Here is a 57671-nt window from a genome sequence, read left to right as displayed (position 1 = left end):
CCAAGGAATTAGCAAAAAACCCATTTTGGCAAAAATATTTTGACGATTGGGGAATCACCTGCTATATCTTCCCGGCAGAGCTTACATACTATGAGGTGCGAAAGTCCTATCAATTAAAGCTTAATCATCTGGAACTGGATATGGAGGCTTTCAAAAGATTAGGCGGCGAATATATCCTATCCGCCGCCGAAATAACAAATTACCGGGAAAATGGTCTTGAATTTTTACAAAAATTTAGTGAAGACTGGTCAATTTGGGAAATTTACCTGTACCGGGTACGTTAAACGTGAAATGGCAGTTGCAGTAATGTTGAACCAAGAAAAACGACAACAACCACAATACCGCCGATCAGTACCAATAACGGGGCAGCCAGTACCAGTACCGCCTTTGCGGCCGATAAGCCGTGAGCGCCGCGAATGGCGGCAACATCAAGCGACAGGGTCCAAATAACAATAAGCAAGCCGATAACTCCGAAGGCGACGCCGCGCAGGCCGTCAGGCAGCAGGGCGGCAATAACGCCCAGAGGTATTGCCGCTATCCTTGGCAAGTGAGCAAACCCCAAGGCAGCAAACAGACCGACAGCCGTTCCCCGGCCGCCCGCCAATTCGGCGATAAAGTGTAATACACAGGCCCCCATGATCCACAGCAGCAAACTGCCGATAAAGTGCAAAACAAATAAAAAACCAACAGCAGGTATGCCCTGCGTAGCCCTGATACCTGTATAAACTGCCCAAACCGGGACAAGCATGCCGATCGTAAACATGGCAAAGGCTTGCCCGATTAGTTTTTTATCGGCAATAACTTGCATAGCGGTCTTAGGGTTAAATAACACATCATAAATCGTTTCCAGAAAATTGCCCATTCAAAAATCCCCCCTAATAGCTCTGGGGTGCGGCCGCAGGGCCGGCCGAAGAGAGCATTTCTTTAAGCTGCTTAAGCAGTTGCTGTTCTTTGTTATAATAACTGTCTTGCGCACCAAACAAAGCCTCCAGCGCATTTAATTTGCCATATTCAATAATTTCCGGCTTGCCTTGAATACCCACAAGAGCGGCAGCCCCGTCAATTGCGTCATACATATTGCCTAATTCGTCAACAAGGCCAAATTCTTTGGCCTGGCGGCCGGTATAGATACGCCCGTCCGCAAGTTCACGCACTGTAGCCGGATCAAGATGACGGCCTTCGGCAATAACCTCAACAAATTGATTATACATATCATCAACCATAACCTGAATAATGGCTCGTTCTTCTTCTGTCAGCGGGCGATCTGGTGATAAAATATCTTTATGCGGACCACTTTTAATTTTTTCCTGGCGGACACCAATTTTTTTATATAATTCCTCCCAGTTGGAATAGGGCATATATACCCCTAAACTACCGGTAATAGTGGATGGATTGGCATATATTTTATCTGTGCAGGCGGCAAGCCAGTAACCGCCGGAGGCGGCCATATCGGCCATAGAGGTAATAACCGGTTTGCCGGCTGCCCGAACTTTTTTAAGCTCCTCGCCCACTTCCTGTGATGCCGGAACCGTACCGCCCGGACTGTTTATCCTCAGTACGATGGCCTTAACCGAAGCGTCATCGCGCGCTGCATGGAGCTGGCGGATTAGCGCATCGGTTCCCCCGCCTTCGGTGAACAAATTAACCTGTCCACGACCGCCGACTATCATGCCGTCCACATAAATGACGGCAATTTTATCATTGTGCTTGCTTTTATTTACCTTAGGAGTAATAAACAGCGCCCCCAGCATGGAAATGCCAATAATAATGGCCAGAAAAATAACCACCGAGCGTTTAAACATCATATACCTCCTTAAATCAACTTGTTGTTTTATATAGTATTCAATCCGGAAAAGAAAACTGTTGGATAGTATCCAACAGTTTTCTCTTATATTTTACCCAGCCTATTGGCAAGTGATGCTTTGACAAATTCTCTAAACAACGGATGCGGATTGGTGGGGCGCGACTTAAATTCAGGATGGAATTGCGTGCCTACAAACCATGGATGGTCCTTTAATTCAACAATCTCAACCAGCCGTCCGTTTGGCAGGGTGCCGCTGATAATCATCCCGGCTGAGGCCAGCCTTTCACGATAGGCATTATTAAATTCAAAACGATGGCGATGCCGCTCATAAATAATTTCGTCTTGATAGGCTTTGTAAGTCAAGGTATTTTCCATAACCTTGCAGGGGTATACGCCAAGCCGCATAGTACCGCCCTTCTCCTCAATAGCCACCTGATCGGGCATTAAATCAATAATCGGATGAGGCGTAGCAGGATTAAATTCGGAACTGTGCGCATCCGTTAAACCGCAAACATTGCGGGCAAATTCGATCACCGCCGTTTGCATGCCGAGACACAAGCCAAAAAAGGGCACCTTGTTCTCCCGCGCATAGCGAATGGCCTTCAGCTTGCCTTCCACCCCACGGTCACCAAAACCGCCAGGCACTAAAATACCGTCAACATCACTCAAATAATCGGCCAGCTCGACCTGTTCGTCCTCAATATTCTCCGCATTAATCCATTTAATTTCAATCGCGGTATCATTGGCAATGCCGCCATGCCGCAGTGCCTCCGACACACTCATGTAGGCATCCTGTAAAGCAACATATTTGCCGACAATCGCAATCCGCACACTATGCAAAGGATTCATAATCTTTTCCACCATTTGGCGCCATTCCGTCATGTCGGCGCCGGTATCGTCCAGATTAAGCTTTTCCATGGCAATCCGGTCAAGGCCTTCATTTTCCAGCATTAGCGGTACCTGATAGATGCTGGCGGCGTTTTTATTCTGAATGACGGCATCCACATCAATATCACAAAATAAGGCCAGTTTTTCCTTCATTTCCGGTAATATTTCATGTTCGGTGCGGCAAACAATAATATCGGGATGAATGCCGATACTGCGAAGTTCTTTTACACTGTGCTGGGTAGGTTTGGTTTTAAGCTCGCCGGCTGCCGATATATAAGGCACAAGCGTAACATGAATATAAAGTACGCCGTTTTTCCCAACTTCTTTTTTAACCTGACGAATAGCCTCCAGGAAGGGTAAACTTTCGATATCGCCAACAGTGCCGCCGATTTCGGTAATAACAACATCCGCGTTGTCTTCTTTGCCGACCCGGTAAATACGTTCCTTAATCTCATTGGTAATATGGGGGATTACCTGAACGGTGCTGCCCAAATAGTCTCCCTTGCGTTCCTTGCTGATCACTGACCAATATATTTTACCAGCTGTCACATTGGAACTCTTGCTCAAATTAATATCAATAAACCGTTCATAATGGCCAAGGTCAAGATCGGTCTCCCCGCCATCTTCTGTGACATATACCTCACCATGCTGATAAGGACTCATCGTTCCCGGATCAAAATTAATGTATGGATCAAATTTCTGAATGGTAACTTTAAGCCCGCGACTTTTTAAAAGACGCCCCAGGGATGCCGCTGTGATCCCCTTGCCCAGCGAAGAAACCACACCGCCGGTAACGAAAATATATTTAGCCATTTAAATATCCTCCTACTAACTTCCTACGCATTTACTTCTTCGTCCTCTTCCTCATCTATCTCATGCTCAACTTCCAATAAGTGATCAGAATCAGCTATGCCCGAGGATTCTTCCGTTTCCAAATCCTGCTGAATAGCTGCAAGCAGTTTCTCGCGCCTTTGGGTGTCACTCGAAGATGCCGTTTCTTCCACTTCGTGCAAATTAATGCGCTGTGGCGACCATTCGGCCAACCCCCACATGCCTTTGCCGGCATGTACAAACCGGCTATCCAGATTAATCCGGGTATGAATATCGGCAATCACATAGGCCGGCGGACGGGTTGCGCTTCCTTTGGCAGCAACTGTCGCCTGCTCAATTAATTCTCGGTAGTGCAACGGATGACCAGTTGTTTTTAAAACCAAATATGCTGCATCGACTTCGTCAATATTATTCTTCGATAGGTTATTTGCCATAATTCTCAACCTCCGCACTTAACAATCCGCGTTTTATATTCAACGTGCAGAGATAAATTCCTCCCGGTTGTTAGAACATTCTTGAAGCAAACGGTTTACATTTTATCAGGAGCAGCAACTCCCAGAATAGCAAGTGATTTTTTTATTGTTGTTTGTACGGCGGTCACCAGCGCCAGACGGGCGGCCTGCAGCGTCGGATCGACCCCGATAATCCGGCATTGATTATAAAAAGTATGAAACATACCGGCAAGTTCATGCGCATACCGGGCAATCCGGTGGGGCGCACGCTCCCTGGCGGCACTGGCGATCTCCTCCGGAAATTTAGCCATTTTTTTGATTAAGTCAATTTCTGCCTGTTCTGTTAATATATCAAGTTTGACCTGATCCCAGGCGCCCGGAACCGGTAGGCCGGCATCAGCCATCTGGCGGAAAATACTGGCTATCCGGGCATGGGCATACTGAATATAGTACACCGGATTCTCATTAGAATGAGATTTCGCTAAATCAAGATCAAAATCCAGTTGGCTGTCGGTGGAGCGCATAATAAAGAAAAACCGGGCGGCATCACGCCCCACTTCCTCTATCAGCTCACTTAACGTTACGCCTTGCCCCGTCCGCTTGGACATTTTCACCAGTTGACCGCCCTGGTACAGGCTTACCATTTGCAAAATCATTACCTCCAGATGATCCGCATTGTACCCCATAGCGTTGATTGCGGCCTTAACCCGGCAAATATAGCCATGATGGTCCGCGCCCCAGATATTAATAACACGGTCAAACCCACGGGCAAATTTATCCCGGTGGTAAGCAATGTCGGCCGCCAGATAGGTCGGTACGCCATTGTCGCGGATAACCACCCTGTCTTTATCATCGCCATAGGCAGTTGATTTTAACCATAAAGCCCCTTCTTTTCCATAAATATTACCATTGCTTTGCAAAAGCTCGCAGGTTGCCGCCACCGCGCCGCTGTTATGGAGGGTGCGTTCACTAAACCAAACATCAAAGGTAACGCCAAATTGTTCCAAATCTTCTTTAAGGGCTGCCAGTTTTTCCTTAAGGCCCAACTCTTTAAATTCGGCCAGCCGCTCCGGTTCGGGCATACTGAGATATTGAGCGCCATACTTGTCAACAATCCGCTGGGCCGTATCAATAATATCCCGGCCATGATAGCCATCCTCGGGAAATTCAACTTTCTTTCCCAGGAGTTCTAAATAACGGGCATTCACTGAGGCAGCCAAGTTATCCATTTGATTGCCGGCATCGTTAATGTAATATTCGGCCTCAACCTTGTAGCCGGCCGCCCTAAGCAAGTTAACCAGCGCACTGCCGACGGCGGCTCCCCGCCCATGGCCGACATGCAGCGGTCCGGTGGGATTGGCACTGACAAATTCAACTTGCACGCGTTCTCCCTGGCCGGTGGTTGTTTGGCCGAAATTCTCTCCGGCGGCAAGAATTGACGCTAATTCTTGGTACAGGATATCGGACTTAAGATAGAAGTTAATGAAACCTGGCCCGGCAAGCAAAGCTTTTTCCAGCCATGGCTCACTGAGACGGTCAATAATCGCCTGGGCAATCACCCGTGGATTCTTTTTAGCCGCTTTGGCCGACTGCATGGCAAAATTTGTGGCGTAATCGCCAAACTCTTTTTGCGGCGGTACTTCCAACACTATTTCCGGCAACTGCCCGGCAGAGAATACACCGTCAGCCACCGCCTTTGCCGCTGCTTGTCCAATAGCGGCAATTAGCTGTTGTCTAATGTCCATTTCTTTTATCCCCCTGTATATGGACAGCCAGCGTATTGGCACTTTGCCACTGTCCATCAATTTCAAGCTCATACTCCATATCGATTCCGGTCACCTGGCTATTATCCTCAGTACGGTTCATAACCAGCCGGGTTGTATGTACACTCAGCCGCATGGTGCCATAGGGCGTGATATATTCGGAGCGACAGCGTTTCCCCAGGCGGAATTCCTGTCGTTGATCAATCCCTCCCATACGCACCAGCGTAACATGATCGGTATAAATTTTTAAAAGTGTAGTGGCACCTTCCATACCACTGATTTCGGATTCCTGATAGGTGATATAATGAATGCCATTCTTCGTATATCTCCGCCCCTGCGTGAACAATTCAATCTGATCTTCTTCCCCATGAGCATCCCGTTGTGAGCCTTTTACCGTGATAAGCACCTGATCAAATTCCGTACCCTGCGTAATTAGACTCACTCCCTTTCCAGAACCTTAACTTTATTATTATAGCGTAATCGAAAGCTGTTGCCAATATTCACAAGGTATCGGCAGCAAAAAAAAATCATCGAAAATATAAATTGCGCCGCCTGTCCGTGCGTACCAGACAAGCGGCGCAGTCCCCGGGAGGTAGCCGCCATACTACCTCGCGTAATTAATGTATGCAGAAATCAGTTAAACATTCACACATTCTTGAAAAATCATGGCCACAGTTTTTTTACTTCAGCCCCCGGATAGTAAAAGCAAATGATGTCCTCGGCCACCTTTCCTTCTTTGGCAAATGTATAGGCACCCCATTGGCATAACCCAACGCCATTTCCCCAGCCCTGACCCTTGAAAATAAAATTACCGTCTTCATAAGTCATATCCGTAATAAGGGTTGATTTTAAGCGATCATAACCAATAGCCCGGCGAAAGTCAGAGCCGTATATCTTTTTATTATCGGCCCCAATGAAGAGAATACGTCCAGACGGCCCTTTTTCCACAATACGGATATCCGCCGGATCACCGTCATAGCCGACGGCGGCGGCAACCTGGGATGCGGGAATTTTCACTGTCCAGAATTTTATATCCTCAGGGGCATAAGTAAAGCAATTATCCTTAGTTGTCTGAAAATACGGCGTGTCATGGGGAATTTCTTTAGGAAAACTTTCTTCTTTAGTGGCGCCAATCTGACCGTTACAAGAGCTGTAAATGGCATTAACAAGACCACCGGCATACAGCAGCACTTCGCCGCGCGTTTTGAGCACAGCCTGTCTTACGCTCTCATTGACTTTTTGTGGGGCAAAAGCCTGCAATTCCTCTTTGGATGTACTGACATCAGCATTATGCAGTTTTTTTATCGTACCGGTCTCAATCGCACTCATTGTCAGCGTACGCGAAGCGATGGCCTGTGCTGCCAATGCTTCCATAGGCCAATTGGCTTCCATCTCCTGGGCAATTACCCCTTCAATGTACTTTTCCAGGGGCATAGTCTCTACGGTTCCTTTATCGGCCAAATAGACCCTTATTTGTGGTTCGTTGGGATATTTCGCTGCGTCGAATTGAGGAACACCGGCAATAGGCTGTGGTGCGGGTGCGGGAGCCGGTACCTGTTCCATGGGAGCCGGCGCGGGTGCCGGCGTCGGTTTTTGGGCGGGAGGCTTGAGTAGCGTATACACTCCCGTGACGAATGCTGCTATAATGCCTACAACTAGTGCGGTATTGAGTGTTTTGTTTTTCATGCGCTCCCACCTCACGCTTAGTATGGCTTGGCAGACTTTTGTTTATACGTCGGGTAATTCCCAAAGTTCCACCGTAAGCCGTGCAGCCTCAACTTCGACAAATGCGCGCTGCATGATTTTCCGCCGCGTGTTATTCATAAAGCGGAAATCCTTATCGGTATAGGTAGTTGCATCCTTGCCCGGCGGTACATAATTGACCGGCTGGGAATGGGGATGACGTTCGGTGATCTTTAGGTTGCCGGCCAGCACCGCATTATATAATGTCGAAGATACCTGACACAGGCCGCCGCCAAATTCTTCCTGATTTTCCCCATCGTCCCCATATACAATGGCAGGCTGGAAGCCTCGTTCCGCGGTGGGTTCACCGGTAATCCGATTAAAGGAAAATTCCTGCCCGGGTTCAAGAACGGTGTTATTAATCAATTTGGCCCCCAAGCGAATATTGGCCATACGCCCCGGACTCCTGTCCCAAATGTTCGTTGTGTAGCTGCCTAATTTACGGCTGCGTGCCAGCTTGTCCCTGGTAATATCGGGGGCAAATACTTCATAAACCGGTGTGACGCTATCGCCGGCTTTAGCTGCCAGCAAGGCGTTAAGAGTAGCGGAAACCTGTAAACGCTGACCCGGCTTTTCCGGCATCACTTCCCCGCTATCCGGGTCAAAACCGGCGTTTACCGCCGGTATGTCTTTGGCTTTAGCTAAGTTAACAAGAACTCGGCTTGCTTCCCCTGGTATCATATTACCCACAACCTGCCCCTCAATTGTTACATTGTCGGCAATCAGGCGCTCCTCCGGTTTGGGGGCAGGCTCTTTTAAAGCGCAGCCCATGCTAAGCGCCATCACAATACTAAATATTAATAGCGGTAAATGAAAAATTTTTTTTATCTCGTTCACCTCCTGCCGATAGAAAGAATACCATGGAGTAGCAAATTGGCTGACAAGGGGGAACTGACATGCAAGCACTCGATAACTGGCTTAGCCAGGCAACAGGGGTTACCTGCCATTCCGGCAAAGTACAGCCCGGTCATATTTTTGTCGCAATCTGCGGCCGCAGTGTTGACGGCAATTCTTTTGCCCGGGCAGCAGCCGAGCGGGGAGCGCTGGCAGTCGTAAGCGACTGTCCCCAGAACCTGCCGCCACTGAGTATTCCGGTAATTGCTGTCACTAATGCCAGATTGACTCTGTCGGCACTGGCTGCCGCTTTCTACAAAGATCCCTCACACCAACTGAGGTTAACTGGTATAACCGGTTCTAACGGCAAAACAACCATTGCCTGTATGCTTGAGCATATTTTCCTTGAGGCAGGCCTAAAAGCCGGACTCATTGGCACTATCCGGGTCAATACCGGCAAAGCTTCCATCCCCAGCACACTTACAACACCGGATGCAGTCAGTTTGCAGTACTATCTGGCGCAAATGCTTAACAATAAAGTTACCCACGCGGCTATGGAAGTATCCGCCCAAGGCATTGATATGCACCGCGTCGCGCATGTTCGCTTTTCTGCCGGCATACTCAGCAATTTATGCGCTGATCATCTCGATTTTCACGGCAGTTATGCCAGCTACCTTGCGGCCAAGGCAAAGTTTCTGGACTTACTGGCTCCCGCTGCACCGCTTATTGTCAATTGGGCTGACGCTAATTGCAAGGCCATGGCAGCAGGTTTTAGCGGCAGAGTGATTACTGCCGCGTTAGACAGAGAGGCTGATCTCACTGCCCATATTTGCCGCCAAACCGCCTATGGCTGCACCTTTACCCTGGCTATCAATATACCGTTTGCCACACTGGCTGGACAGTCGTGGCCAATTGGCAGGCATTCCATCACACTTGCCTTACCTGGTCGTCATAACGTTGAAAATGCACTGCTTGCAGCCGCTGCCGCGTTGTTGCATAACTTACCGCCGGCAGCGATCGCCCGGGCGTTGGCCACATTCCGCAGCGTGACACGGCGCATGGATGTATTCCATCTGCACGGCCTTACGGTTATTGACGATACGGCCCTGAACCCAGGCAGTATTCAAGCCGTGTTTGACACCATCTCGCTGTTCAGGTATAAACGGCTTATTGTCGTTAATGCCATCCGCGGCCATCGCGGCACGGCAATCAATGCCGCCAATGCGGCCACCTTTGCCAGCATACGCCAAAAAATCCCCTTCCATTTCATCATCACGGCCAGCAGTAACAATGTCGGCTGGGCTGATGCGGTTACGCAGGAAGAACGCCTGGCCTTTTTGACAACACTCAACCGGTTAAATACCGGGTTCACCTTTTTTAGCACGCTGGCGGGTGCGCTCAAAGACGCTCTCGGCCATGCCCTGCCCGGTGATCTTATTGTTCTAACCGGTGCGCAGGGGATGGATGCCGGCCGGGAAATACTGACATCTGTCGCAAACTCGCAAACAAATCACGATCAGTTCCCGGCATCTTCCTCCATAGCTGCCCTAGCGCCTTGACCAGATTAGAGTAAACCTTACGATTTGTCCCTATCTTTACACGTTGGCTCTTTGTTTACATATCCGGAGAACATCGCCTGCAACTTTACGGGGTCTTCCGTAAAGACTAAATACAAATGCAGGGGGATGGTTGCCAAAAAGTATATGGTAATACCGTAAAAAACAATTCTGGTTCCCACAAGACCACCAACCGGCAGGCTAAGCCAGGAGGCAAACTCCGGCAAAAAATACGGCAGGGACGTCACTCCTGATACTATGACGGCCAGTCCCCAACTGGTAAACAGTGCCTTTTGTCCCGGGTTGTAACGCCCGTAGTTCGGATGCGTCTCGGTAATAAACAGTGTGTAGCGGAAAAAGCTGCGCAAATTAGGGAGATCATGCCTGGTAAACAGCACCTCGGTATACTTGCCGGTGATAAGATAATAGCAAACCTGCCCCCCAAAGTTTAAGACCAGAATAATCCCCGCAAGCATATGCGCTTTTCGTATCAGGCCATAAGGCAGCGTAAGCCATGGATCAGTGAGATATAGCCCGGTGATAACAAGAAACATGACGGCAGCAAACATAATCCAGTGAAATAGGCGAACCGGCAAGGGATGTAATAGTAGTTTCATAAAATTAAAATCCCCCATTTGGGGGATTTTAATGTATTTATAATTTGAGACTGACTTTAGGAATATTTCTTCCGTAAAAAATCTCAGCCATCTCTTTTTTTAGCCGTTGTTTGATTTTCTTTTTTTCGCCAGCCATTAATTCTTTTTTGGCTGTTCCAAACAAATAGTTATCCAAATCGAATTCTTTCAATAACATTTTGGTATGAAAAATATTTTCCTGATAGACATTGACGTCAATCATTTGGTAGAGATCCCGATTTTCACTGGAAATATAGTTTTGAATCGAATTTATTTTATGATCGATAAAGAACTTTTTGCCGTTTACGTCCCGGGTAAAACCCCGTACCCGGTAATCAGTGACTGCGATATCAGGGCGGAAAGTATTAATAAGAAAATTCAACGCCTTAAGCGGTGATATGTGCCCACAGGTAGATACGTCGATATCTGCCCGAAAAGTGCTGATTCCTTCGTCCGGATGGCTCTCAGGATACGTGTGAACCGTAATATGGCTTTTGTCCAGATGGCAAACCACGGCATCAGGCATGGGCTCATTGAGCTCACATTCGCCGCATTCTTCCCGGGTAACAAGCTCACCCGGCTGGTTAACCGGTTCTTCGGAAATCAGCATCGTGACACTGGCCCCCTGTGGGTCATAATCCTGCTTGGCAATATTCAGGATATTAGCTCCAATAATATGGGCGACCTCAGTCAAAATATTGGTTAACCGCTCGGCGCTATATTCCTCATCAATATACTCTATATACGAATGTCGATGCTGCGGAGTTTTCGCATAGCAGATATCATACATGTTAAAGCTGAGTGTTTTGGTGAGATTATTAAAACCATATAGTTTTAATTTTTTAATTGATTTAATTTCCATCTTGCCTGTCCTTCCCTTGCAGAAATGATGACTAGACTACAAATGCGCCGCTGTGCTTTTTGCACATAAACCGAAAGCACAATAAAAAATCCTTTAAAAATTATACCATAACCACGCCCAAAATAAAGCCATCAAGCAAAATTTTTACTAATGGCAGGTTGCGGCTATAAGACTTTAACCTATAGTTTGCCCATAACTTGGATTTAGTATTTTGCTCTGGCATTAAATTTTTCTACCATTCGTGCCGGACAATACGACTCCTTGGCTTTACGCAACCCTTCCAGCCCCATATCTTCCTCCCGGTTGATATAGAGTAAATGCTTCCAGGCATTTTTACAGAACTGCTGATTAATTACCGGATAGACACCCCGGATATCGGGATTTGCCTTTTCTACATGGATAACTGCCATATCACTGTTTAATTGCTCGCCAAAACTAAAGGCTTCGACTTTGCCGTCAATATAAATCAACCCTCCGGTCAGCTTGAGCTCATTCCAGTGGGTAAGCACTTCGATGATAGCGTCCCGCTCGCCTTTTAACAAGGGATCATCTTCACAGCCCTTCTTTTGGCACCAATCTAATTGGGTTTCAATGCAACGCGGCACCCATTCAGGCGTTAACGGAAAATATTGATAATCCGGATGGTTGCGGAGAAAGCTGTTGATGTGATTTTTTTTACTATGATATTTACGGCCTTTTAATTCAATTAGATCCTTGCTATGATAAACATAATCGAAATTATCGCGGTCACTGGTAATAACAAACTGACCCGGCCGCCAATTTTCCAAAATATCGATCATGAATTTTTCAATGCCCCGCAGACTGAAGGCAAGAGCATGCTCTGCGCAATAATCCGCCATCTTTTCCAGAATGGCTTCGATGCCGGCATCAGGCCCAAATGGCTGCAGCAGAAACTGATTTTCTCCCTGCCCCGCCTTTATGACCAGATAGCCGTCCGCCTCTGCCCATTTGATGGAATATAGCTGGCGCCACATAAATAAATTAGTAAAATTATAATGAGCATTCTCATATCGGCGGTGACTAAAACATTTATCAAACAAGGCTTTTTGCGCCAACGTGATATCCTGGAAATTAATACTAAGACCCCCCAAACATGATCCATGCGCCCGGCAGGGCAATATAGAACAATGTTTTTATTTAATACTCTTTATTATTATATGTTTACTACAAGCAAGAAGCAACACAGATATGGAGGTAATATGCGGTATATGACGGTGACGGACGGTTCGGTACTTGCTGGTTGCCAGCAGTACCGAACCGTCCGTCTTGTTGTCATAATTTTTGCACAAACTCCAGCCGTTCACCATCCGGCCCGGCAAAAAACAGAATTTTTTTGCCGTTTGTTACCTTGGGCTGATCCAACAACAATGTGACCTTATGCTGCCGCAGCCTGGCAACTTCAGCCTCCATGTCAGTTACCGCAAACGCGATATGGTCAACATTGCCCGCCCCACGTGTTTTTACAGCATCTTCCTGATATTGAATCAGTTCAATCGTTTGCTGCCCGGCTTTGATAAATGTTAAACGAATCCGTTCATCCTGATAAGTTTCCTCTACTGTACACCCTAATACCCGGGTATAAAAGTCGAGCGACTTATCGGTATCTTTCACTACAATACCAATATGAGCAACACTAAGCATACTATCACTCTCCCGCACGTCTATCTAAAATAATTTACACCGGCACTAAACAACCGCTGATCTTTATTGCCCGGAATATTAACGGCAACGTGGCTGCCAATCCGTTCTGAATGCCCCATTTTGCCAAACACCCGTCCGTCCGGGCTGGTAATGGCTTCAATCGCGTGGAATGAGCCATTCGGATTATATTTGACATCATAGGTCGGCCGCCCGTTACAATCGACATACTGAGTTGCGATTTGGCCGTTAGCCGCCAGTTGGGCAATCTCCCCGGCGGTAGCGTAAAACCGGCCTTCACCGTGGGAAGCAGGAATGGTAAAAACTTCACCGGCCTCAACATTGCTCAGCCAGGGTGACAACGTAGAGACTATCTTGGTATTGACCATACAGGATATATGGCGGCCGATTTTATTAAATGTCAAGGTGGGACTCTGCTCTGCCAAATCCCGGATCTCGCCATAAGGCACCAGCCCCAGTTTGATCAAAGCCTGAAAGCCATTGCAAATACCCAGCATCAAACCATCGCGGTGTTGCAAAAATTCGGTTACCGCCTCTTTTACCCGGGGATTCCGGAACATCGTGGCGATAAATTTACCCGAGCCATCAGGCTCATCGCCGGCACTAAAACCTCCGGGCAGCATCACGATCTGCGCAGCCGCGATCTTGCGAGCCAACACAGCAATGGATTCTTCAATATGGGCGGCGGTGAGGTTACGGATAACCAAAACCTCGGCAACGGCTCCCGCCTGTTCGAAGGCTCTCACTGTATCATATTCGCAGTTGGTGCCGGGAAATACCGGAATCAACACGGTAGGCTTGGCGGCAGTCACCCGGGGACGCCGTGTGTTTCTTGCCGTATAGGCCTTGAAACAGTCCGGTTCGCCTTCCATAAGTTCAGGCCGGGTAGGAAATACTTTTTCCAGTGCCTGTTCCCAGGAGGTATATGCTTCATCCAAAGCTATCTCGGTCTTATTTATGGCAATTACGGGTTTTACTGTTGTCCGACCCAGCAATCGATAGTCTATGCCTTCCAGCGCTTCGGCAAGGTCAAGCCCCTCAGGAAATTCGAGAACCAGCGAGCCATAGTCTGGTGCAAATAGGGCCGCGTTGTCGGCTTGGCCTATAAACTCAAAACCGATCCGGCTGCCAAAAGCCATTTTGCTGACAGCTTCGGCGATTCCTCCCAGCTTAACCGTGTAGGCAGCCAAAATCTGATCTGCTTTAGCTAGCTGATGAATTCTGTCGTAGGCGGCAGCCATCATGGAAAAGTCAGGGAGTTCATCGGCTCCCCGCGGCACACGAATTACAGCCACTTGGCTGCCGGTCCGTTTAAATTCCTGGGAAATCACATGCCGGACATCAACTGCCGTTACCGCAAAAGCAACAAGCGTCGGCGGCACGGCAAGCTCATTGAAAGAGCCTGACATGCTGTCTTTGCCGCCAATCGCCGGAATGCCAAGCTGCCGTTGGGCATAGAAAGCGCCTAGCAGAGCGCTGAACGGTTTGCCCCATTTCTCGCGATCATGCCCCAGTTTCTCAAAATACTCCTGCAAGGTAAGCCTCACCGTACGGAAATTGCCGCCTAAGGCAACTACTTTGGCTACGGCTTCCACCACCGCATAGACGGCTCCGTGAAAAGGGCTCCAGGTGGCAATTTCCGGATTAAAGCCATACGTCATGATAGTTCCCGTCGTCGTGCTGCCTGACAGCACCGGCAATTTGGCGACCATGCCTTCAGCCGGAGTATCCTGGTATCTGCCGCCATACGGCATAATTACCGTATTGGCGCCAATACTGCTGTCAAAACGCTCAACCAGACCCTTTTGGCTGGCCACATTGAGTTCTTGCAAATTTTTCAGCCATATTTCTTTGATATTTTGTGAATCTGCTTTGTTAGCAAGGACGGCAGTAAAATAGCTGGTGGCAGCAGGTGCCGCCACGTACACATCCGTGTGCTGTTTCACTCCGTTCGTATTGAGAAACTCACGGCTGAGACTAACAATAGGCTGCCCGCGCCATAACATCGTCAGGCGGTTATCGCCGGTTACCTCGGCTACGAGGGTTGCCTCCAGGTTTTCTTCATCCGCATATTCAATAAATTTCCGGGCATCGCCGGTCGCAACCACTACGGCCATCCGTTCCTGTGATTCGGAAATTGCAAGTTCAGTGCCATCAAGCCCTTCGTATTTTTTGGGGACAGCATCCAGGTTAATTTTTAACCCGTCAGTCAGTTCGCCAATAGCAACGGAAACACCACCGGCACCAAAATCATTACACCGTTTGATCATCGTGCTAACGGTACATTTGCGGAACAAGCGCTGAATTTTCCGTTCTGTCGGTGGATTGCCCTTCTGCACCTCTGCGCCGCAATTTTCCAGTGATTCTTCCGTGTGAGCCTTGGATGACCCGGTAGCGCCGCCGCAGCCGTCACGGCCGGTACGCCCGCCCACCAGTAACACAACATCGCCAGGCTCCGGCACTTGCCGAACTACATTTTTCTTGGGAGCAGCCGCCATAACGGCGCCAATCTCCATCCGTTTGGCAATATAGCCCTCATGGTAAATCTCAGCCACCTGGCCTGTTGCCAAACCTATTTGGTTGCCATAAGAGCTATAACCCGCCGCGGCGCTTGTCGTAATCTTCCGCTGCGACAATTTTCCCGGAAGTGTGCCGGACAGCGGAGCACACGGGTCACCGCTGCCGGTAACGCGCATCGCCTGGTACACATAGGAACGGCCTGACAGCGGATCACGAATACAGCCTCCCAGACAGGTGGCAGCCCCCCCGAAAGGTTCGATTTCGGTCGGATGATTATGGGTTTCATTTTTAAACATAACCAGCCAGTCTTCCTGCCGGCCGTCAATATCTGCCTTAACAACAATGCTGCAGGCGTTAATTTCTTCCGACTCGTCGAGGTCAGTGAGCCGCCCCTGCTTTTTCAGTTCTTTCATGGCGGCGGTGGCAATATCCATCAGATTGGTATCACGGCCGGCCGCCTTATCGCCATACACATAACTCCGGCATTTTTGGTATTCGTTCCAGGACCATACAACCGGCTGGCTGTATGGTCCTGTTTCAATGTCGACCTCGCCTATTTGGGTATGGAACGTAGTATGACGGCAATGATCCGACCAGTACGTATCAATTACTTTAATTTCCGTAATTGTCGGATTGCGCTTTTCGGTATCACGGAAATAATTCTGGCAAAACAGTAAATCTTCCAGACTCATCGCCAGGCCCCGTTCCTGTAAAAACTGTGCCAATGCAGCCTCCGGCAGCGCCGTAAAACCCTCAAGCACAGCCACATCGGCGGGCACGGCGGCGGGCATGGTAAGCGATGTTGGTTTGTCCAGCACCGCTTCCCGGGCTTCAACCGGATTGATACAATAATCTTTAATCTTAGCCACTTCCGCCTCAGTTAACTGCCCGGTTAAAACCAGTACCTTGGCTGTGCGGATTGCGGGACGTTCCTTCTGCGTAAGAATTTGGACGGACTGAGCCGCCCAGTCGGCCCGCTGGTCATATTGGCCCGGCAAGTATTCCATAGCAAAGATACTCGCTCCTGCCGGCGCAGCAAACTGTTCTACATACACATCGTCCACGGGCGGTTCGGAAAAAATAGTATGCAGGGAAGCCGCAAATTCAGCGTCGCTTAATCCACTAATATCATACCGGTGCAGAATTCGCACCTCTGTTAAGCCTGCTATACCCAGGTGGTGTTTTAAATCAGAATAGACTCCTTCGGCTTCTACGGCAAAACCGGGTTTTTTTTCCACAAATATACGACGAACGGCGCTCAAGACTATACCTCCTTATAAAATACAGGCAAAGAATATTTCCGGCCTGGAATGTTTTTGCATTGATATTATTATCATTATAATAACTTGACATATGAATAGCAAGTTAAAACAAGCAGTCCGGCAAATACCGAACTGCTTGTTTACATTTATGTATTTGACTTAACTATGCATGAACAATGATAAAAACTTATACATAAGAGCACTGGTTAATGCACTAAAGGGAATCGTTAATATCCAGGCGAACAGCATTTGCTGAGCCACACCCCAACGTACAGCCGTAAGACGTTTGGACGAACCTACCCCCATAATCGACCCGGATACTACGTGCGTAGTGCTGACCGGCAGGTGCAGATTCGTGGCGGCAAAAATAACGAGCGATGAATTCAAGTCGGCTGCAAAGCCGGTAATCGGCTCCAGCCTAAATATCCCGCCACCCATTGTTTTGATAATTTTCCAGCCGCCGACCGCTGTGCCGCAGGCCATGGCGGTCGCACAGGAAAATTTCACCCACAAAGGAACCTCCAGCGATGGAATCTGCCCGGAACTCAATAAGGCCAGTGTAATAATACCCATAGCCTTTTGCGCGTCATTCGATCCATGTGAGAATGACATCATACTGGCAGACAAGAGCTGCATCTTTTTGAATCCGGCATTTAATTTTCCCGGCTCCTGTTTGCGAAAAATCCACATCATGGCAATCATGATGATATAGCCGCCGATCATGGCAATCAGTGGCGACAGTATGAGTGATAATACAATCTTTTCCACACCGGCAAAGTTAATAGCCTCATAGCCGGCCCCTACCATGACCGCACCCACAACACCGCCAACGAGTGCATGCGAAGAACTGCTGGGAATGGCAAACCACCAGGTAATCAAATTCCAGACAATTGCTCCGAATAATGCCGAAATGATAACAGGCTGGTTAACCAAGGAAGCGGCCTTTACAAGATCGCCGCCAATGGTTTTCGCTACCCCGGTGCTATAGAGCGCCCCCGTAAAATTGAGAACGGCTGCCAGCATAACGGCATATTGCGGTTCTAGCGCCCGGGTCGAAACCGATGTGGCAATGGCATTGGCCGTATCATGGAACCCATTGATATAGTCAAATGCCAACGCAAAAAAGACTACGACGTAGAGCAACGTCATATCAGGCATATTTCACGATAACTCCCTTTAACAAATTCGCGATATCCTCTGAAATGTCCAAGGTTTCTTCCAAATGCAGCAAGATTTCTTTCCATTTAATAATTTCAATAGGATCTGTACATTCCCGGAACAGTTTGGCCATTTCCTGACGATACAACCGGTCTCCCAACGCCTCGAACTCAATAATTTTGGCACAACGTTCTTCCAGTTTTTCCCGCTGTTTTTTAATTTCCGGTAAAAGAGTAAATGCCTTGTCAATTTGCTTGGATGTCTTGGCAACAAGATAGCCCAGTTCTTTGGCTCCGTCAGATGCTGTGCCGGCATTATATAACTCCATCCGTTCAATAACGCCCTGAACACAGTCGATTACATCATCCAGTTTGTGGGCAATGGCATAAATATCTTCGCGATCAAGCGGGGTAATAAAGCTCTTATGTAATAAGCCGACAATTTTGGCAGTATTAGCATCGGCTTGTTTTTCAAGCTCATCAATCTGAATCATTAATTCAGACAAATCACCCTCCCGATTTAACGCCACTTGGAGTATCTCGGCCGCATCACGAATCAGTTGCGTGTTTTCCAAAAGATAACCATAAAACTTTTCTTCACGTGGCTTTAAGCCAAATCCCATACTTAGCCTCCTCAATTTGTCGGATTCAAACTGATTATAGCATAAACCTGCCGTGTTTGTTAACCAATTGTAAAAAAATGTTACAATTCAGTTAATTTACTGTTAAGATTTTGCTACCAGCACAATACCGCTTAATATAAGCAACAATCCTCCCAGCCTAAGCATACTGATCGATTCATGAAAAAGAAAATAGGACGCAATAAAAACCAGAACATACCCCAGACTGATGAGTGGATATGCATAACTGAGTTCCACGGTCCGCAAGGCATAAATCCACAGCAAGGTACTGACACCGTAAACCGCTAAGCCAGCGATAAGCGGCCAGGCAGCCAGCGCCTTTTCCCATAGAGAGCCGGTATCGGCGAGGCGCAACGCTCCGTATTTTAACCCGATCTGACCAACAGCCCCAAGAAAAACAGACAGTAAGATAATTGACAAATCCTTCATGCTGACACCATCCCATAAAATACGACTTGGCTTGTGCCAAGTCCTTTAGGACGCCGGCAAAAGCCGCCTGTACCCCTTTAGGGGGTATAGTCGTTCTATCCAGGGAAAGTTATACTTTCCATCTGGATTAATAAAGGCTTCGGCTCGCGAGCCAAAGCTTTCCTGGTAAGAATATTCCCGTTCGATGCAACAATTCCTGCCGCGAAGGTCAGCAAATTTTGTCAGCCATAAAGAAACTGACCATTATCTAAGGGACAAAATCCAGCTTAATTTATCTTATGTTACTCTTTACCCTAAAATTCATATTGTGTAAATTTATTTTTCCGGCTGGCGAGTCTCTTGACGATTCGTCGATTGTCTTATATTGTTAATGTAGAATAGATTACCCGGTAAGGGGGCTCAGGTGTTGCCGCACATTGGCCGCATTGCTGAAATTGATTGTTTGCGGGGAATTGCCATTCTGATGATGGTTATTTTCCATATTGTTTTTGATTTAGCTTATTTTTTTAACTGGCCGCTCGATTATCTCAGTGGTTTCTGGTATTATCAGGGCAAGTCATCCGCAATTTTATTTATGCTGATATCCGGTATAAGCGCAACCTTAGGCCGGCACCCGCTGCGGCGCGGCCTTAAGGTTTTGGGTGCAGGTATGCTCATTACCCTGGCTACGTATGTCTATAGTCCGGCTCTCTATATCCGGTTTGGGATTTTGCACCTGTTGGGAGTCGGCATGTTGGCCGCTCCCTGGTTGGTCAAACGGTCTGCCCTAACGTTGACACTTGCCGGCACCACTTTGCTCGTGTTAGGTAACTGGATTGCCAACTTAAGGGCGACTATTGTCTGGCTTATCCCTCTCGGTGTCCGCCCCTGGGACTTTGCCTCCATCGACTACTACCCGCTGCTCCCCTGGCTGGGAATTGTGCTCTACGGCATGGCCGCCGGCAAGCTCTTTTATTCTGCCAAACAACCGTTATGGCCGGCGGCGACCCGCAATCAACCGGTCCGTATTTTAGGTTGGCTGGGCCGCCGGTCACTTATTATCTATCTTCTGCACCAGCCAATACTCCTGGTCGTACTAAGCTTCTTTATGTTCATTAGATAAACAACTCCGGGCGCGTCCCCAATTTATTTTCGCATGCCCAGATATGACTTTATCGGTTTGCGATTGAGCACAAGGTGTACACAGCCGGCGGCAATAAATAAATATCCGGCCCACTCGTGCGCTGTCTTCGGATAAAACGCTGCCTGCCGCGTGGTACGCGGCGCGCCGGCAACACTGTTATCTCCGGCCTCAGTACTCTGAATAACCGCCGGTTTCTCCCTGGCTCCCCCGCTGTGCGGAAGAGATAATTGCACGCCGGTTACGGCTAAAACAAGAAATGCGAATGTAAGTAGCAGGGATGTAATTTTTCTCATAACAGTTTAATTCCTCCTGTATTTTCTTAGAAATATCATACAGGAGGAATTTTAGATAATTTTTAGATTAAAAATAAAATGTCAGCCGGCCAACATGTCGTCAATAGCTTGAGCAGCCCGTTTCCCAGCCCCCATTGCCAGGATCACTGTGGCGGCACCGGTAACGGCATCACCACCGGCATAAACCCGTTCCCGGCTGGTAAGACCTGTTTGCTCATCCGCCACAATACACTGCCATTTGTTGGTTGCAAGACCCTTTGTTGTTGCGGAAATCAACGGATTAGGAGAAGTGCCGAGAGACATGATCACGGTATCTGCCTCCATGATAAATTCGGAGCCAGGCACCGGTACCGGTTTTCTCCGGCCGGCGGCATCCGGTTCACCCAATTCCATTTTGACGCATTTCAGACCGGCTACCCAGCCGCTGTCATCCACCAGAACCTCAATCGGATTGGTTAGGATATCAAAAATAATTCCTTCTTCTTGGGCATGATGCACTTCTTCCACCCTGGCCGGCAATTCAGCCTCAGACCGTCGGTAAACGATATGGGTTTCGCTGCCAAGGCGGGCCGCTGTCCGGGCGGCATCCATGGCGACATTGCCGCCGCCGACTACTGCCACCTTTTTGCCGGCTTTAATCGGTGTAGCATATTGCTTTTTAAAAGCCTTCATTAAGTTATTGCGTGTCAAAAACTCATTGGCCGAAAACACGCCATTGGCATTTTCCCCCGGAATCCCCATGAATTTGGGCAAGCCGGCCCCTGAACCAATAAATACGGCAGCAAAACCTTCTTCTTCAAGCAATTCATCAATCGTAACCGTCTTGCCGACAATCACGTTGGTTTCAATCGCAACCCCCATTTTTTCCAGGTTGGCAATCTCCGGTTTGACCACCGACTCCTTGGGCAAGCGAAACTCGGGAATGCCGTACACCAATACGCCGCCAGGCTCGTGCAGGGCTTCAAACACAGTAACTGCATAACCTTTACGCGCCAAGTCGCCGGCACAGGTTAAGCCGGCCGGGCCGCTGCCAATAACAGCCACCTTTTTGCCATTTGGGGGCGCTACTATAGCGGGTTGAGCCCGGTTCTCCCTGGCCCAGTCCGCAACAAAACGCTCCAGCTTGCCGATGGCAACCGGCTGCCCTTTTATCCCGAGAATGCATTTACCCTCGCACTGGGTTTCCTGTGGACAGACCCGGCCGCAAACAGCAGGCAGAGCGCTTGCTTGGGCAATGACGTTAGCCGCTTCAGCAATTTCGCCTTTTTTAACATAACTGATAAAATCCGGAATATTTATCGCTACCGGGCAATTGCCCACACACTTGGCATTTTTACAAGTAAGACAACGGGCCGCTTCGGTCATTGCTTCTGACAACGAATAACCCAGACAAACTTCGGCAAAGTTTGTCACCCGTTTTTTCGGAGACTGTTCACGTACAGGTACTCTGGTTATTTTGCTCATTATTTTGCCCCTCCACAACAGCCACAGGTATGACTGCCTTTTTCCACAGCAAGCAAACTTTGGCCTTCTTCCGTTTTATACATCGCCTGACGGCGCATGGCCTCATCAAAATCAATCAGATGTCCGTCAAACTCAGGACCATCAACACAGGCAAACTTAATCTGCCCGCCCACCGTTATCCGGCAGGCGCCGCACATACCTGTGCCATCCACCATAATTGGATTCAAGCTAACTGTCGTCTTTAGCCCATATTCTTTGGTCAGTTTGGCCACAAACTTCATCATAATCATTGGACCAATGGCAATTACATGATCATAGGCTTTACCACTGTCAATCAGTTCTTTTAACACGTCGGTAACAAGGCCCTTACGACTATAGGAGCCGTCATCGGTTGTAACATACACCGTAGCACCCAAAGCTTTCATTTCATTTTCCAGAATAACCATTTCTTGGTTGCGGGCACCAATAATTACGTCGACTTGAACGCCCTGTTGCTGGAGCCATTTAACTTGCGGATAAACCGGTGCTGTACCTACCCCGCCAGCAACAAAAACCATCCGCTGCTGCTTAAGTACAGGTAATTCTTCATGAATAAATTCGGAAGCCTCCCCCAGAGGCCCGGCGAAATCAGAGAAATAGTCACCCACCTGGTAGTCAGCCATTTCGATGGTAGACTTACCTAGAGTTTGAAACACGATTGTGACGGTCTCCTTTTCAACATCATAATCGCAAATCGTAAGCGGAATTCTTTCTCCTTTTTCATCGATCTTAACAATCACAAATTGGCCTGGCTTGGCCGATTTAGCAACTCGGGGAGCATATATATCCATTAGGTAAATTTGTGGTGCTAATTGCCGTTTTCCCAGTATCTTGTACATATCTATCATCCTTTCTTGCTGCGACTCTGGTTACATAATATATTGAGAATTATATCACAATCTCACCCTGCTTGTGAATAAGAAAAACCACAGCAGTAAAGCTGCGGTTTTTCTTTGAAAAAAATGCTGCCACCAAACCCTATATTTTGATTATTTCATACCGGTTGCGGGCATTGCCGGACTTGGTATCTGCGGTTTGATGATAGGCAAATCCGGGGTTGAGAGTGCTGACAAAGCTAGCCAGCCACTCATGATAGAGCCTTTTCATGATTTTTTCGTCAGCGCCGGCTCGCTGCCAGTTGGATTCCTGCAAACAAACATCGCTTTCCCACACCAGCTTGTCGGTCGTGCTTTCCATAACCGCATCCGCCTGATCGCAAGGCATGCCGTTAAGGAAATAATCATTCATGGCCTTGTACAGGCCAGGCGCGGTCGCCGTTTCGTATTTTCCCTGGCTGGCGGCATGACGGGCGACGTGAATGCCGTGCTCACGAAAAGCGTCTTGCACAACATCGACCGCAGCAGCGCCGCAACTGTCAATCAGCGCCTGAACAAAAGCGGCTTCCCGGCTTTCCGCAACATTTATCTGGCGCTGCAGCCAGCCGTGAATATTGCTTTGGTCAATATGGTCTTTAAGGTCCCTATCAGGCAGTGGTTCGCCATAGCTTTGCCAGGCTTGAGAGCGGGCCTCTTCCGCGGCAGCGCCGCACAGGTTCTCAGCTGCCGAAAAAACAGCCTGCTCGCGGTCAACAACATTGCGAATCTTATTATACAGCCAATAATGGATTGGGGCTAAAAACGCACTCATATCGTTCTCCTCCTTACCAATAAGGTTACTTTTTTTCCGGAACTACTTTATTTAAAGCCGCCAGCAGCTCCGGCAAATCAAGGCCATGAATAGCAGCGGCCTTCGTCACAGGCTCACCGGCCGAGGACGGGCACCCCAGGCAGCCCATGCCAAAAGACCGGAAAATGGGTATTGTCTGCGGATAAACCCGGATAATATCACTAATTACACTATCGGCGGTAATCGCATCGCCAAATACCAAATTGCCTTCGGTTAAACCGCCAGGCAGGGGAACAATTTTATCTCCCGCCTCAGACTGTGGCACCCGGGGCTCGCCGGCGGAACTTTTTTCGCCGTAAAATTCCGCCAGTACGTCTGTTTTAAATTTTCCCCAGCCAATACGATCGATAAATTGGCCGATGCGTTCAATATCCGCGTACTGCTGATAGTAACGCATAACGATATCGATCACACGCAGCGCATCATCGTAATTCAGACTCTCAATCAGTTTATCGGCAAGACGCGGATGCGAACCGGCGCTGCCGCCTACATAAATATCCCACCCTGTATCGGTGCCAATGGCGCCAACATCCTTAATGATTGCTTCTGCGCAAGAATTAGGGCAGCCGGAAACTCCCATTTTGATACGGCTGGGCATTTCTTTTTTTATATATCGCCTGTCCAGCTCAAGCCCGAGCTTAATACTGTCCTGCTTGCCGCGCTTGCAAAAAGCGATCCCCGGACAAATCTTAACACTGCGCACACAATTGGCAAAACCTAAAGCCGGCTGCATACCAAGCTCCTGCCACACGCTGTCAATGTCTTCCGCCTTAAGTCCGGTAATCATAATTCGTTGGGCGGAGGTCAGTTTCATGGTTCCGCCGTATTTTTTAGAAACATCTACATATTTTTGCATAACTTCCGGTTTGATAAAGCCGCCGGGAAGATGCGGAGTTATTGCATAGGTGCGTTTTCCTTCCCGTATCTTTTGCAGGTTTGCTCCTTTTGGCAGCATGCTGCCACCTCCTTCATAGATTTGTCAGGCAACATCTAAGTTAGCTTTATTGTATAACACAACAGCCTCCCACTCATTGCCAAATCTCACAATGAGGTGTGATCTTCATCACACTTTTTTCCCAAATGCCTGCATAATAAATCGTCCTGCACATAGTTTGCCGCCAGTAGGCCAAAACTAAACTGTGAAAAAAGCATAAGGAGGCAAAGATTATGAATACCCTGCAATTTTGCGAAAACAATGTAAAGCATGAAGGCATGGAGGACCTTGTAGAAAAATGCCGGGCGGATTTCAAAAATACTTCGATATCAGTGGAACCTTGCCTGGGTGAATGCGGCGACTGCGCCGAACAGTATATTGCCAAGGTAAATGATAATTTAGTGACCGGTGACACGACTCACTATCTGTATGAAGAAATCCAAAATCTGCTGAATTGACCCTAAAATAAGACACTTGGGTTGGGCCAGGTCTTTAGAAATACCTGCAGAATCCTTAGTGATTCTATCCCAGGAAAGCTGGTACTTCCATTAAAAAAAACAAAGAGGCAATGTCTGAACTTTCGTTCACCATTGCCTCTTTTATCTGTATATCGTTGGCGATAGAATCATTCCGGACTTACATTGCCTTAAAGCAGCATGGTACCTGTCTCCAGGAACCGGCAATGCCAAGACAGCGCTTCCTGCAGCAGGTGGGGCGTATGAGCCAGGCCTGTCACCTTTTCCGCTCGCTCCAGGTAATCGAACAGGTGTGACCGGTAACGGGGATGGGCACAATTACCGATAATCACCCGGGCACGCTCTTTCGGGCTTAAGCCCCGAACATCAGCAACCCCTGTTCGGTTATAAATACATCCACATCATGTTCGGTATGGTCCACATGGGAACACATGGGCACGACACAGGATATGGCCCCGTCTTTAGCCACCGAACTGCTAAAGAAAATGGTTAAATAGCCATTGCGGGCAAAATCACCGGAACCGCCTATTCCGTTCATAATTTTACTGCCCATCACATGTGTGGAATTTACATGTCCATAGATATCAAATTCAAGAGCCGTATTCATGGCAATAACGCCAAGACGCCTGGCTATTTCCGGACTATTGGAGATTTCCTGGGGTCTTAGCACCATTTTGCTTTTGTACTGTTCAAGGTTGTCATAGAAGCGCTTTAATCCCGCCGGCGATGGTGTAAGTGCCGTACCGGATGCAAACAGCAACTTGCCGGCATCAATTAAATCCAGCATGCCATCTTGAATGACCTCTGTATAAACTGTCAGGTCATTAAAATCAGAGTTTGCCAGGCCGCTGATAACCGCATTGGCTACAGATCCTACCCCTGATTGAAGCGGCAGCAGCTTGGCAGGCATCCTGCCTGCTGTTATTTCATTTTGCAAGAAATGAATCAAATGTCCTGTCATCGCTCTCGCAGCATCATCGACGGCAGCTAAGCTGCGCACGTCGTCCAGTATGTCACTGATCACAATACCGGCAATTTGGGGCAGCTCACAAGGTATATACGGTACGCCAATCCGGTCGGCCACATTTCTGACCGGAAGAACTTCCCGGTACGGCGGCTCGCTGGGTATAAAAATATCGTGCATACCCTCCAGCGCCGCCGGCTGCGCCACATTCAGCTCAATTATGACTTTATCCGCACTTTGTACATCAGCAATGATTACCTTCACATCTTTTAGCCGTGTCACTATGAACTACCTCCCGCAAAGGTAAACGAATCGACACGCAGGTGCCCTCGTTTTCTGTACTCTCTAGCGAAATATTTTGCATCGCCCGTTTGGCAGCCTGGGTAATAAAAGGCTGCCAAACAATATGGACTTAATGCGGACATACTTAGACCCTTATTCTATTATGACCACCAACCCACTCTAAATAGCTGTAACAAATTGCATTTTATATAAATTAGGTAATGACTTGCCGCTGCGATTTCGATCTTGCCTAATATACCCTTGTTATTCAGAATTTTCCAACTCTTATATAAAGACAACAACCTCTGGCACCAGCGCCAGAGGTTGTATGTATTTATATGGATTGATAACCTGTTTGCAAAGCCAGTCTATTTTTATCCTCGGTACCTTTTGGTACGCGGGCCAGGACAGCTTTTTCCATGCCGTCATAGCTCACTGAACCGGCCAGTTTCGTAATGATTCCCAAGGCAACAATGTTGGCAAACAGTTCCCGCCCGCATTTTTCTTTGGCTAAGTGGGTAATAGGAACACTATGCACATTTTTAAACCGGGCAGGAACTTCCCGTACCAGTGTGCTATCGACAATGAGCAGTCCGTCATCTTGTAAATCTGTACCGTATTTATTAAGTGCTTCCTGCGTCATAGCCAGCAACAGACTGGGGTTGGTTACTTTCGGATAGTAGATCGGTTTGTCACTGATGATAACTTCCGATTTACTGGAACCGCCGCGCGCTTCCGGTCCATACGACTGGGACTGAACGGCTTCTTTGCCATCGCCGATAGCCGCCTCAGCTAAGATTATGCCGGCAAGAATCAGGCCTTGTCCACCTGAACCGCTTAATCTGAATTCCATCATATTACCGCTCCCCTCCCATCGCTTGTTTGATGACTTTGGCATATTCTGCAGTGTATTCAGGAGCAACTTCCTCATGCATCAAGCCTATAAGAATTTTTCCGGCCACTTGTTCCGGTTTAAGCTTGGCAGCCGCTTCAACAGATATTGTGTTATCCCGCTGCCAGGCCAGTAATGCGGCCGGTTTGCCCATTTTGTTCTGTCTGCCGAAAGAAATCGGGCAGCCGGTCATCGCTTCTACCACGGAAAAGCCTTCATGCATAATGGCTTTTGCCACAAGCTCGGACAATTGTTTGGCATGGTAGGTAGTTGACCTGGCGACAAAGGTAGCACCTGCGCCTTTTGCTAAATTTACTAAATCGAAGGCACGGTCAACATTGCCATATGGCGCCGTAGTGGCCTTTGCCATATGCGGCGTTAACGGGGAGTACTGGCCGCCGGTCATACCATAGATATTGTTGTTATAAACAATAAGTGTCAGATCAATATTCCTTCTGGCAGCGTGGATGAAATGGTTGCCGCCAATAGCGCTCGCATCGCCGTCGCCGCTGATAATAATCACTTTATGGTCAGGTTTGGCCAGCTTAATGCCGGTTGCAAACGGCAGTGCCCGGCCATGGGCGGTGTGCAGGGTATCAAAGTGCAGATAACCGGGAGCCCGCGATGAACAGCCGATTCCCGATACGATGGTGGTTTTATCCTGATCAAGCCCCAGTTGGTCGATAGCTTTAACGATTGCGGCCGTAACAATACCGTTGCCGCAGCCCGGACACCACATATGCGGCAGCTTGGGGCGATAATATTTTTTTAATAATTCTTCCATGGTTGTTCCCTCCTTAGTTGGCTTCTTTAATGGCCGCTAACATTTCCGCCGGCGTAATGGGTTCGTTATTCCATTTGGCTAGCGACACGACATTGGCCCGTCCGGCAACAATACGCTCGACCTCGCCCACATACTGTCCGTAGTTAAGCTCGGCGACAATAATGGTTTTGACTTTCTTCGCCAACGCCGTAAGCTGTTTTTGCGGCGAAGGCCAAATGGTAATCGGGCGGAACAAGCCGGCCTTAACGCCCTCCTTGCGGGCCATTTCAATAGCAGCGTACGCAGTGCGGGCGGTGCCGCCGAAAGCAACCACAGCCACTTGGGCATCGTCAAGATTTTGTTCTTCATAGGTAACAATATCGTCAATATGATCCGTAATTTTTGTGTGCAGTCTGGCAATCAGTTCCTGGGAGGTGCTGTTGGCACCACTGGGGAAACCGGTATAATCATGGGCCAAACCGGTGACATGGAAGCGGTAGCCGTCGCCATAGGCCGGCATGGGCGGTACACCGTCGGCATCCGGTTTATACGGCAAGAATTCTCCCGGCGGCAGTGTCGGTTTTTTGCGATTAACAATTTTCAGGCTGGCCGGGTCGGGAATTTCAATTTTTTCCCGCATATGGCCAACAATTTCATCCATTAACAACACGACCGGTGTACGGTATTTTTCGGCAAGATTAAACGCCTCCACCGTCAGTGTGAAGCATTCCGGCACACTGGAGGGGCTAAGGGCAATAACCCCCCGGTCGCCATGAGAACCCCAGCGGGCCTGCATAATATCAGCCTGCGCCGGTGAAGTCGGCTGACCGGTACTGGGGCCAACCCGCTGCACATTAACAATGACACAGGGAACCTCCGCCATGGATGCATAGCCGATTAACTCCTGTTTCAGGGAAAAACCGGGACCGCTGGTAGCTGTCAAAGCTTTAACCCCTGTTAAAGCGGCGCCAATTGTGGCGGCCATACCGGCAATTTCGTCCTCCATTTGAATAAAAGTACCGCCTACCTGCGGTAACCGTTTGGCCAGCATTTCGGCCACCTCAGTGGATGGTGTTATCGGATAGCCGGCAAAAAACCTGGCTCCGGCAGCAATTGCGCCTTCTGCACAGGCACTATTTCCCTGCATAAGTAATGCTTTTGCCATTCATACATTCCTCCATTCGCTATCAATTATTTATCAGCAGTTACGTAGATTGCATAATCAGGACACCGTAGCTGGCATTGGCCGCAGGCCACACAATCATCCGGCCTGACTACCTGAATCTTGCCAAGTTCATCAAGCTCCAATACCTTCTTCGGACAAAACTCCACACATATTCCACAACCTTTGCAATATCGTGGTACGGTTTTCAGCATTGTTGTTCCTCCCATATACTCATTTCCGGCAAGCTGTTATACATTAAACAATTTGCCGGGATTTAATAATTCTTGCTGGTCAATTACCTGTTTCAGTTTTTTCCCAGCAGCAAATCCTGTTTCCCCTGTCTCCCATTTTAAAAACGGCGCCTTCATATAGCCGATACCATGCTCACCTGACAATGTACCACCCAAGTGCAAGGCTTCCTTGAACAATTCCGCTACGGCTTGTTCGACCCGCTCCATTTCCGCGTGGTCGTGCTTGTTGCTCAAAATATTGGGATGAAGATTACCGTCACCGGCATGCCCGAAAATAACCATCTTTAAATTGTACTTTTGGGCTATTTCCCGCAGGCGGCGAACCATAGCCGGAATTTGACTGCGAGGCACGGTGGCATCCTCGGAAATTTTGGTCGGGTTGATTTTGCCGCAGGCCGGTGAAATAGCGCGGCGGGCACGCCATAATTTGTCCATATCTTCCGGCGTTGAAGCCACTTGCATTTCAGTTGCGCCGCATTGCCGGCACACTTTGATCACATGCTCGGCCTGTTTGGCAATAGCCTTCGCGCTGCCGTCAACCTCAATTAAAAGGATGGCTTCCGCATTCACCGGCAGTCCAACCTTGAGAAAATCCTCTACCGCCCGAATGGTCATGTTATCCATAATCTCTAAGGTAGTCGGTATGGTACCGGAAGCAATCATCTCGCTGACTGTACGGGCGGCATCATCCAGGCTGTTAAAAACAGCCAGCAGTGTCTGCTTGGCCTTCGGCTTATCAATGAGTTTCAAATAAGCCTTAGTAACAATGCCCAATGTTCCCTCCGAACCGACGAACAGCATTCCCCAGTCCGGGCCGGCCATCTCACTGTCAAAGCGATTGCCCACCTCCACAATGCGCCCGTCCGGCAAGACTACTTCCAGCCCCAGCACATAGTCCCTGGTGATACCATACTTAACCCCGCGGGGACCGCCGGCGCACTCGGCTATTGTGCCACCAATGGTCGCGGTTTTAATGCTCCCAGGGTCGGGCGGGTAAAAAAGCCCGGCCTGGCTTACGGCATTAACAAAATCCTCGGCTATTACGCCGGTTTCAACCACGGCCACGCGATTGGCCGTATCGATAGCAAGAATCTTGTTTAAGCGGGTTAAAACAAGACTGATTCCGCCCTGTACGGGAACCGCCCCACCCGACAGGCCGGTGGCCGCTCCTCTGGCAGTTACCGGCAGCCGATACTTCCCGGCCAATTTGACAATAGCCGCAATTTCTTCCACATTACCGGGCTTAACAACCACATCAGGAGGAAAATCCCGGAAAGTAGCATCAAAAGAATAACAAATCCGGTCTTCCAGCTGTTCCATCACATAGTCAGAGCCAACCAGCCGTTTGAGCTCAGTGATTATTTGCTGTTCCACCTTCGTCCCCCTTAATCCAGGCCGTAAGCCTTGGCAATAATTTCGGCAGTGTGCAGCACTTTCATAGCGCTGTCACGCTGGCCCAGGCCGTCCGTAATATGCATCCGGCAGGCTGAACAGCCGGTCGCCAGAATAGTGGCACCCGTCTTTTCAGCATTATCCAGTTTCCAATCATTAATCTTACGGGAAACATCATAGTAGACCATACTGAAGGTACCGCCCGCGCCACAGCATTTAGCCGCATCCTTCATTTCCGCGTATTCGACACCGGGAATACTGGTCAATATCTGCCGCGGTTCTTGGGATACCCCCATGCCCCGGACCAAATGACAAGGGTCATGATAGGTAATTTTAGCTCTTACCTCCCGTAAATCCTGCTTGATTCCTCGCTCAACAATAAATTGTGTAATATCTTTTACTTTTTTCGATAAATTCTCCCATAGTTTCTTGACAGCCGGATCCTCAATTACAGCGCTATACTCGTGCTGTAACGCCGATCCGCAGGACGCACAGCCGGTAATAATTGCATCATAATTTTCAGCAGCCAGTATTTTGACATTTTCCTCAGCCAAATATCGTCCCACCTGATAATCGCCCGCAGTAAACGCCGGTGTGCCGCAACAGCTTTGCCTAGCCGGGATGACAACCTCCACACCGTGGGCCTTAAGAATTTTTACAATGGCCTCGCCAGCTTCGGGATAAACATAATTAAGCATGCAGCCAGTATAAAACGCTACCTTGCCTTGCGGTGAAGCAACCTTGTTGACTTCCGGTAAACGCGACCGTAAGGGCGAAGTGGACAATGGCGGAATGATTCGCCGCTGGCTGAGTCCGGCACTGGGCAGCGGCAGCCGCGCCAGCTTACCCCGCCCGTCAGGAGCATCTTTAAATACGATCCCCTGAAAGGCCGCTCCCAGCTTGAGTCCCAAGTCGAACAATTTTCGGTAAGTCAAGCCGGTAAACGCCAGCTTTTTAGCCAGCGGCAGGCCATTTTCCGCCGCCAGTGCCTTTCTTGCGCTTAAAAACAACTCATCTGTTTTTACCCCTGACGGACAGCCTGTCGTACAGGCCTTGCATAACAGGCATTTCGACATTCTGGCCTGCAATGCAGGCGTTAAAGCCAGCTTTCCCTCACTAACCGCTTCCAGCAGCTTAACTTTGCCGCGAGCGGTGGTATTCTCATTATCACAAACCTTAAATACCGGGCAAACCGAGCGGCAGGTACCGCAGCGAATACATTTGACCAGTTGTTTTTTCCATTCCTCATGCACATTCTCCACCTATTTCACCCCCTCTGCTAGTGGACGGTTGATAATTTGTTGGGGATCAAAGGCGGCTTTGGCCCGTTGTTCCAGTTCCCCCAAAATCCCACTTGGACATTTTCCCTGAAGGCGAGCGTATTTACCGGAAGAAATGCCGCCGGCCTGCTTAACAGCCGCAGCTACTTCCCCGATAAACGCATCGTCAGGGCGGGCGGCTTTAAAGGCAATATTGAGCTTGCCTTCCGAAACCTGCCCAAATAAACCGGCCTCAACACCGCTATTCTTGGCGATCTCGCCAAATGCTTGCATAAATTCCGCCTGACAGGTAAAGGCCATTTTATATTCATCGGTTAATAGATAATGATCCGCCGAGCGATAAAGCTCACTCCACTTGACTGCCGTTTGTCCGTCTCCTTCATAGGCTTCACAGATTGCTCCGTTATGCTTCTTAACTAAGGCAGCCGCACTTTGGCACTGTTCGTCCACATCTTCTTGCACGCCGTCGAATTCCAGCATAATAAGCTGTCCTGCCGGACTATCCTGAAAAAAGCGTTGCACCGAACCGTCCATCCACAATAAATAAGCGGGAATTACCCGGCTTTCTTTCAAGTTGCCAACAAAGGCCAGCATTTTTTCTACCCTGTCAAAAGTAACCGCAAACCCCTTGCGCGTCTCCGGCAGCGGCAACAGCTTCAGCAAAAATTTGGCCGTAACGCCAAAATCGGTGTACGGCGCATTAAAAAAGCGGGTAAAATCGTAGCCGGTGACATTTTTAACTGTCTTGCCGCCGGTTTTCAATAACTCGCCGGTGGGCAGCACAACCTCCGACCCCATAAGAAAATGTTTGGCGCTCCCATATTTGAGGCTTGATAGGTTAGAATATCCTTCATAAAAAAATTGGCCGACCGTTTTGTCCCGGTAGAATGGATTGTCACCGGGTAAAAAGCGCAAACCCCACTTTGCCAATTGTTGAGCAAGTGTCCCGAGTTTGACGCCTGGGCCTACTGTGACAACAAGGTTCGCCGCGTCAATTTCCGCAATTTCATCCAGCTTTGACAAATCAACGGTTACCCCTGCAGATTTTCCTTGCCAGTAAACATACAGCGGGCGTCCGGTAGCCGATGCTGTCCGCAATACATGCCGCAATTCCTCAATAGACTGAGGAGACACTGAGTGGCTCACGTGAAGACCTCCCTTTAACAGTTTTCTAACTCTATCCTAACTGGTTCCCCCTAACCCCTAATACTTATTTATGACCAAACGCAGGAATTAACGGACAAACCCGTCGAAATTGTCTTCAAAATGCACAGTACACCTCACGGGGAAAGAACGAAAACTCTCTATATAGCCAGTGGTCTGTAAACCCTAATTCTATAGCCTTAGAGCTTACAGACCACTAGCGCATAAAAGAAGCTATCATAGTATTCAGTAAAGATTTACAGTCAGGGTGTTAGTATCAGTGTAAGTCAAGCGACAGCGGTGGAGTGTTACTAACACCCTGAAAAGAAAATCTTTATTGGCTTTCCTATAGTACCGGAGATTCTTTCTGCAGTCTGCTATAGTGAATGCTTTTTTCCTTCAGGCAATCCCGGCAGCAAAATCACTATATTTTTACAAAACGGACCCGCAAAATGCCTTCGATGCCACTTAAGAATTGCAAAGTCTCCCTGGAAACCTCAGAATCAACGGCTAAAACCATCATGGCTTGCTGATCGGTAAAATTGCGTCCAAGCTGCATGGTGGCAATATTGACCTTACCGGCCCCCAATAAGGTTCCCATTTGTCCTACAACCCCCGGTTTGTCAATATTTTCCGCTATCAACATATAAGGGGTGGGATTAACGTCAAATTCATAACCATTGATTTCAACAATACGCGGTTCCCCTTTGGCGAAAGTAGTACCGCTGATGGTAAATACTTTCCCCTTTGACATAACCTTAAGCGTAATCAAAGTTAAATAATTGTCGGCTGTGGATTCTTTGCTTTCGGTTACTTTGACACTGCGGTTTTTAGCAATAAGCTGGGCATTTACATAATTGACCCGTTCCTTGAGGACAGGCTCAAACAGACCTTTCAAAATAGCGAGAGAAATAACCGGCGTTTCCAGGGAAGCCACCTCGCCCTGGTAGATAATTTCGACTTTTTCCACCGCTTCTTTTTCCAGCTGGTAATACATTTTGCCCATGATCTCACCTAAACGCAGGTAGGCTTGAATGACATCCAGCTCCTGTACCGGCAGTGTAGGCAGATTCACGGCATTGGGCACCATTTCTCCCCGCAGCGCGGAAACCACCTCCTGTGCCACCGTGATCCCGACATTATCCTGTGCTTCCACCGTATCAGCACCGGCATGAGGAGTTACAATTACGTTGTCAAATTCCAGTAGCGGCGATGTCGCGTGGGGTTCTCCCTCCAATACATCAATTCCCGCCCGCTTAACGATTTTTGCCTTTAGGGCTTCCATCAGCGCCGCCTCATTGATTAGCCCCGCCCGGGCACAGTTGATCACAGTAAGTCCTTTTTTAGCAACTTTAAATTGTTCCTTGCCGATCATGCCGTAGGTCTCTTCTGTCTTAGGTGTATGAATGGTAAGAATATCGCACTGACTCATCAGTTCATCCAAGGTTTCTTTTTTCTCCACACCCAGCTTCTGAAAGCGGGTATCACTGATATAAGGATCATAAGCAATGATAGTCATACCAAACGATTTCAAGCGGGTTGCCACCAAAGACCCGATTCGTCCCAGACCGACAATGCCGACTGTTTTCCCTTGCAGTTCCATGCCTTTTAAGCCAGAGCGGTCCCAAAGCCGTTCTTTAAGCCGATTATGCAATTGGGGAATATTACGGCAAGTTGCAAACAGCAAGCCGATTGTCAGTTCAGCCGCCGAAACGACATTGGATTCAGGCGTATTAACAACGATAATTCCCCGCTTGGTTGCGCCTTCCATTTCGATATTGTCTACACCGTTGCCGGCCCGCCCGACCACCTTGAGCTTAGCCGCCTTTTGATATAATTCCTCATTGACTTTAGTATTGCTTCTGACAATCAGGCCATCATATTCGCCAATGATGGACAGGAGTTCTTCCCGTGGCAGGCCTGGCTTAACATCTACATTTACACCTTCTTGCGTGAGTTTTTCAATACCTTTTTGAGCAATTTGCTCGGAAACTAATACCTTCATAGTATACCTCCATTTTTTTAATCTGAAAAAAGAACCCGCCCCAAATAAAATTGGGGCGAGTTCTTACCCGCGTTGCCACCCAGCTTAGACCAAAAACCAACATTTGTGTCCAAGAAAAATAAAAAAACTCCCGATCCCAATAGGGACGAGAGCTATTCCCGCGTTGCCACCCATGTTGCCTTCCGGCCAACTTTAGCCGCTATAGCGGGCGGCCCCCGTTCTGATTCATCACCAGCCACTCCCAGGCGGAACCTTTTTGTTTAGTATGCCGGCTCGCACCAACCGCCGTTTCTCTGAATACCGTACATTCGGCTTCCTGCTCATCGTGGATGAAATATTAATTTGAAATTATTATATCGTGTACACAACTGTAAGTCAAGTGTCTTTTTTACAAATGCATTTTCTTAAAATCATTACATATTGCTAAAGTAACCTTAACTTTCCCCATATCTGTTAAGCTTTTCTTCATTCACGACAATAATTTGCTGCTCAGAAAAATCAATGACCTTATCCCTCTTCATGGAACTTAGTATCCTGCTAACCGTCTCACGCGTTGTCCCCACTAAATTAGCTAATTCCTGGCGAGTCATATCCACATCGATCCGGATGCCGCCGGCAACCGGCCGGCCATACTGCCCGGATAAATGCAGCAGAATTTGGGCTGTCCGTGAATACGTATCAGATAGTGCCAGTGTCTTAATCTTCATTTGTGCATGGATTAGTTTTTTGCTCATTACCCGGATAATATGCAAGGCAATACGGGTATTTTGCGACACTACATGTTCGAGATCACTGTTCTTGATAATACCGATAACAGAATCTTCCAGGGCAACTGCCGTAGCGGGATAAGGACCTCGATTAAATAACAGGACTTCGGCAAAAACTTCGCCGGCGCCTAAAATATTCAGAATATGCTCTCTGCCATCCTGCGTCATTTTGGTAATTTTGACCTTACCGCTTTTTACATAGTGAAACCCTTCGCCGGGCTCATCCTCCATAAAGATAATCATATTTTTCTTATAACGCCGTTCAATAGTGACTTTATTAATAGCAGCCAAATCATCCGGCGTCAACTGCTCAAAAATCGGTATATTCCTAAGATATTCCAGTTCCAGCACAAACATTCCCCTTCCCCAAACCTAAGTCCTGCCGACATTTTGTTTTTTCTGTTACTCTTATTATATATATATAAAAGTCCAGCTCGCAAGCTGGACTTTTGTCCATAATAACCTCCCTTATTCTTAGTCTTTTTAGTCGCCAGGACTAATCGCTCCCACCGGGCAAACAGCCGCACAAGCGCCACAGTCAACACACGTACCGGCGTCAATCTCATATTGGCTGCTCCCCTCGGATATGGCCCCTACCGGACAAACCTCGGCACAGGCTCCACATTTGACACATTCGGAATTAATCTTATAGGCCACGATCTCTCCTCCTTTCCGTTGTTATGGATCTTCTGCCGGTCTGCAGAAGCTTCGGCAACTGTGCATCCCTGTAATAAAGATCATGCACCGCATGATTTTTATAGTATCTGCAATTTAACTTGCTTTTAAGAAACTGATCATAAGGAAATTGTTGTTTTTTATGATATAATTAGGCTATATTTTGGACATTCAATAAGGAGATTCGCCCATGCGCAACCTCTCGCACTTAATGCTGACTCTGTTCTTAACCATCTTGTTCTTCCATACGGTTTCTGCGGCCTCAATCATTAACGGCGAATACGCAAGTTTCGCTCCCGGACCCAATGATGATCTCAAAGTAACCTGTTCGGTTGATGACTACTATGAACGACTGACTGACTACGCGAATGGTTATTCTCTGCTTGTCCCCCAAAGGATGACAGTGGACGCTTCCTTATCACCGGTAGTCACAGTCTTAACCAGCAATACCTTACGCATAGAAATTTTTCATGATAATTTCTCAGGAACGGCAACAACAGTGAATGACTACATGGCTTACAGTAAAAAATTTCTCGCCAATACCCGTGACCATACGTTATTAGCTGAAGAAACCTACCGGCTAAACGGCTTCACCGTCCATCTTCTGAGTTGGGCAAGACATAAGCTCCGTCATGTACCTAACGATAAAAACTATTACGCCAGTATTGAATTGGCTAAAGATACTAACGAAGTCTACACGGTTATGATAAAATCCACTCAGCCGATCGAAAACGCCGCAGAAATTGCCGACAGTTTCAGGCTGACAGAACGGCGCGGCACGCCGCGCTTCAATTTGCCTGTCAGCCAGGGGCATACCCCCTTTAACTCCGAAACCCGTGCCTTTTATGATAAATTCTTTAGTCCGGCCAGTCCGCTGCGCTTTGGGATATTTGAACCGGGCGCACCGCAGACATTTGAAAAGCTGGATCTCCTCGAAAGCCAGCTTACCTACACATTTCCCGTCTTAGTCCGTTATCAGTCTTTTGACGAAAACCTGCCGGTCATGGGCTTGCAGGCGGCGTATGAACGCGGTCGGACAGTGGAATTGACATTACAGACAGCCTATAACTTTACGGATAATTCCAGTGCCATATATGACATTCTGGACGGGAAATATGATGAGTATTTCAACCGCTATGCCACCCAGCTAAAAGCCTTCGGCCATCCTGTCCTGTTTCGCTTAAATAACGAAATGAACGGCGACTGGTGCTGGTACTCCGCCCACTATTACAGTAAGGATGCCGAGTTGTACAAAGCCATGTGGCGGTACATTCGCACTATCTTTGACCAAAATGATGTTGACAACGTCATTTGGGTATGGAACCCCCATGATTTATCTTTCCCTGATTTTAAGTGGAACCACTACCTAATGTACTATCCCGGTGACGAATATGTGGACGTTATCGGCTTAACAGGCTATAACACCGGCAACTATTTTCTAGGGGAAAAATGGCGTGATTTTTCCAGCATTTATCCGAGCATTTACCGGGAATACGACCAGCATTTTGCCAAACCATTTATGATCACCGAGTTCGGTTCCAATTCCGTGGGCGGCGATAAGCCTGCATGGATTAGGCAAATGTTCGACCAAATCGGTCCATTAAACAAAATAAAAATTGCTGTTTGGTGGAACGGAATTGACTATGATCAGCAGGGACAGCCTGGCCGGATCTATTTATTGGATGAAACCGAAGAAACGTTAGCCGCTTTCCGTCAGGGACTAACCAAGTTTACCCGCCGCTAATACCGGATGAAATAAACGATTCCGTTTCTCAGCCGTTACGATTTCCGTCGGTAACGCTTCATTGACCACATAATGAAGCGGCGGGCCTCTACCCGGTTAACGGCCTTGTGGCTTTCCATATCGCGAGCTGCCCGCTGCCAAACCGCAGTCCAATTTTCTCCATGCTTGGCCATAGCCGTCCCCACCGTTATACTCAGTGGCAACTCCGGCTCACGTAAATTATGGAGATCAATAAAATACTTAATATCCTTTTTAATTTCTTCCAGCCGGTCTGTTGAGACGGCTGTCAGCAACGCAGCAAACTGGTCCCCATCAACACGGGCAACCGTGTATTCAGACCCTGATACGGCTATAAGAATATCGGCGGCAGCCTTGATAAGCCTGTCACCGGCTGAAGTATTTAAAAAGTCATTAATTACTTTCATTCCGTCAATACTGAGAACAACGATCCCTTGTTCAGACTGTCCATATTGGGCAGTTATTTTTTTCTCAAATGCCGACCGTGTCAAGGTATTCGTAAGAGTGTCGTAAACCGGCAAATCCGGCGCACTACTTTGTCCAGGCAATGCCTTCTCAGTAGGAAGAGACGTCGGTAAAGACACAACCGGGGCAATAATCACGCTTTGCTGTTTCAATTCCGGCATTGGCACCGGTTCAACCGGTGCTGCCGCCACCCGCTTGGCCGGTGCATTAGGCTGACTCATACTCGCCGCTCTACCCTTGTTGTAGGCCGCGACTGCCAACACCCTGTCAATCACCGCCGCCGGCGTCGTCGCAGCAGGTTTAACCGCCGGTTTAGCATACATATCAGGTGTATCCGGCTGCTCATGCATCTGATCGGCAGCAACAATTTCGGCTATTTTTCTGATGGCAATCGCCGCTTCAGGGGTCGTCGCAACTGCATCATCTGCAAACCCTTTTTCGGCAGTAACCCTTTCTTTTTCTCTGGACAATACTGGCCTTTCCCTGTGAAAAACGGAGATTGCGGCGTCAGGCGTCCTTGTTATATATTTGCCGGCAGCAGGAGTATGCTTGTGAGCTCTTTTCGGCATAACAGGCGGTTGTTGCCGGCACAGCAAATAGACCAGAAGCAGTAAAGGGATGATTCCTAATAAATAGACCACTCCCAGCCACATCAGCCAACGGTCAACCGGCCGGGGTTCGATAATAGTCCCGGGAACCAGTTTGGCCAGCATAGTATCCATGGGTTCCTGGCGAATGACACCATAAACGACACCGGTTACCGCACCATGCTGACTGACAGGCAGCGCGATAATAGTAACATCTTCACTCAGCAGCCAGTCGGTTCCTGATACCTGTCCTGTAAATTCCCTCCCGGCAACTGCTTCCGTAAAATAATTATGGCCGGAAATATCATTGCCCCGGGCACCGCTGGTATCGAGCACAACTTTTCCATCAGTGCCGGCATAGCCAAGTGCCATAAAACCGGTTTTGGCCGCAAGGAAACTCTGAAAATCAGCCTGAGCGGTTTCTAAGTCAGCAGTAACGATACTCGAATTGGCCAGACCTCTTACATAAGCGGCCTGGCTGGACAGCCAGGCCGTTTTGGCCTCCGCTCTGAGCTTAGCCACTTCTTTCGTTTGCTCCTGATTGATAATTTTTACCGGCTGCCGCTCTACATAGGCAACTTCCGCAATAAAGATTAAAGGCAATACGATAGCTGCAAGGACCAGATACTTGCTATACTTACCGCCAATCATATTCGCTCTTTCCATGAAATCCTCCTCATATAGGCCTCCTACAGACTATGATTTACCTTGCTGTCGCTGGGTAAGCATTTTCAGAATATAGTTACGGCTAGCCTCGCCATGAAGATATTTGTCCTGATACATGCGGCTGTCGGCCTGCTTAAAAACATCAATCATTTTAATCAGTTTGGTTCTTGTCGCCCAGCCAACGGACATTCCCAGCGGCATAACAGGCAAGCGGGCATTGTAATTCCTTAATTCTTTTTTTAAGGCCAGACCGGTTTGTTTCGTTGTTTTTGCCGTACTGCCGGGAATAACAATAGCAAATTCGTCACCGCCAATCCTTGCAGCAATCGTGTTAGCAGGAACTACCGTCTTAATCAGTTCGGCAGCTGTCGCAATAAAATAATCGCCGGCGGCATGACCACAGGTATCATTAATCACTTTCAGCCCGTCCAAATCACAAATAATTAAACCCACCGGCTTCGTATCCTCTTTTTCAATCCGCTGAATTTCTCTTTCAAAATAGGCTCGATTATAGAGTCCGGTAAGCTGATCATGAAAACTTACATATTCCAAATGCAGCTTCAGCCGCGTATTATCAATGGCCGAGGATGTCTGCATGGCAAATATCTCCAATATCTGAATTTGTTCCGGTGTTATTGGCACATCATGGTTGATTTCGATAACCGCAGTAACATTACCGAAAGAATTAAGCGGCATTAATAAATGCCTGCTATCGTCAGAAAGTTTATATTGCTTTGTTTTTACCACGCTTTCTAAAAATTGGCCTTCCGCTGCTTCCATTTCCACTAATTCAAGCTGTTCTCCCTGAAGACTGGCCCTTTGTAATTTATTTTCCGCTAAAATATATAAAATACCTTCCCGAAAATCAAATCCTAATGACGAACATAGTGTCGTAAGATATTTTTCCAAAACATCATAATAGTTACCGGCATCATGAATGGCCTTAGTGACATAATGAAGCATGACAAACTGATCCAGCTGCCGCCCTAACAGTTCTTGAAAATGTCGCAACTTTTCAGTAAGCATAATATTATCAATGAGCGCAGCCGTTTGTCTGATATAGACATCTAATAGCTGCAAATCCTCAAAAAAAATTCCACTGGCCTTTTCCGCCAACAATATGGCTGTTATTTTGCCGGACTTGCCGGCAATTGGCAAAGCAGCCTTTAGATTATCAGGAGATGTAACCGCGGCTTTGGTGCTAATAGCCTGCAGAATGTATCCGTTCGTCTGCAGCACAGTTGTTTGCACAACCTTACCTGCTGCTAAGGTTAACCGTTCTGTAAAATTACCGTCTTCATCCGCCAGCAACACGGCAACATGATCATAATTAAAGCCGCAATCACTTAAATTGTGCAGGTAAGTTTCCCAAAGCTCCCGGGTAGTCTGACAAGCCTGAATACTGCTGGTAAGGTAGTGCAGCATAAGATAATTATTATTTATTTCAGCAATTTGTTGCTGAGTTTCTTTAAGCCGGACATTTTCAGTTTGGAGTGACTCTAACTCAGCTGTTAATTCAGCGACAAGTTGATTGGTTTGTTGTTCGCTCATCTGTCCGCCTCTTTTTTTTAATATACAGATATTCACAATATAATTTGACACTTATAACAAATATCCTGCCCTATTAACTTTGAATTCCCTCCCGGCATACAATATAGAAAGTATTGGAGGTGACGTATATGTCTTTATTTCGGGCTTCTAAAAAACTGTCAAAGGCTAAGGTCATGGCAGAAGCGCAGAGTGCCTGCCTGACAGAAGATTGTCCCAATCATCCTGACTTATTGCTTTTGCGTGATGCCGCCGCCGACGAACGCACAGCGATTGCCTTTTATCTGGAAGCAGCCCGCTCATCCTGCATGCCCCGGCTTTTTCTTGATGTAGCCGAGGACGAAATGGAGCACTATATAGAACTCATGCGGGAAATTTCCCGTTTAGATCCTGTTCAGGCGCAAATGTTGCGCGATGAAGGGCTTGATGTCCTATTGATGACCCGTCCGTTGTTCAAGCCAAAGACCAAAGCTGCTATTGCGAAGGAGAGCGAGGCAGAAGATGTTCAGGTTGTCCCGCCTGACCGCAAAGATATGCCGACTGTGGCACTTTTGACCAGAGCCTTAACGGATGAACTTCAGGCAATAAATAAGTATCAGCAGTATATGGAAGATGCCGAGGATCCTGAGGTACAGCAGCTATTTTGTCACATTATGAATGAAGAAAAAGAGCATATCGCCGAATTTACCGCCGCCTTGTTTGAACTTACCCATGAACCCTTGCCGGAAGAGCAGGATTAGCATAAGAAAGGACTTAACCTATGTCAAGTCCCTTAGGATGCCGGCGGAAATCTTAGTCGTTCCTACTTATAATCAGAAAAGTTCTCCTTTCTGATAGCTTAGAAAACCCGGCTAACGCCGAACCTGGTAGCGAAAGCACTAGCCGCTGGTTGTACTTATGTCAACAGAATTTAATTATAAATTCTGTTGACGAAAGAAGGATAGGCCGCTTGACCTATCCTTTCAGTTTACCTGTACGCTGTACAGGCTGCTTTGAAGCCTGTCCGGTTTTGGCTTTGACAGGAACCGCAGTAAGCAGAACCTGCTTATCCTGACTGGAAACCTTGATTTGATAATCAACAATACCTTCTTTATATAGCTTGAGTTTAAGCTCAAGCAACGCCTTGCCGATCTGTTCTTTAAGTTCTGGCGTTAAATAGGCACTGTTGATGTCGTCCGCCGGCTCCTTTCTGTCAAACCTGCCAGGCGCCTGCCGGGCTGGCTCGTCAAGCGTCTCCGTCTCAAAGGTTGTTTGTTCCTGCCAGCCTTTCAACATATCACTGTCACTAAGATTTTTTTTGATTTTAACCAAAATGCTACCTCCTGGAAAATGTAACATTAAATTCCGTAACCACATCCGCTAAAATGTCAATCATCGTTTGCCGGTGATACTCTCTAAGGGTCCGCGCAATCTCGACCTGAAAAGCATTATAGTTCTTGCCGTACCCCGGATAGCGTTGTCCCTCGCCCCAGCGATGAGCGGCCAGTGACGGATTGCCAAGCCAATGTTTATCGAAAATCACTTTCGCTGCCGGCAGGGCATGCCGAACCTTTTCCTTCAGCGTTTCTCCAAACCAGCGTCTGACTCTGACTGAGCATGTCCGGCCATGAATGGTTCCCACCTCAATACTAAAGGGGCCATGCAGTTGATCCTTCATGCCATGAATGCCAATATGCAGGTAGGGTCTGGCCAAGCTGCGGCTTCCTGGCGCGAGCAACCCCATACCGGCAAGAAATTGACCGATGACCTCCCGGTATTCCCAGACCGCCTCATCGTTTCCCTGTCCCGGCGGACGGTTAAGATCGGCAATGGTTCTGGAAACTGTGCCGATTATACCGGCACAGCCCGTTCTATCCATAACCCCGGCGGCAATCTCATCAGTAAAGCGGTCCGCTTTCGGAAAAGCGGCATGCACGGCATCAACATGACAACAAATTCCGCCAAAAGCATATTTGACATAATTTCCGGTTTTCAATGATCCAAGCCCCCTGCAAATTTTTTTACACCCTTAGGCCGGTGTTTGATATTGCCTAACAGAGTGTATGCTGTGTTTACGATTGCAAGGATATTTTTTGATAGGCCGCTGCCGGATATTCTATTAAATTCTTTTCTTCAGCCGGCAAATCCTGCAAAAAAATATTGCCGGAATTCACAGTAATATATCGTGAAATTCCGGCAGCGTTTACACCAGGATCCAAATACGAAGGTATGTAATATACCCGTTATTCTTCTTCCCGCTGATCCCCTTCAGCCGCACCTCCATTGCGCTTAGAATTTCGCGCCTGGGCTTTTTTGTCCCTGGCGGCAATTTCCGCCGCAGTTTCAAACTGCATATTGGCTAGCCCCAAACTTCTTTTACCCCAGGTCTTTTTATCTGTCCTATCTTTCACTTCGTACAAACGCTTAGTGACAATATAGATTAAAGAAAATAAAGCCACAAATCCCAAGCCGGCGAACATTCCTGCTCCCTGCCCGGGAATCAGGGGCATACTGGCAATAATCAAAGCTAAACTTCCCAAAGCTGCCCAAGAGGTCACCGGGAAACCCGGCAGTTGACATTTCCCCCGCGGTGGACAACCTTGCAGCTTTCTTAATTTATAATGGGTCAAAAGAATGACCATATAAGAAAAAAGCAGCGAAAAGCCACCGGAACTGACAAGAAAAAGATAGACCTGCGCCGGCAGCAAAAGTCCCAGGCCTAATCCGATAAGCATAGATACACCGGAAAAAACGATGCCTTTGTAAGGAATGTCTCCGCCATCTCTCAGCCAGACCGGCGCATGACCTTCCTCCGCTAACGATCGCAACATTCGCCCCAGTCCGAACATAGCGGCCAGCATGGTTGACAAAATAGCAGTAGCAAGCACACTATTAATAGCGTTTCCGGCCCAATTCAAATTCCACGCGGCTAAGGCTGTCACTAACGGACTTTGTTCTGTCGTTAATACTTGCGTCGGCACAAGCAGCAAGAGTGCGATGACAGTAGAAACATATAAGCCTACCAGGCTAATTACCGTATAGGTAATGGCCCGCGGCACGGTTTTATCGGGCTCTGTGGTCTCAGAGGCGGCCAGGCCAATAATCTCAAAGCCTGCGTAGGCAAACATAACAATAAGCATACTCCCGGCAACACCGCCGATGCCTGACGGCAATAAAGGCTCTGTCGCTAAAGCTCCCGCTCTTACCGCCGCTTGCCCCGGCATTACCCCGCCGATGAGGGCGGCACCCAGTACCACAAAACCGATAATGGCAAGTAGTTTTATTGCTGAAAGAGCGCCCTCCAGCTTGCTTAGACGGTCTGCCCCCAATAGATTGAGAACCGTAACCAGGATAATCACGGTCGCTCCGAGTAAAGGAAGGGAAGTGCCCGGGAGCCAGTTTTGCAGCAAGGCTGATACGGCAATTGCCTCACTTGACATCGCTAGTACCAAGCCGATCCAGTAAACCCACCCGACAACAAAGCCGACTGCAGGGCCAAAGGCCCTTTCGGCAAAGGTGCGAAAAGATCCCGGTGCCGGGTCGGCGACCGTCATTTCCGATAACGCATACAAAATGGCATAGACGAGTACGCCGCCAAATACAAACGCGAGTACGATTGCCGGCCCGGCAGCGCGAATGGCAACAGCCGACCCGAGAAAGAAAGAGCCCCCGATAACGGTTCCCAGAGCCATAATAGTTAACTGCCAAGCCGATAAATTGTCACCTGTATGTTTCATGTTAGCCCTCCTTGCGTTGACCTTCTGTCATAACAAGTATCTGCCAAGAAGGGCTAACATATAACCAGATCAGCTTGCATTTATTACCTGGTTCATATAAAACACGGAAAATTGTTTTTTTCTACTACTTTATTTTACCGTAAACTTCTCAACAGACGTTTTTAAATCAACAGCCAGGTTAGCCAGGGCTTGACTGGCAGCAGCAATTTCGTCAACAGATGCGGACTGTTCTTCCGTAGCCGCCGATACCGCTTCCGTTTCGGCGGCATTGTTCTTAATCACGGTGTCGATTTTTTGTATAGCCTCAGCAAGCGTATCGCTGTTTGCTGCCACTTTATTGAGGAGCTGGTATATTTCATCAATTTGTGTAGACAGCAGGCTAAAGGATTTTACGATCCCTGTAAAGGTTTCGCCGGCAGAATGAACCACGTCAATACCGGTTTGGACACCTTCCGTACCGGCGCGTGTCGCCGTGACGGCCTGTTCCATATTAGCCTGATTTCTTTGAATCAGCACCCCAATTCGCTGCGCTGCCTGATTTGACTGCTCTGCCAGTTTTCGCACTTCTTCTGCTACAACCGCAAACCCTCTTCCATGTTCACCGGCCCGTGCGGCCTCGATGGCTGCGTTGAGCGCCAAAAGATTGGTTTGCCCGGCAATTTGCGAAATAAGTCTGACAATCTCCGTTATTTCCTGTGATCCTTTCGCCAACTCATTTATCGCCTCGTCTACCGCCTGCGAGCCTTGGCTGATTTGAACCATTTGCTCCACTGCGCGCTGTACGGACTTTTGCCCGTCTTCTGCCTGGCCGGAAGTGCTTTTGGCGATATCTGCCACCTGGCGGGCAACAGCCAATACTTGCCTGGTACTATCCGCCATTTGCGCGGCAGTAGCTTCCATATCGGCTGCCGACTGGGCAGTAGCGGCCGTACCGCCTGCTATTTGGGTAATAGATTTGGCTACTTGATTAGACGCTGCGGCTGACTGCCGGGCACTGGCAGTTAATTGCTCGCCAGAGGCGCTGACATGTTCTGCCTCCGTTTGCACTTGGCCTACCAGCCGCCGTCAAAAGCCCCTGTCCGTTTATGGGTTTCGGCAAGCAACTCGACAATTTGCCCGGGATCGGCATTGCTGCGGATAATTTTATTGCTGGCCAAAGCCTCCAATTCAATAACCCGCGCTTCAACGACAGCCTCTATTTGATGGGAGTAGTCAGAATTCATCGCTGCTGCCGTTTCATTAATGCTCTTAGTCAGTGCACTTGTGGAAAAATAATAGCTAACGCCTGAAAGGATCACGAACGATAGAACAAAGAACGGCAATAACAAAATTAACAGCCGGCTCCGCACGCTAGTTATCTTCATAATCATTGCCTCGCTTCCCTATGGTGTTTCCCGTTTAGGGATAAACCATATACCTTAAAAATTCAGAAGCATAGATTGCGCAAATATCGCAATTTATGCTTCCGGTGAAATAATAATTTCAAAAATTTCCTATACAGTTATTACCAAAATTGCTGCCGCTATTCATTATGAATGAACTTTATCGGCGGCCGAAACGTGCCGGCCAATACCAAGCTCCGCTTTATCCATGCCTAATGCCAAACCAATAAGCTGCGGCAAATGCAGTATGGGCAGCTCCGCATTGGTCTTGGCGGCGTCTCTTCCCTCAGGCTGGTACATATCAAGCTGCATCTGGCACAGCGGGCAAGGAGTGACCACTACTTCGGCGCCAGCCTTAGCGGCGCTGTCCACGGCCTGGCCGGTAACTTTCAGGACGTCTTTTTCCGCTGTCCAAAAAGCGTGGAAACCACAGCATTTAAGCCTAAAATCGAAGTTCACCGCCTGGGCCCCAAGCAAGCCGATGATTTTTTCCAGGGATTGCGGGTTCAGATGGTCTTCATAGTTCATAATTTTGGGCGGCCGCAGTATATGGCAGCCATAATAACCGGCGACTTTTAAACTTTTTAGCGGCTTAACAATCTTACTGTCAAACAACTGCGGATTAGATGCCAGCACCCATAAGAGATGGGTAACTTCCGCCGTTCCCTTATATTCGTAGCCTGATTTGGCCAATATGGCATTTACTCGGCCTTTAAGCTGGGCATCATGATCCAAAGCTTCTTTTGCCCGCCTAAGCTCAAGCGTACAGGTATTGCATACCGTCATAACCGGCAGCCCCATACTTTCGGCAATAGCCAGATTGCGGGCGTTGATGGCCAGGGCGGTAATATCATCAACATCCTGCAAATGAGACGCACCGCAGCATGTCCAGCTTGGAATTTCAACAAGTTCAATTCCTAAAGCCTCCGTTACCTTTACTGTAGCCAAAAAGGCTTCACTTGCAGCTCCCCGGAGAACACAACCAGGAAAAAATGCGTATTTCATTTATTTTTCCTCCTTTGCCGCGGCCATGATCGTACGTACCTTTTCGATTTCCGGAATGGCTTCAGTCTGTTCAAGCGGCGCTAGTTTGCCCACTCGCATTAGCCGATAGGCAACAGGAATACGCAGCGCGGATTTTAACCCTTCTGTTTTCAGGCCAAGTTTCATTTCATTCAGGCGGCCGGTATCATGAACATCATCATAAAAAGCCTGCGCATGATCAGAGCCGGCGTTACTGGGTAACTTTCTCTTAAAAGTGGCAATGCGCAGTTTTTCTATGTCTTCTGCAGGATTAAGGCCTTTGGGGCATTTTGTGGCACATTCCTGGCAGTTCATACATTTCCAGAGACCTTCCTTGACAGCGGGATCCAAGTGGGCAACCGGGTCCTTATCACGGGAGTCGGCCACAAATTTTTGTGCTCTGGCAAAAATGAACGGATCAAGAAAATCGCTGGAATCAGCCGTACTTTTGTTGCACTCGGACACGCAGGCACCACATAAGATGCATTCCGAGTTTTTATTATACTTTTTGAAATCATCACGCGACTGCTTGCAGCCGGTAGTAATGCTAAATTCGTCTTTAGGCTGCAGCGCCGGTTTAATTTTCTTCAGCTTCTCATATTTGGGCTTCCAGTCTACTATTAAATCACGTAGAACTGTGAAATTGGCTAATGGCTCAACCGTAAGAACCTGGGTGTTATAGCGCTTGGCCAAATCCTCCACCAGCACCTCACAAGCCAGGAGGGCATTGCCGTTTACCCGCACACCGCAGGCCCCGCAAATACTTGACCGGCATGATGCCGTAAAAGTCAGGGTCGGATCTATGGTCTCCTTTATTTTCATCAGGGCTGCAAGAACCGTCATGCCTGTTTCCAGTTCGACACTATAGTCCTGTATCCACTGTTTGCCATTAAGAAATCGCTGAACATGTAATATAATCTGCATGATTAGTACTTCCTCTCTACCGGTTTGTAGTTCGTAATGACCACCGGACGATAATCAGTTTTAAAGGTGCCGCCTTCCTTACTAATCAAGGTATGTTGCAGGAATTTTTGGTCATCCCGCTTGGGGAAATCTGGACGGGAATGACTGCCCCGGCTTTCCTTGCGGGCAATGGCTCCCATGACAATGCCTTTTGAAATTTCCAGGAGATTGCCGATCTCTACATAATTCATAAATGCCGTGTTACAGGTTCGGCTGGTATCGCCCACAAAACAGTTTTTATATTCTTCCTGCAGACCGTCAAGATCACGCAGTGCTTGCTGTAAACCGGCTTCGGTGCGGAAAATTCCGGCGTTGTTCCACATGGTAATGGCCATTTTGTCCCGAATAGCAGCAACGGAAGAACCACTGCTTCTGCCGGTGGCTTCATCAAACTTCTTATTCCACCGGTCGACGGCAGCCTGTAATGTTTCTTTACTTCCTTCATAGCCGGTATCCTTTGCATATTGGGCCGCACCGGCTCCCGCCGTTTTGCCAAATACCAGCACTTCACTCAAGGAGTTGGCACCCAGCCGGTTGGCACCATGTATCGAAACACAGGAGCACTCGCCGGCCGCAAACACGCCGGGCACCTTGGTAGCACAGGTTTTATAGTCCACAACATCAATGCCGCCCATGGAGTAATGGCATGTTCCTCTGATCGGCACAGGCTTTTCCAAAATGTCGACGCCCTCAAATTGCTTGGCTAATTGATATACCTGGAATAAGCGCTCCATGATCCGCTCTTTGGGAATGTGACGGAAGTCGAGATACACGGCTGCCTTCAGGCCCTCACCAATACCGCGTCCTTCCAATATTTCTTTTTCCACTGATTGGCAAACCAGGTCACGAGGCCCTAATTCCATAGCCTTGGGCGCATATTTGGCCATAAACCGCTCACCATTTTTATTTAATAAGTAAGCACCTTCACTCCGGCTGGATTCTGACATTAGCACACCGTTGCTAGCCAGGCCTGTGGGGTGAAACTGCACCATCTCCGGGTCCTTGAACGGAATGCCAATATTAAGGCAGGCAGCAATCCCATCACCGGTGGAGCTAAATGGATTCGATGTCCGAACCCAGTAAGCACGGCCATAACCGCCGGTAGCGACGATAATAGATTTGGCAGGAACGGATAGCATATTGCCACTACGCATATCAATAGCCACAACGCCATTCAATTTTCCCTTGTCAGCCACGATTTCCAGCAGTTGACATTCAGAAATAAAATCAATGTCATGTTTCAGGCATTGTTCAAACATGGTGTGCAGTACCGCATGACCTGATATGTCGGCCGAATAGGCGGCTCGGGCATAGGAGCTGCCGCCCATTTTCCGCTGATGGAAGCGTCCGTCCTCCTGGCGGTTAAAGGCAATACCGAAATAGTCCAGTTCAAACAAGGTTTCTGCCGCCTTTTCCGCATAATAGGCAACCGCATCCTGATCGCACAGGTAATCAGCCCCTTTGACTGTATCAAAGGCATGCGCTTCCGGCGAGTCTTTGTCATCGGTAACCCGGGCAGCACCGTTAATTCCTCCCTGGGCCATCGTAGTTGCGGAACGGGTTGGGACCATTTTGGTCATAACCGCTATTTTCAGCCCCTTATTTTGTGCAGCCTCAAGGGCTGCCCGCATTCCGGCACCGCCACTGCCGATAATCAGTACATCATACATCGCCGTACCATTGCGTACTGTCGCAGGAATGTTATCCCCGAACCAGTGAAAATACGTGCCGGCCACAACAGCAGCCCCTGCTGCCGCGCCAATTTTTAGAAATGCACGCCGAGACATTTTTTCCACAATATTCACCCACTTTTAGTATAAAAATACAATTTCCCGTCATAGTTTACTATATATATGTCGAAAGCGGAAATAGTTTGATCTTATCAACCTTGATAAGAAAAATTTATGGAAGAATCAATCCTGTTCATATCCTAAAGCCGGAAAACCGCGAAACCAGCAGCCGGCAACCGGCTAGCCCTGTCCGGATACTAAGAAACATTGGTAAAGAAAATAGTCTTATAGAATTCCACCTGGAATTCTATAAGACTATTTTTATCTTTGCCGATAATATTTTTTTATCTGAATTCCCAATTCAGCGGGCTTAGCCTAGAAACGCCAGTAGCCAGCCTTGTCAATATACTACCCGCCTGCGCCGGCAAACTTCTTTTAATTGAAATATAGATTTTAGCAGGAAGTAGCTCCCGGAATGCGGAACAATAACTAAAACACGAATAAGGAGGCTGAACCATGCCAAAGAAAAAGGTATTACTCGTATTAGCCGGTTTACTGCTGTTTGTTTGCGGAATAGCGGTGCCAAATGTTTATGCTGCCGATAAAACTTTACATGTAAACGTCATGATAAATTCTGATTTTTGGAATAGTAAAATCACCTTTCCCAATGGAAACAAAGCCGAAATTAACGGTATCGCCGTCGTATTAGTCGACAAAGGGGTGCCGCAAATCTTCAAAACACTGACTGCCGGACAGAATCAAGTAACTTTTGATTACACTAGCGCTGAAGGCTCAGACTGCCAGCTAAAAATTCCCTTTCTCGCCGGCCCTGGCGCCTCAGTCTACCAGATTGTCGAAAAGATCCGAAATGACGGGCAATCGCTTACCTATACCATTGGCGTCGATACCATTCACCCGCTGACAATAGAGCGGACGCAACAATAGATTAGTTTTTCTCGGTAAAACTGCCAAGTTTAATTGCCGGCAGCCTGTCGCTTATGGTTTCAATAAACGCTTTTACTCCCCCGGCCCGGCTGCCTGACGGCATAGCCTGCAAAAAGGCGTCAGGATCATAGTTAAGGTTTCGCAGTTGAATCATATCGACAACGGTTTCCTGTAAAAACTCAAGCCAGGCCGCCTGTTCCTCCGCCCGGTCGTTAAGACCGGGGAAAAGCAGCATATTGAGAGAAACATACACGCCACGCCGTTTGGCATAGAAAATGGAGCGTTTCACATCATCCAAACTGTAGACAGCACGGTAATAAGCATCGTAGGTAGCGGGAATTGCACTGATGATGCTTACCCGCATACTGTTTAAGCCGGCATCGACTATGGTTTTGATCCCCTGGGTAAACCCGGCGTTCGTGTTGATATTAATCTGTCCGCGCGCGCTTTTTTTGCGGATAGTTGTTATTCCCGCCGCAATAGTCTCGGCAGCCAGCGAAGGCTCTCCTTCGCAGCCTTGCCCAAAGCTGATAATTGGATCTGGGGCATGACTCAGATGGTAAACGCCGATTGCCGCAATTTCTGCCGGCGAGGGGGTAAACGTTATCCGGCTTTGCGGCGCCGGGCAGCACTCGGACGGCTGCAGCGAGATACAGCCCAGACAGTTGGCGTTGCAAACCGGGCTAACGGGAATACCTGCTTCCCATCGCCGGTAAAATAAATTTTGTGCCGTACAGCAATGCCAGGTAAGCGAGCAGTTGGCCAAATGCTCTACCAAACGATTGTCCGGCACATCCCGTTTTACCCGGAAAACCCGTTTTTTTAAATCCGGCGTATTATAGCGATAAGGATGCCACTTGGCATTATCCGCTGTTTTAACCGCTGCCACATAGATTTCATCATGAAAGAGAGCTGCCGCCGTATAGCCGTAAAGCGGCAGCAAAGGGGCATTTGCCTGCTGTTCGTAGGCAGGCAGCAAGGTACGGGTATAGCCAACAGGCAGCATGGCGGCCACCGCCAGACGGCCTTTCAGTTTTTGCGGCACGCCGCCTTTCATTCTTAGCGCATCGCGGCCGGGAAGAAACATCAGCTCAGCGCCTTCCGGCAAAGGAATCAAATCTTCCGGCCGTAAGGCAAGGTAATCACGGCCGCAGCGGGCAACCGCCTGACAGCCGGGCGCGTCAAATATTTCGCCGTTTTTATCGGCATAAAGCGTTGTAATCATCCTGCCTGCCCTTTGTTAAATTTATTCATAGCCTTGTTAAAGCCTTCTTGCAAAATACATTCGACCGCATCCGCCGCGTTATCGATTGCTTGCTGAATGACGGGGATTTCCTCGGCTGTAAACCGTCCAATGACATAATTAACGGTTTCCCAGCCCGCCGGTGGCCGGCCGATGCCAATGCGAACCCGGCTAAAATCGTCCTTTCCTGACTCATAAAGCAGAGATTCTATCCCGCGGTGGCCGCCTGAACCGCCTTTCAGTCTGAGGCGCAACCGCCCTGTTGGCAAATCGAGATCATCATAAATAACAATGATATCTTCGTAAGGAACCTTATAAAAGGCAGCCAGTGGCACAACCGCCCGGCCGCTAAGGTTCATAAACGTTTGGGGCTTTACGAGCAGCACGGTTTCCTCTCCCCGGTACTCAGCCACCATGGCATTGTAGCGTTCACGCCAGGACGTCACCGCCCAGCGTTCGGCCAGGTTGTCAACCGTCATAAAACCAATATTATGGCGGGTAGCACTATATTCTTGTCCGGGATTGCCCAGACCCACTACAATTTTCATTTATTCCTCCGAAACCTTAAGAATTTCATCAACAGTAACAAATTTATATCCCTGCGCCAGCAGCCTGTCAATAATGATGCGGGCAGCGGCCACGGTCTGCGCCCGGGGCAAGGCGGCGGCAATTCCGTCACCATCATGCAACAGGATGATCGAGCCGTTGTGAACTTTCCCCAGGGTACGCTCGGCAATTACTTCAGCGCCCGGGTTCACCCAATCCCGGCTGGACACCGACCATTCAACGACTTTCAATTGATATTCGGCCATAACGTTCATCACGACGGCGTCGCGGAACCCATGCGGCGGCCGTATGACATGCGGGGCATAACCTAATGTGTTGGCAATCACTTGATTTGTCTGTTCGATCTCGGAGATGATCCCTTGCCGGTCAAGCTTTAGTAAATCAACATGGTGATAGGTATGATTGCCTAATTGATGGCCTTCAGCAGCAATCCGCCGGATTAGGTCCGGGTATTTCGCCGCGTTTTGCCCAATCACAAAAAAAGTAGCCGGTATTTGCCGTTCCTTCAAGATATCCAGTATTTGACCGGTATAAGGCGGATAGGGCCCGTCGTCAAAGGTGAGCGCCACCAGTTTCTGATTTGTCCTGCTTTCCGAAATCACCGGACCATAAAAATGGTTGGCCGGCAATACAGCATTTAACGTTAAAACAAAACCGGCGATAATACCAAGAATTGCTACACTGAGCCCCAGCCGCACCGGCCGCCGGAGTATCCGCAAATAATCCAGAAACAGGCTAATAACAACAATAATCGTCAGCAACCCCAACATACTAATAAGCCGGACTTTGGTGTCAAACATAATAGAGTTGCCCCTTTTCAGGAAATTTCTTTAAACATGATAAGCCAGGGACCCTGGGAATCGTACGTTGTCCCCCCGGGATAATATCCTAGCTTTTCATAAACACGGATAGCCGGACGGTTATCCGGCCGCACCTCCAGCCGAACTCGTTTCACGTTATTTTCCCTAAAGTACCGGTCAGCTTCCGCCATCAGCGCGCTGGCCACACCGTTTCCCCGGGCGGCCGGGTCGACGGCAATCGATAAAATGCGGGCATTGGCCGCTTTGCCAGGAGCAGCGGCCGATTGCAGAAAAGCCAGTTTATTAAGGAAAATCACTTTCACAGGCTGCAGTCCAAAACCGTATTGCCCGGTAAGCCAGCGCCAGGCCCATTTGATCAAATGTCCGCCGGTAACGGCCCGGACCCAAAGCCGGCTGAGACGGACCGGTGCAAAACAATATCCCAGCAACTGCCCGTCTTCGGTCTTGGCAAGCAATGCCGCTCGCGGCTCCGCTTGACAAACCAAGGCAAATACATCTTCCATGGCTTTAGGCTTAGGCAAGCGGCCGCCACAGTGATGCAATACACTTTCAGTAAAACTTGCGGTAAATAAGCGGGCAATGGCCGGCACATCGGCCGGTTGAGCCCTCACAATGAAGTAAGTGTTCATAGAAGTTTATTGGCAAATAGGGCGCGATATTCGCGCCCTATTTACATCCTCCGCTTATTAAGCTTTGACTAACCTGCCGGCTTACTAACGACCGTAAAAGGTTCGTCAAACATACAGACTACAATATTAAAAAAGTTTTGCAGGCACAGACGGGTGGAGTAATGCCAGTTAGGCATGCAATTCCACCGGGTTCAGTTGTCAAATAACTTACTAACCGATAGCTCACCAAAAATCCGGATAATGGCTTCGCCAAGAAGCGGAGCCACCGACAGCACCCTAATCTTGGGAGACGCCTTGCCCTCGGTTATGGGAATCGTATTGGTAACAATAAGTTCAGTAATATTGGATTTTTCGATGCGCTCTACCGCCGGATCGCTTAAAACTGCATGAGTACAGCAGGCATATACCGCTTTAGCACCCATTCTGGCCAAAGCATTTGCCCCTTCTGTCAAGGAACCGGCTGTATCCACAATGTCATCCACAATAACAGCTGTTTTTCCTTCCACACTGCCGATCAGGTTCATTACCTCGGCAACCCCGGGGGCAGGACGGCGTTTTTCGATAATGGCAATGGGCGCATGCATCCGGTCAGCAAACAACCGCGCCCTGGATACACCGCCCAGATCGGGCGATACCACAACAAGATCTTCCAGATTTAAAGACATTACATATTCAGCCAAGGTAGGAACACCTGGTAAATTATCCACCGGAATATCAAAGAAACCTTGGATCTGGCCGGCATGGAGATCCATGGTGACAACCCGGGTAGCACCGGCCACAGTCAGCAGGTTAGCCATCAGCTTGGCCGAGATGGGTTCACGGCCACGCGTCTTTCTGTCCTGCCGGGCATAAGCATAGTAAGGAATAACAGCCGTAATATTTCTGGCCGAAGCCCGTTTGACTGCGTCAATCATAATTAACAGTTCCATCATATTATCATTGACCGGGAAACTTGTCGGCTGAATGATAAACACATCGGTGCCACGCACGCTTTCGTCAATCATTACCTGAATTTCTCCGTTGTTAAACCGGCCAACAAAGGCATCGCCTACCGTCAGCCCAAGATAAGCGGCAATCTCTTTGGCCAATTCCGGATTAGCGTTGCCACTGAATATTCGTAATCTCTTTGTATCTTCCATTTATCCTACCTCCGCTGTTTTTCCGCCCAGCCCTCGATGTTGTTTTGACGGGCGCGTGCTACTCCCAGGGAACCGGGGGGAACGTTTTTGGTAATTGTCGATCCGGCAGCTACATAAGAACCACTGCCAACTTTCACCGGCGCTACCAAATTAGTATTGCAGCCGATAAATGCATCATCTTCAATTGTGGTCCGGTGTTTTAGTTTGCCGTCATAGTTTACGGTAATCGTGCCTGAACCAATATTAACACCGGCACCCATATCCGTATCACCGATGTAACTGAGATGCGGTATTTTACTCTTTTCACCAACAACACTGTTCTTTACCTCAACAAAGTTACCGACTTTTACACCGTCTTGCAAACAGGTATCGGGCCGCAAATGTACATAGGGCCCGAGAATAACATGACTGCCGACAGTACAGTCATGCGCATAGCTAAAATGAATGGTCGTGTTATTGCCCACTATGGTGTTGGTTAGGCGGGTATTAGGACCAATTAGGGAATTGGCGCCAATTTTACTTTGTCCTTCAATCCAGGTAAACGGATAAATAATGGTGTCAGGGGCGATTTCCACCTGGAGATCAATAAATGTGCTGTTGGGATCCATAATGGTAACGCCGCTCTCCATCAGGGCTTCCAGTTTCCGCCGCCGGATAATGCTCTCGGCTTCCGCCAGCTGCAGGCGGGAATTGATTCCTAATGTTTCCCGGTAATCACCCGCTGTTACCGCCCATACTTTCTGAGCTTGTTTGTTTAAAATGGCAATTACATCGGTCAGGTAATATTCGCCCTGAGCGTTATCGCAGGTCAAACCGTCTAATGCTGCCAGCAATTTCCCAGCTTCAAAGCAATAAATCCCGGTATTGATCTCACTTACCGAGAGTTCGGCCGGACTGGCATCTTTATGTTCGACAATCTTTTCCACCTGGCCGGCCTGATTCCGGATAACCCGCCCATAGCCGGCCGGATCTGGCATCACTGCCGTAAGTACGGTTGCAGCAGCCTGCTGCTTATTATGCTCAGCGTAAAGCTCTGACAGCAGTCCTCCTGTTAAAAGCGGCGTATCACCGCACAATACCATTACGGTACCCGCAAAAGCCGCCAATTGTTTCTTGGCTTGCATAACTGCATGCCCGGTTCCCAGCTGCTCAGTCTGAACAACAAACTCAGCCTGACCGGCTAATGCCTCAGCTACAGTTTGTGCACCGAAGCCAATTACAACAACCTTCTTATCTGCTCCGGCGAATGCAGCCGCATCCAGCACTTGCCGGACCATAGGCTTACCACCTACCTGGTGAAGCACCTTGGGCAAGGCTGATTTCATCCGGGTGCCTTTGCCGGCTGCCAGGATGATAGCCATCAAATTTGACATCGATATACCTCCATTCCTGACTGCGGGGCAGTTCAGGCTCGGTTTATTGAGTGAACTATTCTCTTTTCGACACTAAGCTGCAGATTCCTCCAAGTATGATAATTAAAGTAATTGCCAACCAGGGCATGTTCATGAAAAAAGGCAGGGATTAAAAAGGACTTTGTCCATATAGTCAGGGTCTAGCGAGCAACGATAGCGCTTGCGCTGAATAGAGGCATTATAATCAGATTCTAACTTCAACAAATTTGCCGACAGTCTCCTCAATTGTGATAAATTTGCCGCCTCGATATTCATTCGCGTCTGCCACTGATCTTCTCGAAACCCAACGTCCAACACCCAGTGTAAATTATTTTCAATTCCCCAGTGCGACCGGGAAGCTTGGGCAATTTCTTCGATAGTGCCTTTCATACTCGTAATATACAAACGAATTTCCGCCTCTGCTTTTTTGCCGCTTTTTACGT

At 48.4% G+C, this 57671-nt stretch carries 55 protein-coding genes and 1 pseudogene (1 of these 56 running past the window's edge); 7 read left to right on the top strand and 49 right to left on the bottom strand.

Annotated features, from left to right (window positions below; all coding sequences use genetic code 11):
- Nucleotides 1-284 carry the end of a DUF6044 family protein gene (locus BLR65_RS09120; protein WP_093793882.1) on the top strand. 1465 nt of this gene lie to the left of the window's left edge, so the window shows 284 of its 1749 coding nt (coding positions 1466-1749); the start codon falls outside the window, past its left edge; the stop codon is at nucleotides 282-284.
- On the opposite strand, the gene BLR65_RS09115 is transcribed toward BLR65_RS09120, so the two are convergent.
- The 8 genes from BLR65_RS09115 to BLR65_RS09080 all read right to left on the bottom strand — a co-directional run bounded on the left by BLR65_RS09115 (nucleotide 281) and on the right by BLR65_RS09080 (nucleotide 8264).
- Entirely contained in the window at nucleotides 281-862 is a 582-nt protein-coding gene (locus BLR65_RS09115) for a YIP1 family protein (RefSeq protein WP_093793881.1), read from the bottom strand. The two genes, BLR65_RS09120 and BLR65_RS09115, sit on opposite strands and share 4 nt — an antisense overlap.
- A gap of 13 nt (nucleotides 863-875) precedes the next feature.
- Nucleotides 876-1805: a signal peptide peptidase SppA gene (gene sppA / locus BLR65_RS09110; RefSeq protein ID WP_245692639.1), complete on the bottom strand. Its 930-nt coding sequence runs from the start codon at nucleotides 1803-1805 to the stop codon at nucleotides 876-878.
- An 83-nt stretch (nucleotides 1806-1888) separates the two neighbouring features.
- Nucleotides 1889-3505, bottom strand: a complete 1617-nt coding sequence (locus tag BLR65_RS09105; RefSeq protein ID WP_093793879.1) for a CTP synthase — start codon at nucleotides 3503-3505, stop codon at nucleotides 1889-1891.
- A gap of 23 nt (nucleotides 3506-3528) precedes the next feature.
- Entirely contained in the window at nucleotides 3529-3957 is a 429-nt protein-coding gene (gene rpoE / locus BLR65_RS09100) for a DNA-directed RNA polymerase subunit delta (protein ID WP_093793878.1), read from the bottom strand.
- Between the two features lie 95 nt (nucleotides 3958-4052).
- Nucleotides 4053-5720 (bottom strand): arginine--tRNA ligase, encoded by a 1668-nt coding sequence (gene argS / locus BLR65_RS09095; protein ID WP_093793877.1) that lies wholly within the window; start codon nucleotides 5718-5720, stop codon nucleotides 4053-4055.
- Nucleotides 5710-6180: a YwiB family protein gene (locus tag BLR65_RS09090; protein ID WP_245692636.1), complete on the bottom strand. Its 471-nt coding sequence runs from the start codon at nucleotides 6178-6180 to the stop codon at nucleotides 5710-5712. The genes argS and BLR65_RS09090 overlap by 11 nt, the downstream gene beginning before the upstream one ends.
- 221 nt (nucleotides 6181-6401) lie before the next feature.
- Nucleotides 6402-7424: a SpoIID/LytB domain-containing protein gene (locus tag BLR65_RS09085; RefSeq protein ID WP_093793876.1), complete on the bottom strand. Its 1023-nt coding sequence runs from the start codon at nucleotides 7422-7424 to the stop codon at nucleotides 6402-6404.
- A 42-nt stretch (nucleotides 7425-7466) separates the two neighbouring features.
- Nucleotides 7467-8264, bottom strand: a complete 798-nt coding sequence (locus BLR65_RS09080) for a VanW family protein (protein WP_143122537.1) — start codon at nucleotides 8262-8264, stop codon at nucleotides 7467-7469.
- A 113-nt stretch (nucleotides 8265-8377) separates the two neighbouring features.
- Here BLR65_RS09080 and BLR65_RS09075 point away from each other — a divergent pair, with 113 nt between their 5' ends.
- Nucleotides 8378-9874, top strand: a complete 1497-nt coding sequence (locus BLR65_RS09075) for a Mur ligase family protein (protein ID WP_093793874.1) — start codon at nucleotides 8378-8380, stop codon at nucleotides 9872-9874.
- A 17-nt stretch (nucleotides 9875-9891) separates the two neighbouring features.
- On the opposite strand, the gene BLR65_RS09070 is transcribed toward BLR65_RS09075, so the two are convergent.
- From BLR65_RS09070 to BLR65_RS09035, 8 genes are all read right to left on the bottom strand, one after another.
- Nucleotides 9892-10488 carry a cytochrome b/b6 domain-containing protein gene (locus BLR65_RS09070; RefSeq protein WP_093793873.1) on the bottom strand — a complete coding sequence of 199 codons (597 nt, stop codon included), beginning with the start codon at nucleotides 10486-10488 and terminating at the stop codon, nucleotides 9892-9894.
- Nucleotides 10489-10525: 37 nt separating this feature from the next.
- A complete protein-coding gene (speD, locus tag BLR65_RS09065) occupies nucleotides 10526-11368 on the bottom strand; it encodes an adenosylmethionine decarboxylase (protein WP_093793872.1) in 843 nt (280 codons plus the stop codon).
- Between the two features lie 203 nt (nucleotides 11369-11571).
- Nucleotides 11572-12480, bottom strand: a complete 909-nt coding sequence (locus BLR65_RS09060) for a DUF2156 domain-containing protein (RefSeq protein WP_245692635.1) — start codon at nucleotides 12478-12480, stop codon at nucleotides 11572-11574.
- A gap of 181 nt (nucleotides 12481-12661) precedes the next feature.
- A complete protein-coding gene (locus BLR65_RS09055; RefSeq protein ID WP_093793871.1) occupies nucleotides 12662-13030 on the bottom strand; it encodes a VOC family protein in 369 nt (122 codons plus the stop codon).
- A gap of 20 nt (nucleotides 13031-13050) precedes the next feature.
- Nucleotides 13051-16830: a phosphoribosylformylglycinamidine synthase gene (locus BLR65_RS09050; protein WP_373657575.1), complete on the bottom strand. Its 3780-nt coding sequence runs from the start codon at nucleotides 16828-16830 to the stop codon at nucleotides 13051-13053.
- Nucleotides 16831-16989: 159 nt separating this feature from the next.
- Nucleotides 16990-17988 (bottom strand): inorganic phosphate transporter, encoded by a 999-nt coding sequence (locus tag BLR65_RS09045; RefSeq protein WP_093793869.1) that lies wholly within the window; start codon nucleotides 17986-17988, stop codon nucleotides 16990-16992.
- Complete coding sequence (locus BLR65_RS09040) at nucleotides 17981-18610, bottom strand: DUF47 domain-containing protein (protein ID WP_093793868.1); 630 nt, start codon at nucleotides 18608-18610, stop codon at nucleotides 17981-17983. Before BLR65_RS09040 ends, BLR65_RS09045 begins: the two co-directional genes overlap by 8 nt.
- A gap of 102 nt (nucleotides 18611-18712) precedes the next feature.
- On the bottom strand, nucleotides 18713-19057 hold the full coding sequence (locus BLR65_RS09035; protein ID WP_093793867.1) for an SMR family transporter: 345 nt from the start codon (nucleotides 19055-19057) through the stop codon (nucleotides 18713-18715).
- Nucleotides 19058-19463: 406 nt separating this feature from the next.
- On the opposite strand from BLR65_RS09035, the gene BLR65_RS09030 reads away from it, so the two are divergent.
- Entirely contained in the window at nucleotides 19464-20159 is a 696-nt protein-coding gene (locus BLR65_RS09030) for a heparan-alpha-glucosaminide N-acetyltransferase (RefSeq protein ID WP_143122536.1), read from the top strand.
- Between the two features lie 23 nt (nucleotides 20160-20182).
- Here the strand turns inward: BLR65_RS09030 and BLR65_RS09025 are convergent, their stop codons facing one another.
- The 5 genes from BLR65_RS09025 to BLR65_RS09005 all read right to left on the bottom strand — a co-directional run bounded on the left by BLR65_RS09025 (nucleotide 20183) and on the right by BLR65_RS09005 (nucleotide 24617).
- Nucleotides 20183-20473 (bottom strand): DUF4405 domain-containing protein, encoded by a 291-nt coding sequence (locus tag BLR65_RS09025; RefSeq protein ID WP_093793865.1) that lies wholly within the window; start codon nucleotides 20471-20473, stop codon nucleotides 20183-20185.
- A gap of 81 nt (nucleotides 20474-20554) precedes the next feature.
- Nucleotides 20555-21937: an NADPH-dependent glutamate synthase gene (gene gltA / locus BLR65_RS09020; RefSeq protein ID WP_093793864.1), complete on the bottom strand. Its 1383-nt coding sequence runs from the start codon at nucleotides 21935-21937 to the stop codon at nucleotides 20555-20557.
- A complete protein-coding gene (locus BLR65_RS09015) occupies nucleotides 21937-22815 on the bottom strand; it encodes a sulfide/dihydroorotate dehydrogenase-like FAD/NAD-binding protein (RefSeq protein WP_093793863.1) in 879 nt (292 codons plus the stop codon). Before BLR65_RS09015 ends, gltA begins: the two co-directional genes overlap by 1 nt.
- 139 nt (nucleotides 22816-22954) lie before the next feature.
- Entirely contained in the window at nucleotides 22955-23623 is a 669-nt protein-coding gene (locus BLR65_RS09010) for a hypothetical protein (RefSeq protein ID WP_093793862.1), read from the bottom strand.
- Nucleotides 23624-23648: 25 nt separating this feature from the next.
- Nucleotides 23649-24617, bottom strand: coding sequence for a DUF1858 domain-containing protein (locus BLR65_RS09005; protein WP_093793861.1), 969 nt, complete (start codon nucleotides 24615-24617; stop codon nucleotides 23649-23651).
- A gap of 212 nt (nucleotides 24618-24829) precedes the next feature.
- Between BLR65_RS09005 and BLR65_RS09000 the strand changes: the two genes are divergently transcribed.
- Entirely contained in the window at nucleotides 24830-25054 is a 225-nt protein-coding gene (locus BLR65_RS09000) for a DUF1450 domain-containing protein (RefSeq protein ID WP_093793860.1), read from the top strand.
- Nucleotides 25055-25242: 188 nt separating this feature from the next.
- On the opposite strand, the pseudogene scpC reads toward BLR65_RS09000, so the two are convergent.
- From scpC to BLR65_RS08945, 11 genes and pseudogenes are all read right to left on the bottom strand, one after another.
- Nucleotides 25243-26279: pseudogene (scpC, locus tag BLR65_RS08995) on the bottom strand (succinyl-CoA:acetate CoA-transferase ScpC); the annotation flags it as partial.
- 373 nt (nucleotides 26280-26652) lie between these two features.
- Nucleotides 26653-27174, bottom strand: a complete 522-nt coding sequence (locus BLR65_RS08990; protein ID WP_093793859.1) for a 2-oxoacid:acceptor oxidoreductase family protein — start codon at nucleotides 27172-27174, stop codon at nucleotides 26653-26655.
- A 1-nt stretch (nucleotide 27175) separates the two neighbouring features.
- Nucleotides 27176-27994, bottom strand: a complete 819-nt coding sequence (locus BLR65_RS08985) for a 2-oxoacid:ferredoxin oxidoreductase subunit beta (RefSeq protein ID WP_093793858.1) — start codon at nucleotides 27992-27994, stop codon at nucleotides 27176-27178.
- A gap of 13 nt (nucleotides 27995-28007) precedes the next feature.
- Nucleotides 28008-29138, bottom strand: a complete 1131-nt coding sequence (locus BLR65_RS08980; protein WP_093793857.1) for a 2-oxoacid:acceptor oxidoreductase subunit alpha — start codon at nucleotides 29136-29138, stop codon at nucleotides 28008-28010.
- A gap of 26 nt (nucleotides 29139-29164) precedes the next feature.
- Nucleotides 29165-29350 carry a 4Fe-4S binding protein gene (locus tag BLR65_RS08975; protein ID WP_093793856.1) on the bottom strand — a complete coding sequence of 62 codons (186 nt, stop codon included), beginning with the start codon at nucleotides 29348-29350 and terminating at the stop codon, nucleotides 29165-29167.
- 36 nt (nucleotides 29351-29386) lie between these two features.
- Nucleotides 29387-30763 carry an FAD-binding oxidoreductase gene (locus BLR65_RS08970; protein ID WP_211285058.1) on the bottom strand — a complete coding sequence of 459 codons (1377 nt, stop codon included), beginning with the start codon at nucleotides 30761-30763 and terminating at the stop codon, nucleotides 29387-29389.
- Nucleotides 30764-30774: 11 nt separating this feature from the next.
- Complete coding sequence (locus tag BLR65_RS08965; protein WP_093793855.1) at nucleotides 30775-32043, bottom strand: (Fe-S)-binding protein; 1269 nt, start codon at nucleotides 32041-32043, stop codon at nucleotides 30775-30777.
- Nucleotides 32044-33207 (bottom strand): FAD-binding oxidoreductase, encoded by a 1164-nt coding sequence (locus BLR65_RS08960; RefSeq protein ID WP_093793854.1) that lies wholly within the window; start codon nucleotides 33205-33207, stop codon nucleotides 32044-32046. It abuts the gene before it with no gap.
- A 421-nt stretch (nucleotides 33208-33628) separates the two neighbouring features.
- Entirely contained in the window at nucleotides 33629-35209 is a 1581-nt protein-coding gene (gene serA, locus BLR65_RS08955; protein WP_093793853.1) for a phosphoglycerate dehydrogenase, read from the bottom strand.
- Nucleotides 35210-35643: 434 nt separating this feature from the next.
- Nucleotides 35644-36327, bottom strand: coding sequence for a Crp/Fnr family transcriptional regulator (locus tag BLR65_RS08950; protein WP_245692633.1), 684 nt, complete (start codon nucleotides 36325-36327; stop codon nucleotides 35644-35646).
- A 132-nt stretch (nucleotides 36328-36459) separates the two neighbouring features.
- Complete coding sequence (locus BLR65_RS08945) at nucleotides 36460-36633, bottom strand: DUF362 domain-containing protein (protein ID WP_093793851.1); 174 nt, start codon at nucleotides 36631-36633, stop codon at nucleotides 36460-36462.
- 208 nt (nucleotides 36634-36841) lie between these two features.
- Between BLR65_RS08945 and BLR65_RS08940 the strand changes: the two genes are divergently transcribed.
- A complete protein-coding gene (locus BLR65_RS08940; RefSeq protein WP_093793850.1) occupies nucleotides 36842-38395 on the top strand; it encodes a glycoside hydrolase family 26 protein in 1554 nt (517 codons plus the stop codon).
- 35 nt (nucleotides 38396-38430) lie between these two features.
- Here BLR65_RS08940 and BLR65_RS08935 read toward each other — a convergent pair whose 3' ends face one another.
- Both BLR65_RS08935 and BLR65_RS08930 read right to left on the bottom strand, forming a co-directional pair.
- On the bottom strand, nucleotides 38431-40131 hold the full coding sequence (locus tag BLR65_RS08935) for a sensor domain-containing diguanylate cyclase (RefSeq protein WP_093793849.1): 1701 nt from the start codon (nucleotides 40129-40131) through the stop codon (nucleotides 38431-38433).
- Between the two features lie 30 nt (nucleotides 40132-40161).
- Nucleotides 40162-41682, bottom strand: a complete 1521-nt coding sequence (locus BLR65_RS08930; protein ID WP_093793848.1) for a sensor domain-containing diguanylate cyclase — start codon at nucleotides 41680-41682, stop codon at nucleotides 40162-40164.
- 128 nt (nucleotides 41683-41810) lie between these two features.
- On the opposite strand from BLR65_RS08930, the gene BLR65_RS08925 reads away from it, so the two are divergent.
- On the top strand, nucleotides 41811-42419 hold the full coding sequence (locus BLR65_RS08925; protein WP_093793847.1) for a ferritin family protein: 609 nt from the start codon (nucleotides 41811-41813) through the stop codon (nucleotides 42417-42419).
- A 214-nt stretch (nucleotides 42420-42633) separates the two neighbouring features.
- Here the strand turns inward: BLR65_RS08925 and BLR65_RS08920 are convergent, their stop codons facing one another.
- The 8 genes from BLR65_RS08920 to BLR65_RS08885 form a co-directional block, all read right to left on the bottom strand.
- Complete coding sequence (locus tag BLR65_RS08920) at nucleotides 42634-42990, bottom strand: hypothetical protein (protein WP_093793846.1); 357 nt, start codon at nucleotides 42988-42990, stop codon at nucleotides 42634-42636.
- A gap of 4 nt (nucleotides 42991-42994) precedes the next feature.
- A complete protein-coding gene (locus BLR65_RS08915; RefSeq protein ID WP_093793845.1) occupies nucleotides 42995-43654 on the bottom strand; it encodes an N-formylglutamate amidohydrolase in 660 nt (219 codons plus the stop codon).
- A 247-nt stretch (nucleotides 43655-43901) separates the two neighbouring features.
- Entirely contained in the window at nucleotides 43902-45395 is a 1494-nt protein-coding gene (locus tag BLR65_RS08910) for an amino acid permease (protein WP_093793844.1), read from the bottom strand.
- 129 nt (nucleotides 45396-45524) lie between these two features.
- On the bottom strand, nucleotides 45525-46442 hold the full coding sequence (locus BLR65_RS08905; RefSeq protein ID WP_245692631.1) for a methyl-accepting chemotaxis protein: 918 nt from the start codon (nucleotides 46440-46442) through the stop codon (nucleotides 45525-45527).
- A gap of 5 nt (nucleotides 46443-46447) precedes the next feature.
- The gene (locus BLR65_RS08900) at nucleotides 46448-46759 is read right to left on the bottom strand and encodes a hypothetical protein (protein WP_143122535.1); all 312 of its coding nucleotides are present in this window, start codon (nucleotides 46757-46759) and stop codon (nucleotides 46448-46450) included.
- Nucleotides 46760-46924: 165 nt separating this feature from the next.
- Nucleotides 46925-47782: a CoB--CoM heterodisulfide reductase iron-sulfur subunit B family protein gene (locus BLR65_RS08895; protein WP_093793841.1), complete on the bottom strand. Its 858-nt coding sequence runs from the start codon at nucleotides 47780-47782 to the stop codon at nucleotides 46925-46927.
- On the bottom strand, nucleotides 47783-48724 hold the full coding sequence (locus BLR65_RS08890) for a succinate dehydrogenase/fumarate reductase iron-sulfur subunit (RefSeq protein ID WP_093793840.1): 942 nt from the start codon (nucleotides 48722-48724) through the stop codon (nucleotides 47783-47785).
- Between the two features lie 2 nt (nucleotides 48725-48726).
- On the bottom strand, nucleotides 48727-50550 hold the full coding sequence (locus tag BLR65_RS08885) for an FAD-dependent oxidoreductase (protein WP_169716718.1): 1824 nt from the start codon (nucleotides 50548-50550) through the stop codon (nucleotides 48727-48729).
- A 459-nt stretch (nucleotides 50551-51009) separates the two neighbouring features.
- On the opposite strand from BLR65_RS08885, the gene BLR65_RS08875 reads away from it, so the two are divergent.
- Nucleotides 51010-51438, top strand: a complete 429-nt coding sequence (locus tag BLR65_RS08875; RefSeq protein WP_093793838.1) for a hypothetical protein — start codon at nucleotides 51010-51012, stop codon at nucleotides 51436-51438.
- Nucleotide 51439: 1 nt separating this feature from the next.
- On the opposite strand, the gene BLR65_RS08870 is transcribed toward BLR65_RS08875, so the two are convergent.
- From BLR65_RS08870 to BLR65_RS08840, 7 genes are all read right to left on the bottom strand, one after another.
- Nucleotides 51440-52663, bottom strand: a complete 1224-nt coding sequence (locus BLR65_RS08870; protein ID WP_093793837.1) for a radical SAM family protein — start codon at nucleotides 52661-52663, stop codon at nucleotides 51440-51442.
- The gene (gene pth, locus BLR65_RS08865; protein ID WP_093793836.1) at nucleotides 52660-53229 is read right to left on the bottom strand and encodes an aminoacyl-tRNA hydrolase; all 570 of its coding nucleotides are present in this window, start codon (nucleotides 53227-53229) and stop codon (nucleotides 52660-52662) included. Before pth ends, BLR65_RS08870 begins: the two co-directional genes overlap by 4 nt.
- Nucleotides 53230-54048: a polysaccharide deacetylase family protein gene (locus BLR65_RS08860; RefSeq protein WP_093793835.1), complete on the bottom strand. Its 819-nt coding sequence runs from the start codon at nucleotides 54046-54048 to the stop codon at nucleotides 53230-53232.
- Between the two features lie 17 nt (nucleotides 54049-54065).
- The gene (locus tag BLR65_RS08855) at nucleotides 54066-54698 is read right to left on the bottom strand and encodes a GNAT family N-acetyltransferase (protein WP_093793834.1); all 633 of its coding nucleotides are present in this window, start codon (nucleotides 54696-54698) and stop codon (nucleotides 54066-54068) included.
- Between the two features lie 191 nt (nucleotides 54699-54889).
- Nucleotides 54890-55837 carry a ribose-phosphate diphosphokinase gene (locus BLR65_RS08850; RefSeq protein ID WP_093793833.1) on the bottom strand — a complete coding sequence of 316 codons (948 nt, stop codon included), beginning with the start codon at nucleotides 55835-55837 and terminating at the stop codon, nucleotides 54890-54892.
- 5 nt (nucleotides 55838-55842) lie between these two features.
- A complete protein-coding gene (glmU, locus tag BLR65_RS08845) occupies nucleotides 55843-57210 on the bottom strand; it encodes a bifunctional UDP-N-acetylglucosamine diphosphorylase/glucosamine-1-phosphate N-acetyltransferase GlmU (protein WP_093793832.1) in 1368 nt (455 codons plus the stop codon).
- 129 nt (nucleotides 57211-57339) lie between these two features.
- On the bottom strand, nucleotides 57340-57671 hold a 332-nt coding region (locus BLR65_RS08840; protein ID WP_143122534.1), incomplete at its 5' end, for an ISAs1 family transposase.

The organism is Sporomusa acidovorans, assembly GCF_900101845.1.
GTDB lineage: Bacteria > Bacillota > Negativicutes > Sporomusales > Sporomusaceae > Sporomusa > Sporomusa acidovorans.
Note: the sequence above shows the minus strand (reverse complement) of the source record. Positions and strands in the feature narration are given on the sequence as shown.

What these genes read in the sequence shown, in the direction of transcription:
- BLR65_RS09115 (WP_093793881.1), bottom strand. Translation starts at nt 862, where the DNA reads ATGGGCAATTTTCTGGAAACGATTTATGATGTGTTATTTAACCCTAAG.
- sppA (WP_245692639.1), bottom strand. Translation starts at nt 1,805, where the DNA reads ATGATGTTTAAACGCTCGGTGGTTATTTTTCTGGCCATTATTATTGGC.
- BLR65_RS09105 (WP_093793879.1), bottom strand. Translation starts at nt 3,505, where the DNA reads ATGGCTAAATATATTTTCGTTACCGGCGGTGTGGTTTCTTCGCTGGGC.
- rpoE (WP_093793878.1), bottom strand. Translation starts at nt 3,957, where the DNA reads ATGGCAAATAACCTATCGAAGAATAATATTGACGAAGTCGATGCAGCA.
- argS (WP_093793877.1), bottom strand. Translation starts at nt 5,720, where the DNA reads ATGGACATTAGACAACAGCTAATTGCCGCTATTGGACAAGCAGCGGCA.
- BLR65_RS09085 (WP_093793876.1), bottom strand. Translation starts at nt 7,424, where the DNA reads ATGAAAAACAAAACACTCAATACCGCACTAGTTGTAGGCATTATAGCA.
- BLR65_RS09080 (WP_143122537.1), bottom strand. Translation starts at nt 8,264, where the DNA reads ATGGCGCTTAGCATGGGCTGCGCTTTAAAAGAGCCTGCCCCCAAACCG.
- BLR65_RS09075 (WP_093793874.1), top strand. Translation starts at nt 8,378, where the DNA reads ATGCAAGCACTCGATAACTGGCTTAGCCAGGCAACAGGGGTTACCTGC.
- BLR65_RS09070 (WP_093793873.1), bottom strand. Translation starts at nt 10,488, where the DNA reads ATGAAACTACTATTACATCCCTTGCCGGTTCGCCTATTTCACTGGATT.
- speD (WP_093793872.1), bottom strand. Translation starts at nt 11,368, where the DNA reads ATGGAAATTAAATCAATTAAAAAATTAAAACTATATGGTTTTAATAAT.
- BLR65_RS09055 (WP_093793871.1), bottom strand. Translation starts at nt 13,030, where the DNA reads ATGCTTAGTGTTGCTCATATTGGTATTGTAGTGAAAGATACCGATAAG.
- BLR65_RS09045 (WP_093793869.1), bottom strand. Translation starts at nt 17,988, where the DNA reads ATGCCTGATATGACGTTGCTCTACGTCGTAGTCTTTTTTGCGTTGGCA.
- BLR65_RS09040 (WP_093793868.1), bottom strand. Translation starts at nt 18,610, where the DNA reads ATGGGATTTGGCTTAAAGCCACGTGAAGAAAAGTTTTATGGTTATCTT.
- BLR65_RS09035 (WP_093793867.1), bottom strand. Translation starts at nt 19,057, where the DNA reads ATGAAGGATTTGTCAATTATCTTACTGTCTGTTTTTCTTGGGGCTGTT.
- BLR65_RS09025 (WP_093793865.1), bottom strand. Translation starts at nt 20,473, where the DNA reads ATGAGAAAAATTACATCCCTGCTACTTACATTCGCATTTCTTGTTTTA.
- gltA (WP_093793864.1), bottom strand. Translation starts at nt 21,937, where the DNA reads ATGAGCAAAATAACCAGAGTACCTGTACGTGAACAGTCTCCGAAAAAA.
- BLR65_RS09015 (WP_093793863.1), bottom strand. Translation starts at nt 22,815, where the DNA reads ATGTACAAGATACTGGGAAAACGGCAATTAGCACCACAAATTTACCTA.
- BLR65_RS09010 (WP_093793862.1), bottom strand. Translation starts at nt 23,623, where the DNA reads ATGAGTGCGTTTTTAGCCCCAATCCATTATTGGCTGTATAATAAGATT.
- BLR65_RS09005 (WP_093793861.1), bottom strand. Translation starts at nt 24,617, where the DNA reads ATGCTGCCAAAAGGAGCAAACCTGCAAAAGATACGGGAAGGAAAACGC.
- BLR65_RS09000 (WP_093793860.1), top strand. Translation starts at nt 24,830, where the DNA reads ATGAATACCCTGCAATTTTGCGAAAACAATGTAAAGCATGAAGGCATG.
- BLR65_RS08990 (WP_093793859.1), bottom strand. Translation starts at nt 27,174, where the DNA reads ATGATGGAATTCAGATTAAGCGGTTCAGGTGGACAAGGCCTGATTCTT.
- BLR65_RS08985 (WP_093793858.1), bottom strand. Translation starts at nt 27,994, where the DNA reads ATGGAAGAATTATTAAAAAAATATTATCGCCCCAAGCTGCCGCATATG.
- BLR65_RS08980 (WP_093793857.1), bottom strand. Translation starts at nt 29,138, where the DNA reads ATGGCAAAAGCATTACTTATGCAGGGAAATAGTGCCTGTGCAGAAGGC.
- BLR65_RS08975 (WP_093793856.1), bottom strand. Translation starts at nt 29,350, where the DNA reads ATGCTGAAAACCGTACCACGATATTGCAAAGGTTGTGGAATATGTGTG.
- serA (WP_093793853.1), bottom strand. Translation starts at nt 35,209, where the DNA reads ATGAAGGTATTAGTTTCCGAGCAAATTGCTCAAAAAGGTATTGAAAAA.
- BLR65_RS08940 (WP_093793850.1), top strand. Translation starts at nt 36,842, where the DNA reads ATGCGCAACCTCTCGCACTTAATGCTGACTCTGTTCTTAACCATCTTG.
- BLR65_RS08935 (WP_093793849.1), bottom strand. Translation starts at nt 40,131, where the DNA reads ATGGAAAGAGCGAATATGATTGGCGGTAAGTATAGCAAGTATCTGGTC.
- BLR65_RS08930 (WP_093793848.1), bottom strand. Translation starts at nt 41,682, where the DNA reads ATGAGCGAACAACAAACCAATCAACTTGTCGCTGAATTAACAGCTGAG.
- BLR65_RS08925 (WP_093793847.1), top strand. Translation starts at nt 41,811, where the DNA reads ATGTCTTTATTTCGGGCTTCTAAAAAACTGTCAAAGGCTAAGGTCATG.
- BLR65_RS08910 (WP_093793844.1), bottom strand. Translation starts at nt 45,395, where the DNA reads ATGAAACATACAGGTGACAATTTATCGGCTTGGCAGTTAACTATTATG.
- BLR65_RS08900 (WP_143122535.1), bottom strand. Translation starts at nt 46,759, where the DNA reads ATGAAGATAACTAGCGTGCGGAGCCGGCTGTTAATTTTGTTATTGCCG.
- BLR65_RS08895 (WP_093793841.1), bottom strand. Translation starts at nt 47,782, where the DNA reads ATGAAATACGCATTTTTTCCTGGTTGTGTTCTCCGGGGAGCTGCAAGT.
- BLR65_RS08890 (WP_093793840.1), bottom strand. Translation starts at nt 48,724, where the DNA reads ATGCAGATTATATTACATGTTCAGCGATTTCTTAATGGCAAACAGTGG.
- BLR65_RS08885 (WP_169716718.1), bottom strand. Translation starts at nt 50,550, where the DNA reads ATGTCTCGGCGTGCATTTCTAAAAATTGGCGCGGCAGCAGGGGCTGCT.
- BLR65_RS08875 (WP_093793838.1), top strand. Translation starts at nt 51,010, where the DNA reads ATGCCAAAGAAAAAGGTATTACTCGTATTAGCCGGTTTACTGCTGTTT.
- BLR65_RS08870 (WP_093793837.1), bottom strand. Translation starts at nt 52,663, where the DNA reads ATGATTACAACGCTTTATGCCGATAAAAACGGCGAAATATTTGACGCG.
- pth (WP_093793836.1), bottom strand. Translation starts at nt 53,229, where the DNA reads ATGAAAATTGTAGTGGGTCTGGGCAATCCCGGACAAGAATATAGTGCT.
- BLR65_RS08860 (WP_093793835.1), bottom strand. Translation starts at nt 54,048, where the DNA reads ATGTTTGACACCAAAGTCCGGCTTATTAGTATGTTGGGGTTGCTGACG.
- BLR65_RS08855 (WP_093793834.1), bottom strand. Translation starts at nt 54,698, where the DNA reads ATGAACACTTACTTCATTGTGAGGGCTCAACCGGCCGATGTGCCGGCC.
- BLR65_RS08850 (WP_093793833.1), bottom strand. Translation starts at nt 55,837, where the DNA reads ATGGAAGATACAAAGAGATTACGAATATTCAGTGGCAACGCTAATCCG.
- glmU (WP_093793832.1), bottom strand. Translation starts at nt 57,210, where the DNA reads ATGTCAAATTTGATGGCTATCATCCTGGCAGCCGGCAAAGGCACCCGG.